This window comes from Kitasatospora sp. NPDC051164 (assembly GCF_044455625.1).
Lineage (GTDB): Bacteria > Actinomycetota > Actinomycetes > Streptomycetales > Streptomycetaceae > Kitasatospora.
On sequence record NZ_JBITFB010000001.1, the window covers coordinates 171,159 to 226,653 of the forward strand.

Below are 55,495 nucleotides of genomic sequence, written 5' to 3' on the forward strand. Positions count from 1 at the left end.
TGGTTCGGTACGGACGGAGGTACGGACGGGGCGGGCCGACCCTCGTGAGGGAGGCCCACCCCGAACATACCGCCCGCCACTGACAATCCGGACGGCTCAGCACGCGGGCGCCGACCCGGTCAGCGTGCGGACCGGACCACCGCCGCCGCGCCGCCGCCGCGCCGCACCGGTTCGGCGGCGGCCACCCAGCGTCCGTCCGGCAGCCGTTCCACGCCGGTGGCGGCGCCGATCTCGGCCACGCCGGTGAAGGCGTGTCCGAGTGCCTCCAACTCGGCCCGCTCGGGCAGTGCCAGGAAGGCGGGTTCGGCCTGGGTCGCGGCGGCGTTGCGCTGACTGGCGCGCGGCGCGGCGATCGCCTGTTCCAGGCTCAGGCCGCGGTCCAGCCGTCCGAGCAGCACCTGCAGTGTGGTGGTGATGATGGTCGCGCCACCGGGGCTACCGGTGGCGAGGAAGGGCTCGCCGTCGCGCAGCACGACGGTCGGGGACATCGAGGAGCGCGGCCGCTTGCCCGGGCCCGGCAGGTTGGGGTCGGGGACGCCGGGGGCGAGCGGGGTGAAGTCGAAGTCGGTCAGCTCGTTGTTGAGCAGGAAGCCCCGGCCGGGAACGGTGATGCCGCTGCCGCCGGTCTGCTCGATGGTGAGCGTGTAGGAGACGATGTTCCCCCAGCGGTCGGCGACCGTCAGGTGGGTGGTGTTGGGGCCCTCGTACGGCTCGGCGACGGCCTGGCCGGTGTCGGCGCAGTCGGCCGGGTGGCGCGGGTCGCCGGGGGCGAGCGGGCTGGTGAGCGCGTGGTCGGGGCTGATCAGGCAGGCCCGGGAGGCGGCGTAGCGCTCGGAGAGCAGTTGCTTGGTGGGCACGTCGACGGCGGCCGGGTCGCCGACCCAGCGGTTGCGGTCGGCGAAGGAGATCCGGGAGGCCTCCAGGAAGTGGTGGTAGTACTGCGTGTTGCTGTAGGCGGAGACGTCGCCGCCGTCCTCCAGGATGTTGAGCGCCTCGCCGACGGTGGTGCCGCCGGAGCTGGAGGGGGCCATCGAGTAGACGTCGTAGGCGCCGTGGGCGACGTGGGTGGGCGCCTGGTCGCGGACCCGGTAGGCGGCGAGGTCGGCGGTGTCGACCCTGCCGGGGCGGGCGTTGCGGCCGGAGGCCGGGTCGACCGGCGGGTGCTGCAGGGTGTTGACGATGTCCTCGGCCAACGTGCCCCGGTAGAAGGCCTTCACGCCGTCCTTGGCGAGCAGCCGGTAGGTCGCGGCGAGGTCCGGGTTGCGCAGGACGCTGCCGACCTCGGGGGGCTTGCCGCCGGGCAGGTAGAGCTTGGCGGTGGCCGGGAAGTCCTTGAACCTGGCCTGGTTGTCGGCGGTCTGGCTGCGGAAGGTGTCGTCCACGACGAAGCCGCTGTCGGCGATCCGCTCGGCGGGTTCGAGGGTCTGGGCGAGCGAGCGGGTGCCCCACTGGCGGAGTGCGGCGTCCCAGGTGGCCGGGGTGCCGGGGACGCCCACGGAGAGGCCGCTGGTGACGGCGTCGGCGAAGGGCAGCGGTTTGCCGTCCTCCAGGAACAGCCCGGCGTCGGCGCCGCGGGCGGCGCTCTCGCGGCCGTCGATGGTGTGCACCCGGCCGGTGGCGTGGTCGTAGTAGACGAAGTACCCGCCGCCGCCGATGCCGGAGGAGTACGGCTCGGTGACCCCGAGGGCCGCCGCGGCGGCGACCGCCGCGTCCACGGCGTTGCCGCCCTTGCGCAGTACCTCGATCCCGGCGGCGGTGGCGTCCGCGTCGACGGTGGCCACCGCTCCGCCCCAGCCCACCGCCTCGGGCGCCTTCGGTGGCGGGGCCGCGGCCCCGGCCGGCAGCGTGGTGGACCAGATCAGTGCGGTGCTGAGCAGCAGTGGTGGTGCCAGACGGGTCAGAACCCTCATCCGAGCCCTCCTGAGTCGACGTCAACTCAGTTGTTCCACAGGCGGGGATGATCCGACAACCACACCATGCTGCTACCGGCGGGTAGTTGACGGGGCGGCGGAAGAAGGATCCGGCCTCCGACCTTTCGGCAGGTCACATTCCGGATGCGATCGTGGTCGATGAGATGAACAGTCGTTCATGCGACGGATAGGTTGCGCGGGAGCCTCACGACTTCCTCACAAAAAGGACCCGCCCCCTCCGTGTATCCGGCCCCGGCATCCCCGCACCCTGTCGCCGCCCCCGCCCGACGCCCCTGGTGGCAGCGGCGCGGCGTGCACATCGCCAGCTTCCTCGTCTTCCCGTTCGCGGCGTTCCTGATCGCGTGGAGCCGGCCGAGGGCGCTCTGGAAGAAACTCCTCAGCACCGCGGTGGCCGCGGTCTGCTGCCTGGCCTGGATCGGCGCCTTGACCGACCCCAAGCCCGCTTCACACACCCCCGCCCCGGCCGCGGCCACCGCAACAGCGACGGCGACGGCGACGGCGACGGCCGAACCGACCCCCACCACGGCCTCGCCCCCGGCCACCCCGACGCCGACGCCCACACCCACGGAGACGCCGTCCGCCGCCCCGGCACCCACGCCCGAGCCCCCGACACCCACGCCCGCCGCCACCGCCCAGCAGCCCGGGACCGCCGCCCCTGCCCCGAAGCCCCCGAAGTCCGACCCGCCTGCCACAACCCGACCGGCCGACGGCGGGTCCTCCACCACCGGCGGCACCTCGACCGGCGGGGGGTCGGCCACCGGCGGCGGCAGCAGCAGCGGTGGCGGTTCCTCGAGCAGCGGCGGATCCGGCACGGGCGGCAGCGCCGGAACCGTACACCCGGGCTCGTTCTGTTCCCCGGCCGGCGCCACCGGCGTCACCAGCAAGGGCACGCCGATGGTCTGCGGCGCCGGCAGCGACGGCCGCGACCGCTGGAAGGCCGCGGGCTGACACCGCAGAGCGAACAACTGCCAAAGCGACAGCCGACAGCCGACAGAGTTCAGAAGACAGATGACGAAATCTGTTTGCTGAACTCTGTCGGCTGAAAGCCGTGCCCCCTACAGCGCGGTGCGCTCCACCCGGCGCCGCTTGATGGTGCGGAAGCGCCGGGCGACCTGGCGGGCGAGGTCGGCTGCGCCGACCAGGCCGGCGTCGTTGCCGAGGGCGGCGTGCACGATGGCGGCCTCGGGCCGGAAGCCGCGGCCGGTGAGGGTGCGGCGGAAGGTATCGCGGGCCGGGCCGAGCAGCAGGTCGCCGGCCTCGGAGACGCCGCCGCCGATGACGAAGCGGCCCGGGTCCAGCCCTGCGGCCAGGTTGGCGATGCCGACGCCCAGCCAGGTGCCGACCTCGTACAGCAGCTCGATGGCGATCGGGTCGCCCTCCTGCGCGGCCTCGGTGACCAGCGGGCCGGTGATGCCCTCGACCGTCCCGCCCGCCCGGGCCAGCAGCGGCTGCACGACCGGGGATTCCTCGGCGACCAGCTCACGCGCGTCGCGCACCAGCGCGTTGCCGGAGGAGTACTGCTCCCAGCAGCCGCGGTTGCCGCACGGGCAGCGGTGGCCGCCGGGCAGGACCTGCATGTGCCCGAACTCGCCCGCCAGCCCGTACTTGCCGCGGTCGACGTAGCCGTCGCGCACCACGGCGCCGCCGATGCCGGTGCCCAGGGTGAGCATCACCATGTGGTCCTCGCCGCGCCCGGCGCCGAAGCGCCACTCGGCCCAGGCGGCCGCGTTGGCGTCGTTCTCCACGATCACCGGAAAGCGCAGCCGCGCACTGAGAACCTCCCGGAGCGGCTCGTTGCGCCAGTTGAGGTGCGGGGCGAACAGCACCCGGGAGCGGTCGGCGTCGACCCAGCCGGCCGCGCCGATGCCGACCGCGTGGACGTCGTGCCGGTCGGCGAGCTGCAGCACCAGCTCGACGATGACGTCCTCGACCACCTTCGGACTCTTGCTCTTGTCCGGTGTGTCGGTGCGCAGCTTCTCCAGCACCTTGCCCTCGCCGTCGACCACCCCGGCGACCACCTTGGTGCCGCCGATGTCGACCCCGATGGTGGGCAGTCGCAGTATCCCCGCGGGCAGGGCGCGGCGGCGGCGTTCGGCGCGCGGGCCGAGGCCGAGCAGGGTGGGCAGGACGGGCGGCCGGCTGCTGCCTTGAGGGCTGGTCACGACTGCGGGGGCTCCTCACGGGAGACGGGTGCGGAGGGACGGGCCAGCTCGTGTGACAGCTCGGCGAGGTCGGAGCCGCCGGCCATCTCGGTGGTGAGCTGTTCCAGGCTGATCTCGGCGCGCGGGTGGCTGCCCGCCATCCGGCCGCGCTTGAGCAGGGTGAAGTGGTCGCCGACCAGGTACGCGTGGTGCGGGTTGTGGGTGATGAGCACGACTCCGAGTCCGGCGTCGCGGGCGGCGGTGACGTACTTGAGCACCACCCCGGACTGCTTGACACCGAGCGCTGCGGTGGGCTCGTCCAGGATCAGTGCCTTGGCGCCGAAGTGCACCGCGCGGGCGATCGCCACGCACTGGCGCTGGCCGCCGGACAGGGTGCCGATGGGCCGGTCGACGTCGTGCAGGTCGATGCCCATCTTGGCGAGCGCCTCGCGGGTGGTGGCACGCATGCTCTCGGCGTCCAGCCGCAGGCCGCCCCAGCGGCGCATGCCCTGTTCGGAGCCGAGGAAGAAGTTGCGCCAGACCGGCATCAGCGGGACGACGGCGAGGTCCTGGTAGACGGTGGCGATGCCGCGGTCCAGGGCCTGGCGCGGGGAGTCGAGGCGGACCTCCTCGCCGCCGACGGTGTAGCTGCCCTCGTCGTGCCGGTGCAGCCCCGAGATGATCTTGATCAGGGTGGACTTGCCGGCGCCGTTGTCGCCGAGCACGCAGCTGATCTCGCCGGCCCGCAGGGTCAGCGAGACGTCCCGGAGGGCCCGGACGGTGCCGTAGCTCTTGCCGACGCCCTCGAGGGAGAGGAGTTCCTCGTTCATCGGAACCTCGCTCATCGGAACCTCGCTCATCGGAACCTCGGTCCTCGAATCCCCGGTGCTCATCGCGGCCCCCGCTCGGCCCGGTGCTTGACGTAGGCGTTCAGCAGCGCGGCCAGCAGCAGCATCGCGCCGAGGAAGAACTTGAACCAGTCCGGGTTCCACTGGGCGTAGATGATGCCCTTGCTGGCCATGCCGAAGATCAGCGCGCCGAGCGCGGAGCCGACCACCGAGCCGTAGCCGCCGGTGATCAGGCAGCCGCCGATGACGGCCGCGACGATGTAGATCAGCTCGTTGCCGACGCCCTCGCCGGACTGCACGGTGTCGAAGGAGAACAGCAGGTGCTGGCCGAGCACCCAGGCGCCGAAGCCGACGCCCAGGTAGAGGAGGGTCTTGGTCCGGGCGACCGGCACGCCGACGGCGCGGGCGGCTTCCGCGTCACCGCCGACGGCGAAGATCCAGTTGCCGAAGCGGGTGCGCAGCAGCACCCAGCTGCCCACCACCAGCAGGCCGAGCCACCACCAGACGGTCGCCTTGATCGTCAGCCCGCCGACCGTGACCTCGGAGGCGAACAGTCGGCGGCAGGTCTCGAAGCCCTCCATGTCGGCGATCGACTTGGTGGAGACGGTGCCGGAGATCGCCTTGGTGACGCCCAGGTTGGCGCCGGTCAGCATCAGGAACGTGCCGAGGGTGACGATGAAGCTGGGCAGCTTGGTGCGGCCGAGCATCCAGCCGTTGAACCAGCCGATGGCCAGCGTGGTCGCGAGCGAGACCAGCACACCGACCCAGGTCACCGCGGTGAACTGGTAGGAGACCATCGAGGAGGTCAGCGCGGCGGTGGTGACCATCACACCGGCCGAGAGGTCGAACTCGCCGCCGATCATCAGCAGCGAGACCGGCACCGCCATGATCCCGATGGTGGACGCCGCGTAGAGCACGGTGCCCAGCGAGGAGAGCCGCAGGAAGGGCTCGGCGACGGCGGCGAAGACCACGAAGACCGCGACGGCGGCGATCAGCGAACCCAGCTCCGGGCGGGCGAGGAGCCGCCGCAGGGCCGCCGGACGGTCCTGGACGAGGCCGTCCTGGGCGAGGAGGTCCGAGCTCACCGGGTCCCCCTCGCCACGTACTCGGCGAGCGCGTCGGCGTTGTCCTTGGTCAGGATCTGCGGGCCGGTCTCGACCGGCTTGCCGCCGCCGAGCATGTCCAGGTTGGACTTGTAGAGCCAGAGCAGGTCGACGCCCTCGTAGCCCTGGAGGTAGGGCTGCTGGTCGACGGCGAAGCCGACGCTGCCGGACTTGAGCCCGGCCACCACCTGCGGGCCGAGGTCGAAGGTGTCCAGCTCCGCCGGGCGGTGGGTGTCCTGGATGGCCTGCAGCCCGGTGGCGGCCATCGAGCCGGAGAGGGTGAGCACGGTGTCGATGGCCGGGTCGGCCTGGAGCTTGGCGGAGATCGCGGCGCGGGCGTCGGGCATGTCGACGCCGTTGACGTAGAGCACCTGGAAGGACCCGCCGGCCTTGGACTGGGCGCCGGAGCAGCGCTGCTCCTGGCCGACGTTGCCCTGCTCGTGGATGACGCAGAGCACGTTCTTGCGGCCGCGGCCGGCCAGCTCGGTGCCGGCCGCCTGGCCGGCGGTGGACTCGTCCTGGCCGATGTGGGTGAGCGCGCCGAACTTCTGCGAGTAGTCCTGGCCGGAGTTGACGGTGATCACGGGGATGCCCGCCGCCTTGGCCTTGGCGAGGACGTCGGCCATGGCGTCGCCCTTGGCGAGCGTGACCAGCAGGCCGTCGACCTTCTGGTCGATGGCGGCCTGGACGAGCTGGACCTGGTTCTGGGTCTGCGCGTCGTTCGAGTACAGGAAGGTGATGTTGTCCTTGGCCGCGGCCTGCTCGGCGCCCTTGCGCACGGTGTCCCAGAAGGCGTCGCCGGGGCCGGAGTGGGTCACCATGGCGACCTTCCAGCGCGGGGTGGTGACGGCACTGCCGGCCGCGGTCGCGGCCTTGGCGCGGGCCTCCTCGGCGCGTCTGCCTCCGGTACTGCTGCATCCGGCCGCGGTGACCGCGAGGGCCAGGACGGCGCACACGGGCCAGAGGCGTCGGGACGGGCGAAAGCGGGTGATGCTCATCCCCATAGTCTCCCTGGCGGGGTCTCGCGCATTCGCACCGCCTCGCCCGGCGGCGCGAACGCCCCGGGAGGTAAGGTGCCGCGGGGGACCTTTCCTGGAAGTTCGCTGAACATCTGGCCCGGACGACCTCCGTCCGAGTGACAGACTGGGCGCCGATCCGAAGGGGGATCATCACGAGAACGTGATGTTCCTCTCAGGTTCCGCACAGATTCGGACGGCAACCGATCACCGGTTATCGGCCGTCTGATGCCATTGACGTGCGTTCGGGCGAATGGGACCCGGGCGGCGAGCGACCCGGATACGAGAACTTGATGGAACTGACAGGTACGCCATTCTTCATCCTCACCGTCATCCTTGTGCCGGTGTCCATCACAGTGGCGTTGCTGTTCTGGGGGAAGGTCGGCGGCCCTCAGCCGGTGAAGACCCTCACCCGGATCGTCATGATCATGTTCTGCCAGATCACGGCCGTCCTGATGGTCTTCGTGATGGTCAACAACGCCAACCTGATCTACGGCAACTGGGACGACCTGCTCGGCACCGGCAACCACGTCCGCGCGGTGCCCCCGGTGCCCCCGACGGACGGGGCCGGCAACCCGGGCGGTGACGCCGCCAAGGAGGCGCCGAAGGTCAAGCAGAGCTTCGGCGGCGTGAACGACCCGGCGGTCCCCAACGACGTGCAGAAGACCGAGCTCAAGGGCCAGGTCTCCGGCGTCGACGGCGAGGTGCTGGTCTGGCTGCCGCCGCAGTACAACGAGCCGGCGTACAAGGACAAGAAGTTCCCCGTGGTCGAGCTGATCCCGGGCTTCCCGGGCTCCTCCTCCACCTGGTACGGCACGCTCAAGGTCTCCGAGCAGCTCAAGCCGCTGATGCAGCAGGGCAAGGTCGCCCCGTTCATCCTGGTCTCGCCGCGCACCCTGCTGCTCGGCAGCAACCAGGACGCCGGCTGCACCGACATCCCCGGGAAGATCAACGCCGACGCCTGGATCACCCGGGACGTCCCGCAGATGGTGCTGGACAACTTCCGCGCCGACCCGTCCGCCGACCGCTGGGCGATCGCCGGCTACTCGGCCGGCGCGCACTGCGCGGCCAAGCTGTCGCTGGCCCACCCCAACCGGTACCGGGCCGCCATCGCGATGTCCGGCTACAACGACCCCGCGAACGAGAAGGACTCGCTGGTCGGCAAGGACCCCAAGCTGCGCGAGGCCAACAACCCGGTCACCATCCTGAAGTCCGCCCCGCAGCCCCCGAAGGTCGCCATGCTCGTCAGCGGCTCGAAGGGCGACGGCTACGAGGACGGCGAGGCCATCCGCGCCGCCGCCAAGGCCCCGACCACCGTCCAGGTCGAGGAGGGCACCGGCCCGCACACCACCGAGCAGTGGAAGAAGGCGGTCCCGAGCGCCTTCCAGTGGCTGACCTCGATCATCCCGGCGCAGTAGCCGCCCCGGGTACCCGGGTACGACGAGGGCCCGCCGCGATCACGTCGCGGCGGGCCCTTCCGTTTGCCTGAGGCCGTGTGCCACCGTACGTCGAAGCCCCCGTGCCGGAGCCCGCCGGCCGAACGACCCGTCAGGCCAGTTCGAGCGCCAGGTAGAAGTCCACCCGGTCCTCCAGCCGGGAGAGGTCACGCCCGGTCAGCTCCTCGATCCGGCCGATCCGGTAGCGCAGGGTGTTCACGTGGACGTGCAGCTGCGCGGCGCAGCGGGTCCAGGAGCCGTCCGAGCGCAGGAAGGCCTCCAGAGTGCGGACCAGGTCCGCCTGGTGCTCGATGTCGTACGCGATCACCTTGTCGAGCAGCCGGCTGCGGAAGGCGCGGCGGACCTCGTCCGGGACGGCGGCCAGCAGCAGGACGTGCGAGGCGAGTTCCTCGGGGCCCGCGACGCAGACCCGGCCGACCCGGGAGGCGGCGATCCGGCGGGCGTGCCGGGCCTCCTCCAGGGCGCCGCGCAGGCCGCCGGCCTCGGAGGCGGGGGCGGAGACGCCGAGGGTGATCCGGCCCTCGGAGCCGAGCCCGGCCTCCAGCGGGGCGAGCAGGTCGCGCATGGTGTCGGCGGGCACCGGGCTGTCCAGGGCGGGCAGCACCACGACGGCGCCGGTGCCCGTCCCGGCGACCAGGGCGCGGTCGCTGGTGACGCCGAGCGCCTCCTCCAGGACGGCCCGGACGGCGCCCTCGGGCAGGCCGGTGCCCTCGGCGCTGATCACCAGCCAGGAGCCTTCCTCGGCCTGGGCCCTGGGCTCGGGGAGCTCGTAGCGGGCGGCCATCGCCGAGGAGGCGTACAGGGTGCGGCTGATCTCGGCCGGGTCGGCGTCGCGGCGCAGCAGGGCGAGCACCTCGTCGGCGAGGCGGCGGCGCAGCCGGCGGCCCTCGTCGCGGCGGTGGCGCTCGGCGGCGACCAGGCGGGCCAGGTTCTCGGCGAGCTGCTGGCGCTTGGTGGTCCACTCGGTGATGTCGCCGGCCACCGCGAGCATCCAGTCGGCGAGCGACACCTCGTGCTCGGCGGAGGCCACGGCGGGCAGCAGGGAGTAGGAGCCGGCGGCCAGGCGGGCCCGGTGCGGGGGGCGGCGGCGCTGGCGCTGGGCGGCGAGGTGGGCGCGGACCAGCTGGTCGCGGTCCTCGGCGGAGAGCCGGTCGGCGGGGCCGGCGATCACCGCGCCGGTGGGGGCGAGCACCCAGCAGTCCAGGTCGAGGTCGCCGCCGAGCAGGTCGAGCACCGCGTCCAGGCCGCCGCCGCCGGCCGCCGAGACCAGCAGCCGGTGCCGGTCGACGAGGGCGGCGAGGTCGGCGGCGCGGTCGGCGGAGACCTGGCGGCCGATGAACTCGGTGACGGTGCCGAAGGCGATGTCGTCGGGGACGGCCAGCAGCGGCATCCGGTGCCGGCGGCAGGCCTCGACCAGGTCCGCGGGCACCGGGCCGACCTCGGCCTCGCCGGCCGCGAGGGCGACCGCGCCGCCGGCCGCGAGGGTCCGCACGAAGCGCTCGGAGTCGGCCGCGACGGTGCGCCAGAGCATCCCGGTGAGCACCAGTTCGCCACCGTGGAGGTAGCGGCCGGGGTCCTGCAGGTCCGTGGTCATCACGCCGCTGACCTGCCGGTCCAGCTCTTCCTCGGCCGCGAGCAGGCGCAGTCTCGGGGCGCCGGGGGCGAGCAGGTCACGAACGCGCATCCGCGGACTCCTTGGGGGACGGGATCGGGGGCCGGATCGGGGCCGGATCAGGGGGCTGAATCGGGGGGCTGAATCGGGGCTGGGCGGGGCCGGATCGGGGAAACGGAGGGGTGGGGGTGACCGGTCCTTCGGTCCGGGGGTCACAGTGTGCCCGAACATCCGTGCTCGGCGTTACGCGCCAGCGGGCGCTCGGATCACGGGGCCGTAGCCCGTCCGTCACGGCCGGATTACGGTCGTAGGTAGCACTCGGCGGAGACCTGGGCTGCGAAATTCTGCTCCTTAGAGGAACGTACAGGATGCCGGGCGGGACCACAGCCGGGGCTTCATGCCATCGGTGACTGCCAGTGGGCCGCGTCACAGGAGTTCACTGGGCGACACGCCGCCGGACACCCGGCAGGCGACGACTTGAGGAGACACCCGCATGGAGTTCCTTCGGCCCGCCACCTGGGACGAGGCACTCGCGGCGAAGGCTGAGTACCCGACCGCGCTGCCCATCTCGGGTGGTACGGACGTCATGGTCGAGATGAACTTCGACGTGCACCGGCCATCCGCGATTCTCGACCTGAACCGCATCACCGAGCTCACCGAATGGTCCAACGACGGCAGCGTCGTCAAGCTCGGCGCCTCGGTCCCGTACACCCGGATCATCGACGAGCTGTCCGGGCCGCTGCCCGGGCTCGCCCTGGCGGCCCACACCGTCGGCTCGCCGCAGATCCGCAACCGCGGCGGGGTCGGCGGCAACCTCGGCGGGGCCTCCCCGGCCGGTGACGCGCACCCCGCGCTGCTGGCGGCCGGGCGGGACGTGTTCGTGGAGGCGGCCTCGGTGCGCGGCACCCGGATGATCCCGATCGACGAGTTCTACCTCGGCGTGAAGCGCAACAGTCTGGCGGCCGACGAGCTGATCCGGGCGGTGCACATCCCGGTGGCGGACGGCCCGCAGCAGTTCTCGAAGATCGGCACCCGCAACGCCATGGTGATCGCGGTCTGCGCGTTCGGCTTCGCCCTCCACCCGAAGAACGGGACCGTCGGCACCGGGATCGGTTCGGCTGCCCCCACGCCGCGCCGCGCCGTCGAGGCCGAGGAGTACCTGCAGGGCGTGCTCGCCGAGCGCGGGCTCTGGGAGTCCGGCGACCTGCTGGGCGCAGAGGTGATCCAGCGGTTCGGCGAGCTGGTGAAGGCCGCAGCCTCGCCGATCGACGACGTCCGGGGCACCGCCGACTACCGGCGCCACTCCCTGGCCGTGATGGCCCGCCGCACCCTCACCTGGTGTTGGACCGACTACAGCAAGCAGATCAGGAGTGCGGCATGAGGGTCACTTTCACCGCCAACGGCAAGCCGGTCGAGGCCGACGACGTGTGGGAGGGCGAGAGCCTGCTCTACGTGCTGCGCGAGCGGGTCGGCCTGCCGGGCTCGAAGAACGCCTGCGAGCAGGGCGAGTGCGGCTCCTGCACGGTCTACCTGGACGGCGTCCCGGTCTGCTCCTGCCTGGTCGCGGCCGGCCAGGTGCAGGACCGCGAGGTCCGCACGGTCGAGGGGCTGAGCGAGGAGAACGGCGAACTGGGTCTGGTCCAGCAGGCGTTCATCGACGCCGGCGCCGTCCAGTGCGGCTTCTGCACCCCCGGCCTGCTGGTGCAGACCGACGCCCTGCTGGAGCGCGACGCCCAGCCGAGCGACAACGACATCCGCGAGGCCCTGTCCGGCAACCTGTGCCGCTGCACCGGCTACGAGAAGATCATGGACGCGGTGCGGCTCGCCTCGGCCCGCAAGTGCTCCGGAAAGGCCGTGACGGAATGAGCGCTCGTACGATCCAGGGCCAGAAGAACCTGCAGAACATCAACCAGGCGTCCAAGGACGGCATCGGCGGCTCGCCGCTGCGCCCGGACGGCAACCTGAAGGTCAAGGGCGAGTTCGCCTACTCGTCGGACATGTGGCACGAGGACATGCTGTGGGGTATGGCGCTGCGCTCGCCACACCCCCGCGCCAACATCCTCTCGGTCGACATCTCCGAGGCGCTCAAGGTGCCCGGCGTGTACGCGGTGCTGACCCACGAGGACATCCCCGGCGCCAAGTACTACGGACTGGAGATCAAGGACCAGCCGGCCCTGGCCATCGACAAGATCCGGTACCACGGCGAGGCGATCGCGCTGGTCGCCGCCGACCACCCGGAGACCGCCCGCCGCGCGGTCAAGAAGATCGTGGTCGAGTACGAGGTGCTCACCCCGATCGTCACCGAGGAGCAGTGCCTCGACCCGCAGACGCACGGCTACGTCCACGAGCCGCACGAGTACAAGTCGCACGCCTACGGCAACATCTGCCACGAGCAGAAGCTGGTCTCCGGCCTCGGCGTGACGGACGAGGTACGGGCGCTGGCGGACGTCATCGTCAGCGGCGACTACGAGGTCGGCATGCAGGACCAGGCCTTCCTCGGCCCCGAGTCCGGCCTGGCGGTGCCCGCCGAGGACGGCGGCATCGACCTCTACATCGCCACCCAGTGGCTGCACGTGGACCGCGAGCAGATGGCCCCGGTGCTCGACCTGCCCGAGGAGAAGGTCCGGCTGACGCTGGCCGGCGTCGGCGGCGCCTTCGGCGGCCGCGAGGACATCTCGATGCAGATCCACGCCTGCCTGCTGGCCCAGCACACCGGCAAGCCGGTCAAGATCGTCTACGCCCGGGACGAGTCCTTCTACGGCCACGTGCACCGCCACCCGGCGAGGATGCACTACGAGCACGGTGCCACCCGCGACGGCAAGCTGGTCTTCGCCGACTGCCGGATCGTGCTGGACGGCGGCGCGTACGCCTCCGCCTCGCCGGCCGTGGTCGGCAACGCGGCCTCGCTCGGGCACGGCCCGTACGTGATCCCGAACGTCAAGATGCACGCCATCGCGCTCTACAGCAACAACCCGTCCTGCGGGGCGATGCGCGGCTTCGGCGCGGTGCAGGCCGCGTTCGGCTACGAGTCGCAGATGGACAAGCTGGCGGTCGAACTGGGCATGGACCCGGTGGAGTTGCGGCAGCTGAACGCGATGTCGGAGGGCGACTTCATGCCCACCGGCCAGCAGATCGACTCGCCCGCGCCGGTGGCCGACCTGCTGCGCCGGGCCAAGGAGATGCCGCTGCCGCCGCCGCTGGACACCGAGCACCTGGACGTGCGCCAGCTGCCGGGCGCGCTGTCCAACACCTCGCACGGCGAGGGGATCGTACGCGGCGTCGGCTACTCGGTCGGCATCAAGAACGTCGGCTTCTCCGAGGGCTTCGACGACTACTCCACCGCCCGGGTGAGGCTCGAGGTGATCGGCGGCGAGCCGGTCGCCATGGTGCACACCGCGATGGCCGAGGTCGGCCAGGGCGGCGTCACCGTGCACGCCCAGATCGCCCGCACCGAGCTCGGCGTCGAGCAGGTCACCATCCACCCGGCCAACACCGAGGTGGGATCGGCCGGTTCGACCTCGGCCTCGCGCCAGACGTACATGACCGGCGGCGCGGTGAAGCTGGCCGCCGAGGCGGTCCGGCGGGAACTGATCGAGAAGGGCCGCCGGCGCTACGGCTGGGCCCACAAGGACATCACGCTGGCCGGCGGCAAGGTCGTCTCGGAGAGCGCCGGCGTCCTGGTCTCCATGGTGGACGTGCTCGGCGACGAGGCCATCGACCTCACCCGCGAGCACCACCACCGGCCCACCCAGGCCTTCGACAAGGAGACCGGCCAGGGCTTCGGCCACGTCCAGTACACCTTCTGCGCCAACCGCGCGGTAGTGGACGTGGACGTGGAGCTGGGCCTGGTCAAGGTGGTCGAGCTCACCGCCGTCCAGGACGTCGGCAAGGCGCTCAACCCGCTCTCCGTGGTCGGCCAGATCCAGGGCGGCTGCACCCAGGCGCTCGGCCTCGCCGTGATGGAGGAGATCATCGTGCGGGACGGCAAGGTCCGCAACGCCTCCTTCACCGACTACCTGATCCCCACCATCCTGGACACCCCGCCGATCCCGGTGGAGATCCTCGAACTTCCCGACCCCAACGCGCCGTACGGGCTGCGCGGGGTCGGCGAGGCGCCGACCGTCTCGGCGACGCCGTCCATCGTGGCCGCCATCCGCAACGCCACCGGTCTCGCGCTCACCCGGATCCCGGTCCGGCCGGAGCACCTGACCACCGAACAGCCCGGCTGACCCCGGCGGTTCACGCTTCCCCGGGGCGGCGACAGTCTTCCCCGCCGCCCCGGGGGCACCACCCCCACACCCGCTGCCCCGCCCTCGCCGGGGTTGCGCAGCGGTGCGCACCACCACCCTCAAATGCACCGTGGGCACTCCCCCCTTTTCGAGTGCCCCCACAGTGAGTCGATACGTCCCCCTATGCCGCTCATGCGCCGGTAGTCAGGTCGGCTCGCCCACCCCAACCCCCTTTGACACTTGGGAGTGGACATGCCCAGGATCCCCACGGAACCCGGCACCACCGAAGACAGACCCACCGAGGACGACACCCACCCGTCGACCCCGGACCCACGCCCGAAGAGCGCGCTGGACGCCTACTTCAAGATCTCGGCCCGGGGCTCGACGCTCGCCAACGAACTGCGCGGTGGTCTCACCACCTTCATGGCGATGGCGTACATCATCCTGCTCAACCCGCTCATCCTGAGCGGCGCGGACGTCACCGGCGTCAAGCTGGACCACGCGGCACTGACCACCGCCACCGCGCTGGCGGCGGCCGTCACCACCATCCTGATGGGCGTCGTCGGCAACGTACCGCTCGCCCTCGCCGCGGGCCTCTCGGTCTCCGGCGCGGTCTCCGCGCTGGTCGTCCCCCACACCACCTGGGCGCAGGCCATGGGCCTGTGTGTGATCTACGGCCTGCTGATCGTGCTGCTGGTGGTCTCCGGGCTGCGCGAGAAGATCATGAACGGCATCCCACTGCCGCTCAAGCACGCCATCACCATCGGCATCGGCCTGTTCGTCACCGTGATCGGCCTCTACAAGGCCGGGTTCATGCACACCGGCGGCCCCACCCCGCTGTCGCTCGGCCCGACCGGAGAGCTGGCCGGCTGGCCGGTCCTGATCTTCTGTCTCACGCTACTGGCGATCTTCGTGCTGATGGCCCGCGGCATCCGCGGCGCGATCCTGATCGGCATCGCCGGCGGCACCATGCTCGCGGTGATCGTCAACAAGGTCGCGGACGTGCCCGCCACCGCCTGGAAGAACTCCGTCCCGGTGTGGCCCGGCAGTCCCGTCTCCGCGCCCGACTTCGGCCTCTTCGGCCACGTCGACCTGTTCGGCGCCTTCGGCGGCAAGGGCATGGGCGCGATCAGCGCCTCGGTCGCGGTGTTCACCCTGGTGCTGGCCGGCTTCTTCGACGCGATGGCCACCATCATCGGCGTCGGCACCGAGGCCGGACTCGCCGACAAGCAGGGCCGGATGCCCGGGCTGTCCAAGGCCCTGTTCATCGACGGCGCCGGCGGCGCGGTCGGCGGCCTGGCGGGCGCCTCCGGGCAGACCGTCTTCGTCGAATCGGCGACCGGCGTCGGCGACGGCGCCCGGACCGGGCTCGCCTCCGCCGTCACCGGCGCGATGTTCGCCCTGATGCTCTTCTTCTCGCCGATCGCCGGCATCGTCCCGGTCGAGGTGGCCTCCGCCGCCCTGGTCGTGATCGGCTCGATGATGATGAGCCAGGCCCGGCACATCGACTGGTCCGACCGCGAGGTGGCCATCCCGGCCTTCCTCACCTGCACGCTGATGCCGTTCACGTACAGCATCACCGCGGGCGTCGCGGCCGGCGTCATCTCGTACACGGTCATCAAGGCCGGGGTCGGACGCTGGCGCGAACCCGGGGTCCTGATGTGGATCCTCACCGGCGTGTTCGTCCTGTACTTCGCGCTCACGCCGATCAAGTCCTGGCTCGGCGTGCACTAGCCGGACCCGGGGGGCGCCGACCGCCCCCTCCCTGCGACACCGCCGCCGTACGGGATCGTTTCCCGTACGGCGGCGTCCCCGCTACTGTCGAAACCGTGTAAGGAGCCTCCGCCATGCAGGACATCGCCGAACAGCTGCAGGCCTGGCACGCGGCCGGGCGCGCCTTCGCCGTGGCCACCGTGGTCGGCGTCTCCGGCAGCGCTCCCCGCGACCCCGGCGCGGCGCTCGCCGTCGACGCGCACGGCGAGGCGATCGGCAGCGTCTCCGGCGGCTGCGTCGAAGGCGCGGTGTACGAGCTGTGCCAGGCCGCGATCGAGAGCGGCGAGCCGGTCCTGGAACGCTTCGGGTACAGCGACGAGGACGCCTTCGCGGTCGGGCTGACCTGCGGCGGGATCCTCGACGTGTTCGTCCAGCCGGTCGTGCCGGGGGCCGACGCCGGGCTCGACACCGGAATCGCGCACATCGCCGCCGGCACGCCCGTGGCGCTGGTGCGGGTCATCGCCGGGCCGGGCGGACTCCTCGGCGCCACCCTCGCCGTCACCGCCGACGACGCCACCGGAGCACTCTCCGTGAAGCCGTCCACCGTCGGCGGACTGGAACGGGCGATCATCGCCGAGTCGCGGGCCATGCTGGAGGCCGGACGCACCGGCCGGCTCGTCCTCGGCCTGGACGGACGCCCCTGCGACGAACACGAGCAGGGCACCGTCACCTGCTTCGTCGAGTCCTACGTGCCCGCGCCGCGGATGCTCGTGTTCGGGGCGATCGACTTCGCGGCCGCGGTCGTACGGATCGGCAAGTTCCTCGGCTACCGCGTCACCGTCTGCGACGCCCGGCCCGTCTTCGCCACCACCCGCCGCTTCCCCGAGGCCGACGAGGTCGTGGTCGACTGGCCGCACCGCTACCTGGACTCCCAACTCGGCCGGATCGACGGACGCACCGTGCTCTGCGTGCTCACCCACGACGCCAAGTTCGACATCCCCCTGCTGGAACGCGCCCTGCGGCTGCCGGTCGGCTACGTCGGCGCGATGGGCTCGCGCCGCACCCACCGGGACCGCCAGGCCAAACTGCGCGACGCCGGGCTCACCGAGACCGAACTCGCCCGGCTGCGCTCCCCCATCGGCCTCGACCTCGGCTCGCGCACCCCCGAGGAGACCGCGGTCTCCGTCGCCGCCGAGATCATCGCCCACCGCCGCGGCGGCAGCTGCCTGCCGCTGAGCACCGGAGACGGGCCGATCCACCACGACGTGTCCGCCGTTTCGAAGGAACCGGCCGGAAGCAGTTCACCGCACGCGGCGTGACCGCCTCACCGCACCACGCGGTAGGCCTCGAAGATCTGCGGCGGAGTGTCGGTCGGGATGCCGACGTCCTGGAGGATCGGTCCCAGCACCTCCGAGAAGCGGGCGAAGGCATCCCGGGACTCCCAGACGTCCGTCACATGCCAGCCGGTGTCCGTCGGACCGGCCACGTGCGACACGATCCCGCTGACGGGCAGGTCGGACTGCACGTTGAAGCCGGAGGTGCCACCGGTCAGGGCCTTGATCACCGCGTCGTACTGGGCCTGGGTCACACCGGGAAGGTCGAAGACCACGACGATCGCCATGAGGGGTTCCTCTCTACTGGTTTCCATCGGACGATGGCGTTACCAGTGGAGCCCGAAGCACGGCGGAGTGCCACTCACCGGACCCCGAGCGGGCGACCTGATCAGTCGGACAGCGCCAGCCTGACGCCGAACCCCACCACCACCACGCCGGTCACCCGGTCCATCAGCCTGCGCGCGGCCGGCCGGCGCAGCCAACCGCGCAGCACCCGGGCGAAGCCCACCAGGACCGTCGACCAGAGCAGGCCCTCCACGACGTGGACGCAGGTCAGCGCCACGCCGGCGGCGAAGTGCGGCACGCCGGCCGGGATGAACTGCGGCAGCACGGCCACGTAGAAGACCCCGACCTTGGGGTTCAGCAGATTGGTCAGCGTGCCCCGCCGCCAGCCGTGCCCGAACCCGCCCTCCTCCGGCTCCTCCTCGGCCGCCGCCTGGGCACCCCGGTCGCGCAGCATCCCGATGCCCATCCACACCAGGTACGCGGCGCCTGCCCAGCGCAGCACCTCGTATGCCAGCTGCGAGGCGGTCAGCAGCGCCGTCACCCCGGCCGAGGTCAGCGTCCCCCAGATCAGCGTCCCGGTCTGGATCCCGAGCACGACCCCCCACGCCTGCCGCCGCCGCCCCAGCGCGGACGTCCGCAGGACCAGCGCGGTGTCGAGCCCCGGCGTCAGCGTGAGCAGCCCCACGACGAGGGCGAAGGACCACAGGGCGGTTGTCATCTCCATGGGCCTGGATGCTCTCACAGGCCCATGGACGGCCGCCTGGCCCGTTCCGGCGACGTTCCCCGGTCAGGTGACGTGGAGGCGGTCAGGTGACGTTAAGCCGGGCGGCGAGGCGGAGGAGGCCGGGGCTGAGGCGGGAGAGGAAGCGGGCGGCCTTGGCCTCGGGGGTGACGGGGACGACGGGCTTGCCGGTGCGGACGGCGGCGAGGATGGCGGTGGCGACCTTCTCCGGGGGGAAACCGCGGCGGGCGTAGAGCTTGGCGGCGCGGGCCTGCTTGGCGCTCTGTTCGGCGACGGTGGTGGCGGAGAAGGTGGAGGTGCGGGTGATGTTGGTGTTGACGATACCCGGGCAGATGGTGGAGACCCCGATGCCGTGGCCCACGAACTCGGCGCGCAGGCAGTCGGAGAGCATGAACACCGCGGCCTTGCTGGTGGCGTAGGCGGTGAGCGCCTTGGAGGGCAGGTAGGCGGCGGCCGAGGAGATGTTGACGATGTGGCCGCCCTGGCCGCGATCGGCCATCAGGGTGCCGAAGGCGCGGCAACCGTGGATCACGCCCCAGAGGTTGACGTCCAGGACGCGCTGCCACTCCTTCTCGGTGGTCTGCAGGAACGTCCCGGAGTGACCGATTCCGGCGTTGTTGACCACCACGTCGGGCACCCCGTGCTCGGCGGCGACGGCCTGCGCGAAGGCGTCCACCGCCGCGCCGTCGGAGACGTCCACCCGGTAGGCGTGCGCCGCCGGGCCGATCAGCGAGGCGAGTTCGGCGGTGCGCTCGGCGGCGGCGAGGTCCAGGTCGCAGACCACCACCCGGGCGCCCTCCTCGGCGAAGGCCAGCGCGGTGGCCCGACCGATGCCGCTGCCGCCGCCGGTGACGACCACCAAGCGGCCGTCGTCCAGGGCGGGTTGGGCCTGACCGGCCTGTCCGGCCTGGTCCGCCCGCCCGGCCTCGTCCGTCCGCCCGGCCTGCGCGGCCTGCCCGGCCTCGATGCGGGCGGTGAAGTGGCGGATCATCCCGGCCACGGTGGCTCCCTTCTCCAGCAGTGCCGACCAGTGGCCGGCGTGCAGCGTCCTGCGGGTCAGCTTGGGCACCCAGCGCTCCAGGCCTTCGGAGAGGTAGGTGCCGACGTAGCGGTCCCGGGTGAGGGTGATCAGCTGGACCGGCACCTCGGTCGGCCGCTCACGCGGACGGCCCAGGGTGGGGCGGAAGTTGGCCCGGTAGAGCTCGATGCCGCGCACCGCATCGCGGCGCAGGGTGCGCTGCGGGTGGTCGGCGCGCGGGGTGACGTGCTCCAGGTCGCGCAGCACCCGCGGCCAGGCCCGGGCGAGGCCGAGGCGCCAGACGCCGGGGGCGAGGTAGGGCAGGTGGAAGGCGGTGATGTACCAGGAGTGCAGGCCCTGGTGGAGCAGCTGCTTCAGGTGGCGGGGGGTGGGGCGGCGCAGCCGGTGGCGCAGCCAGTACCCCATGTGGTCCAGGCTGGGGCCGGACATCGTGGTGTACGAGGCGATCCGGTGCTCGGCGCCGGGCGCGGTGACGGCCTCCCAGGACTGGACCGAGCCCCAGTCGTGGGCGACCAGGTGGACCGGGCGGTCCGGGCTGACCGCGTCGGCGACGGCGAACAGGTCCTCGGCCAGCCGCTCCAGCCGGTAACCGTCGCGGTCCTCCGGGACGCCGGACTCGCCGGCGCCGCGCACGTCGTAGCGGACCACGTGGTGGTCGCGGGCGAGGTCGGCGGCGATGTCGTCCCAGACGGTGTGGGTGTCGGGGTAGCCGTGGACGAGGAGGACGGTGGGGGCGTCCGGGTCGCCCTGCTCGAAGACGGCAAGCGGCAGGCCGCCGGAGTGGACGGTCCGGCGGCGGGTGGGGGTCGTCATCGGGTGGCCTCCAGGGCGGTCGGCTCGGCAGTCTTCTCGAGGGTGGTGGCCGCCGTGACCGTGGTGGCCTCGGTGGCTGTGGTGGCCTCGGTGGCTGTGGTGGCCTCGGTGTTCCAGCGGCGGACGTGGGGCAGGTCGTCGTCGAGCCAGTAGGCGTCGTCCTCGGTGACCACCAGCAGTTCCTCGAACTTGATACCCACACCGCGGAAGCCGATGTGCGGCTCGACCGCCCACAGGCCCGGGGTGGGCGCGTGCCGGGACGACCGGCCGTCCGCCCAGAGCGGTGAACGGCCGTGCAGCCGCTCGGAGATGAGCTCGCGGCCGAGGGTCTGCAGGGTGCGCACGCCGAAGCCGAAGACGTTCACCCCGGCCGGTCCTCGGGTGACGGTGCGGGTGACCTGGTGGCCGATCACCCGGCCCGGGTAGACCTGGTGGCGGTTGTCGTAGCCGTGCGCGGCGAGCTGCGCGTCCACCGCCGCGTACACCTCGTCGAGGGGCTTGCGGGCCCGCACCTCGGCGAGGATGAGCCCGCGGTAGACCTCGAGGTCGGCGGCGAGCTTGTCCCAGACCCGGTTCTCGCCCACCTTGCCGCCGTAACCGATGTCGGCGGTGTAGCCGTCCACGACGGGGGCGCAGTCCAGGACGTACGGCATGCCCTCCTCGAGGCGCCGGTTTCCGGCGAAGAACTGCAGCGGGGTGTGGAAGTGCCGGAACGCCGTACGGTCGCCGAACCAGGCGAAGGGGACGTGGAAGAAGTCCTGCACCCCGGCGGCGACCAGGCGGCGGCGCAGCTCGGCGGTGGCCTGCCGCTCGGTGACGCCGGGCTCGATCCAGGCGGCGACCTGCTCAGCGCAGTGGTAGGCGAGTTGCTGGGTCTCACGGAAGCGGGCGAGGTCGCGCTCGGTGTAGCGGAAGGCGGGGGTCGCTTTCGCCATGGCAAGGGCTCCTTCTAGAGGTCGAGCACGAGGGTCTCACCCTCGGCGGCCCGGGAGACACAGGGCAGCAGGGCGCCGTCGGCGCGCTGCTCGGGGGTGAGGCGGCGGTCCCGGTGGTCGGGCGCACCGGCCAGCACACGGACCTCGCAGGTGCCGCAGAACCCCTGGTGGCAGGAGTACGGGAGGTCCGGGCGGGCCTCGCGCAGCACGTCCAGGGCGGACCGGTCGGCGGGGACGTCGAGGGTCGGGCCGTCGGCGCCGACGCGGACGGCGAAGGGCGCGCCGTCGGTGACCGGGGCGGCACCGAAGCGCTCGAAGTGCAGGGCGGTGGCCTGGGATCCGTCCAGGGCCCGCTGCACGGCGGCGAGCATCGGGGCCGGGCCGCAGCAGTAGACGGCGGCGCCGCGCGGGGCGTGGGCGAGCAGTTCGGCGCCGGTGGGGACGCCGCCGTGCTCGTCGTCGGTGCGCAGCACCACCCGGTGCGGGTCGAGGGCGCGCAGCTCGTCCGCGTACGGGAGGGTGTCGGCGCTGCGGCCGACGTGCACCAGGCGCCAGTCCAGGCCGTGCCGCTGCGCCTCGCGGGCCATCGGGAGCAGCGGGGTGATGCCGATGCCGCCGGCCAGCAGGAGGACGGCGGGCTCGGCGCAGAAGGCGAAGCCGTTGCGCGGGCGGCGGGCGGTGAGGCGGGCGCCGGGGTGCAGGGTGTCGTGGATCTCGACGGACCCGCCGCCGCCCTCGGGCAGCCGCCGGACGGCGATGCGGTAGGCCGCGCGGTCGGCCGGGTCGCCGCTGAGGGAGTAGTGGCGCTCGCGGCCGGAGGGCAGGGCGAGGCGCAGGTGGGCGCCGGGCTGCCAGGCCGGCAGCGGGCCGCCGGAGGGGTCGGCGAGCTGCAACTCGGTTACGTCGGCGGCGAGTTCACGCCGAGCGGTGACCACCAGCTGGAGCGGCGGGAGGGGGCGGCTGTACGGGCGGCGGGGGTTGCGCCGCAGCAGGGGGCCGCCGAGGGCCGGGGAGTAGCGGTCGCCGAAGGCGGTGAGCCTGCGCATGAACGCGTCGGCGCGCGGGCGGCCGTAGAGGTCGGGAGGCGGGGTGAGCTGGTCCATCCGGCGGGGGTCCTTGGCGTCGGGAGAGGAGGGCGGGTGACAGCTGACGGATTCGGGCCTTCGGACTTCGGCGAACGGACGACGGACGACGGACGACAACCGACAGATGACAGATAACAGATAACAGATGACGTCTTCTGTTTGCTGAAATCCGTTCGCCCAACCCCGTCCGCCGAAGCCCGTCGACCGTCAGCCGCTCGCGGCGGCCGCGCGGGCGGCCGGGGAGGTGGCGAGGTAGCCCAGCGCCTGGCTGGAGGAGCCCTCCTGGGTCGGGTGGTAGCCCGGCCGCAGGTACCGAAGCCCGGAGCGGAGGGACCCAAGCGGATCCGGCAGCAGGCCGCGCTTCGCGATCCGCCCGGCCTCCCGCCAGCTGGGCTTGAGCCGCCCCGCCAGAGTCGGGTCGGCGGCCAGCAGGAAGCGTGCGCCGCGCACCCAGAGGTGGACCAGCAGCGGCCCGGACACCGCCATCCCGCGGATCCGCCGGAGGTAGCCCGGGTCCAGGTGGACCATCAGGTCGAAGGCGACGCTGCGGTGCTCGACCTCCTCGGCACCGTGCCAGCGCAGCAGGTCGAGCATCGTCGGGTCGGCCTTGGCCCGGTCCAGGCCTGGGGAGTTGAGGATCCAGTTGCCGAGGAAGGCAGTGAAGTGCTCGATGGCCGCGACGAAGGCGACCCGCTCGATGATGTTCTCCCGCCGCCGCGCCGGCGTCAGCCCCGGTTTGTCGCCCAGGACCCGCCGGAACAGCCAGGAGACCTGCCGGACGTACGGCCGCGGGTCGAGCCCCTGGCCGAGCAGGTGGTCGAGGACCTCCTGATGCGCCTCGGCGTGGATGGCCTCCTGGCCGATGAACCCGAGGACCTCCTCGCGCAGTTGCTCGTCCCGGATGAGCGGCAGTGCCTCCTTGAACACCTTGACGAACCAGCGCTCGCCCTCGGGCAGCAGCAGGTGCAGCACGTTGATGACGTGGGTGGCCATCGGCTCGTCCGGGATCCAGTGCAGCGGCAGCTGGGCCCAGTCGAAGCGGACGTCCCGGGGCTCCAGGACGAGGCTGTCGTGCACGCGCGCGGCGGGGGCGGCGAGGGCGGGGACGGGGGTGGGACGGGGCATGGCAGGCCCTCCTGACCTGGGGGCGGCGGCTCGGCTCAGGGAAACGTACTCGCGGGTAGCGATGGGGACAAGGGTTTCGGCGACCCTTATCGACATCGAGTCTAATAAGTGATGTGCACCGGCGAACACCACGGGAAACGCGGGAAGCCCCACCGGTTTCCCGGCAGGGCTTCCTCGAACTCATGCACGCGACGACTCATGCACGCAACGACTCAGGAACGCGACGACTCAGGAACGCGACGACTCAGGGGCGCGGCGAACTCACGGACTCGACCGCCGCCCCGCCGTCAGACCGCCATCGCCAGCATCAACGGCGCCGCCCGGGCCGCCAGGAGCTCGGCCGCGGCCTTCAGCTTGTGGACGTTGCCCACCGGCATCGAGGTGGCCAGGCAGCCGACCGTGCTGCCCGCCGTGATCGGCACGGCCGCGCACACCGTGCCCAGCGCGTACTCCTGGATGTCCAGCACCGGTACGGTTGCCGGCTGCCGCTCCAGCCGGTGCATCAGCTGGTCGGCGTCGGTGACCGTACGCGAGGTGAGCCGGGCGACCGGGTGCCGGGAGAGGTGGTCGCGCCGGGCGTCCGCGTCCAGTTGGCCGAGCAGGCACTTGCCGATCGCGCTGGCGTGCGCGGTGGCCCGGAAGTCCACCCACTCCTGCACCGCCGGCGCGTAGTCGGCCGCCGAGACCGCCTCCACCGACAACTCGCCGTCGTGGTACCGGGTGAAGTACACCGCGGCGCCCAACTCGTCTCGGAGTTCGGCGAGTTTGCGGTCGAGCCGGGCCTTGACCAGCTGCTCCCGGTTCTGCTGGCCGAGCAGGGCGAAGGTGCCGCCGAGCACCCAACCGCCGTCCTGACACTGGAGGTAGCCCTCGATCTCCAGGATCTCCGCGAGCCGCCGCACGGTCGGCAGCCCGAGCGAGGTCTCCCGCGCGAGGCCCACCAGGGTGGCGCCGTCGGGGTGGCGGTCGACCGCCTCCAGCAGTCTGAGGGCGTGCTGCAGGGAGGTGAACTGGCCGGTCAGGCCCTGGTCCAGCGCGGCGTGACGACCCGGGGCTGGTGTCGACATGTCGTCCCCTTCCGATGTCCCCCCACGGAGCGACCGCGGGCACGCACCAGCCTATCGACCCGGTGGCTCCGGCGACTGCCGTCCGTGAATATCCGTGAACATTCCGTGCAGCAACCTCCGGTCGACCTGGGACTTCTCGGCCGGGCGATCACGCAGTGGAAGCCATGGCCGACCCGCCCGACCCGGGAACCGCGACCCGGCGGAAACCGCGACGGGCCCCTCCCCCACTGCCCGGAGGGAGGGGCCCGTCGTACGGCGGCCGGGTGCGGGCCCGGCGGCCGTGAGGGTGGTGGTGCGGATGAAGAGGATCAGTCGGTGACTGTCGGTCAGCCCTCGTCGCCCGAGCGCAGCTTGGCGACGGCCGCCGCCAGGCGGGCGCCGTACTCCTCGTCCGCGGCGTGGAAGTGGGCGAGGTTCTTCTCGACGATGTCGTCGCGGGTCACCTGCGCCAGGAAGCCGGCGATGTTGGCGATCAGGCGGCCCTTCTCCCCGTCCGACATGAGCCGGTAGAGCTCACCGGCCTGGAAGAAGTCGTCGTCCTTGCTGTGGGCCGGCGTGGTGTAGGTGCCGGTGTGGCCCTCGACCTTGACCGGCGCGGCGAGCGCGTTGTCGGTCTGGGCCGGGCCGTCGTACGAGTTGGGCTCGTAGTTCCTGCCACGGCCGGCCGTGTTGGTGGCCATCAGGCCGTCGCGGCCGTAGTTGGCGGCCTCGGTGGCGCGCGGGGCGTTCACCGGCAGCAGGGTGTGGTTGACGCCGAGGCGGTAGCGCTGGGCGTCCGCGTAGGCGAACAGCCGGCCCTGGAGCATCTTGTCCGGGGACGGGCCGATGCCGGGCACGAAGTTGTTCGGCGAGAACGCGGACTGCTCGACGTCGGCGAAGACGTTCTCCGGGTTCCTGTTGAGCACCAGGCGACCGACCTTGACCAGCGGGTAGTCGGCGTGCGGCCACACCTTGGTGAGGTCGAAGGGGTTGAAGCGGTAGTCCGCGGCCTCGGCGACCGGCATCAGCTGGACGTAGAGGGTCCAGGACGGGAATACCCCGCGCTCGATGGCCTGGTGCAGGTCGCGCTGGTGCGAGTCGGCGTCGGCGCCGGCCACCTCGGCGGCCTGGTCGCCGTCCAGGGAGCGGACGCCCTGGTTGGTCTTGAAGTGGTACTTCACCCAGTAGGCGTCGCCGTTGGCATTGACCCACTGGTAGGTGTGCGAGCCGTAGCCGTTCATGTGGCGGTACGAGGCCGGGATGCCGCGGTCGCCGAACAGCCAGGTGATCTGGTGGGTCGAGGCGGGCGAGTGGGCCCAGAAGTCCCAGACGTTGTCCGCCTCCTGCACGCCGGTGTACGGGTCGCGCTTCTGCGAGTGGATGAAGTCGGGGAACTTGATCGGGTCCTTGATGAAGAACACCGGGGTGTTGTTGCCGACGAGGTCGTAGTTGCCCTCCTCGGTGTAGAACTTCAGCGCGAAGCCGCGCGGGTCGCGCACCGCGTCGCTGGCGCCCAGGTTGCCGGCCACGGTGGAGAAGCGCAGGAAGACCTCGGTGCGCTTGCCGACCTCGGCGAGGAAGTCCGCCCGGGTGTACTGCGACACCTCGTCGGTGACCTCGAAGTAGCCGTACGCGCCGGAGCCGCGGGCGTGCACGACGCGCTCCGGGATGCGCTCGCGGTTGAACCGGGCCAGCTTCTCCAGCAGCTGCTGGTCCTGGATCAGCAGCGGGCCGTACTCGCCGGCCGAGGCCGAGTTCTGGTTGTCGGCGATGGGGGCGCCGGACTCCGTGGTCAGGATCTTGGACATGGAGGGTCCTTCAGGTGTCGATAAGAGCGGTGCGTGGAGAGTGGACTGACGGGCCGTCACACTTCAGCGGATGGGCGCTTCAGGCGCCGAGCAGGCGCCAGACGGCCGAGCGGCGGCGGGAGGAGCGCTCGCCGTCGGGGCCGTCGCCCGGCTGGAGCGCCGCGACGGCGGCGGCGGCCGCGGCCGGGTCCGCCAGCGGGCGGGCGGCGGTCAGCGCGGCGGCCTCGTCGGCGGTCAGCCCGGCCTCGGTGAGGGCCGTGGCGGCCTCGGCAGCCGGGACGGCGTTGAACCAGCGCAGCGCGAGGGCCGCGCGGCCGGCCTCGGTGAGGCGGCCGGTGAGCCGGAGGCGGGCGAGCCCGCCGTCCGGGTAGACGTTGATGCGCACATGGGTCACCGGGCGTCCGGTGTCGAGCCGGAAGCGGTGCCGGGTGTCGGGCTGCAGGCGGGTGCGGGGCAGGAGTTCGAACCACTCGCCGGCGGCCGGGTCGGCTCCGGTCGAGGCATCGAAGCCGATCAGGTCGGCCCAGCCGGGGGCATTGGCGACGAAGTGGGTGGTGTCCACCTCGGCGGCCAGGACCTCACCACCCCCGGCCAGGGCGATCTGCACCCAGTCGTTGGCCTTGTCGCGCCGACGCCGGGTCTCCCAGCCCTCGCCCATGACGGAGGCGCGACCGGGAGCGTTCAGGTTGTGCGGGGAGGAGAAGTAGCGGTCGGACGCCGCCTCGGCCACGCCGCCGTACTCCTGGGCGGCCAGGTCGAAGGTGAGGCCGTCCAGCTCACGCGGGTCGGGCAGCACCTCGCCGTGCACGCGCAGCCGGGCGATGCCGCCGTCCGGGTACATGTTCAGCCGCACGTGGGTATAGCGGGTGCCGTCCTCGACGGCGAACTCGTGGGCGGTGTCGCCCCGCAGCGGGGTGCGCGGCACGATCGTGGTCCACTCGGCGTCCCCGAGTTCCTCGGGCGAGGGGTGGCCGGGTACGGACGCAGCCTCGACGGACCCGGATTCCGGGTAGTTGCCGGTGAAGTGGGCGGTGTCCACGATCACGCCGCGGATCACGCCGCCGGCGCCGAGCCGGACGATCGCCCAGTCGTGGTCCTGGTCGGTGGGGTGCGGCTGCTCGGCGGAGACGCCGCGGCGGCGCTTGGACTCCCAGCCGTCCATGATCTGGCCCTTGTGGCCGAAGGTGTGCGGGCGGAACTCGGCCGGCTTGGCGACCAGCAGGTTCTCGGCGTCCGCGAAGGTGTCCTCGTTGGTGGCGACGACGCCCGCGCCGAGCAGCCGGGAGGCCAGGTTGACCAGCTCGGTGAAGGGAGCACTCGGGGTGTCGGCAGTGGTCACTGACTCTCCTCTGTAGGCGCGTTCGGTTTCAGGCGCGATCGGACGGGGTGGTGGAACGGGTGGTGGTCCGCGCGGTGGTACGGGCGGTGCTGCGGGGGGTGGCAGGGGCAGCGGGCCGGGCGAGCTGCCGGCCGAAGGGCCGGGCTCCGGTGTCCACCTCGCGGCCGCGCAGCCAGGTGCCGCGCACCGCGCCGGTGAGGGTCCGGCCCGCGTACGGGGTCACCGGGTTGCGGTGGTGCAGGCCGCTCGCGTGGACGGCGAACTCGCCGTCGGGGTCGAAGGCGACCAGGTCGGCGTCGTGGCCGGGCGCGATGGCGCCCTTGGTGCCGGTGAGGCCGACCAGTTCGGCCGGCCCGGCGGACATCCAGCGCACGACGTCGGACAGGGTGTGGCCGCGGCGGCGGGCCTCGGTCCAGACGGCCGGCAGGCCGAGCTGCAGCGAGGCGATGCCGCCCCAGGCGGCCGCGAAGTCCCCGTTGCCGCCGTACTCGGGCAGCAGCTTGAGGTCGGGGGTGGACGGCGAGTGGTCGGAGACGACGGCGATGAACTCGCCGTTCGCCAGGGCCTCCCAGAGCGCGTCCCGGTTGGACTCGTCGCGGATCGGCGGGCAGCACTTGAAGGCGGTGTCGCCGTCGGGCACCTGCTCGGCCGCGAGGGTCAGGTAGTGCGGGCAGGTCTCGGCGGTCACCCGGACGCCGTCCTCGCGCGCCTGGCGCAGCAGCGGCAGGACGGCGGAGGAGGAGACGTGCAGGATGTGCACCCGGGCGCCGGTGCGCCGGGCGGTGTCCAGCAGGTGGGCGACGGCCGCGGTCTCCGCGTCGGCGGGGCGGGAGGCCAGGAAGTCCCGGTAGTGGACGCCGGGTTGCTGCGGGGCGGCGGCGAGGACGGTCGGGTCCTCGGCGTGGATGATCGCCAGCGCCCCGATCCGGGCCTGCTCGGCCAGGGCGGCCTCCAGGTCGGCGGCCTCGACGTGCGGGAACTCGTCCACGCCGGAGGGGGCGAGGAAGCTCTTGAAGCCGAACACGCCCTCGCGGTGCAGGGGTTCGAGGTCCGCGACGTTGCCGGGGACGGCACCGCCCCAGAAGCCGAGGTCGACCCAGGCCTGGCCCTCGGCGGTCTTCCGCTTGGCCAGCAGCCCCTCCACCGTGGTGGTGGGCGGGATCGAGTTGAGCGGCATGTCGATGATCGTGGTGACGCCGCCGGCCGCGGCGGCCCGGGTGGCGGTGGCGAAGCCCTCCCACTCGGTGCGGCCGGGCTCGTTGACGTGCACGTGGGTGTCGACCAGGCCGGGCAGCAGGGCGGTGTCGCCGAGGTCGGCGAGCTCGCGGTCGCCGACCGTGAGCGAGCCGTGCGCGACGATCTGCTCGATCTTCCCGTCCCGGATCAGCACGTCCGCGGGGCGCTCGCCGTCGGGCAGGACGACCCGTCGGGAGCGGATCACCGTCGGCTGGCTGAAAGGCATGGGAGACCTCCGAAACCTGGGAGTTGGGGGGTGGTTTGGGGGCGGCTGGAGAGGTGTCCGAGGGTGCTTCTCGGGTGGTTCGAGGGTGGTCGAACGCGGGAGGAGGCGAGGGATTGCCGGGAGCCTAGGCCCGCCTTCAACAAAACGTCAATGGATGAACGTACGAGGGTTCAGCGCGCCAGTAGCTCGCCGGCCAGCTTCTCCCCCGCGACTTCGGCCAGCTCGGCGGCCCTGGTCATGCTGTCCCCCGGCTGCTCGGCCAGGTCGGTCAGCGCGATCGCGGCGGTGAAGCCCGCCGCCCGCCACTGGGGCTCGGCGAGTTCCAGTCGACCTGCCACGGCGGCCACCCGAACCCCCGCCCGGGCGGCCGCCGCGGCAACTCCGGCGGGGGCCTTGCCGTGGAGCGTCTGAGCGTCCAGGCAGCCCTCGCCGGTCACGACGAGGCGTGCCCCACGCACGGCCTCGTCGAAGCCCAGCAGGTCGAGCAGCAGCTCGATGCCGGGTCGCATGGTGGCGCCGAGCAGAGCGAGGGCGGCGAAGCCCACCCCGCCCGCGGCGCCGGCGCCGGGGGCCTCCCGGACGTCCCGTCCGGTGGCTTCGGCGACCAGGTCGGCGAACCGGGTCAGTCCTTCCTCCAGGACCACCAGGTCGTCGCCGTCGGCGCCCTTCTGCGGGCCGTACACGGCGGTGGCGCCGCGCGGCCCGAGCAGCGGGTTGTCCACGTCGCAGGCCACCACGATCTCGACGCCGCGCAGGCCGTCGGCCAGCGGGCCCGGGTCGATCTCCGCGAGCCTGCGCAACGCGGCTCCGCCGGGCGGGAGTTCGGCGCCTTCGGCGTCGCGCAGACGCCCTCCGAGCGCCTGCACCATACCCGCGCCGCCATCCGTGCAGGCGCTGCCACCGAGGCCCAGCACGATCCGCTTGACGCCGAGCGAGACTGCCCGGGCGATCAGCTGGCCGACCCCGTAGGACCCGGCCGCGAGCGGGGCGGTCCGGCCGCCGGGCAGCCGGGCGAGCCCGGAGGACTGCGCCAGTTCGACCACGGCGGTGTCGCCCCGGACGGCGAGCGCGGCGTCCACCGGCAGGCCGGTCGGGCCGGCCACCTTGGCCGGGACGCGGTCGAAGCCCGCCGCGAGCGCGGCGGCCAGGGTGCCCTCGCCGCCGTCGGCGACGGGCAGCTCGCGCACCTCGGTGCCGGGCGCGGCGCGCCGGATCCCGGCGGCGATCCGGGCGGCGACCTCGGCACCCTCCAGGGTGCCCTTGAACTTGTCGGGGGCGACGACCACATGGCCCTGGCGGGGGGTGGGCGGCATGATGCGGTCCTCGCTTCCGTACGGGTGTGGCGGTGGTACTGCGACGTGCGTCAAGCATGTGCCCGGGGGTCCGGGGGTGCGACCCCCTCGGCCGTTCCGGCCCGGGAAGGTCCGGAGGCCCCGGGAGGGTGCGGTCGGCCTGGGAGGGCCCGGTCGGCCTGGGAGGGGCCGGAGGCCCCGGGAGGGTGCGACCCCCTCCCCGCCGTTCCCCTCGTCCCGCTTCCGACGTACGAGAGGCTCCCCTCGGCGGGGAAGGGGCCAGGCGACGCGCAGGCACGACCGAAGTGCCCCCTGGAAGGGAGTACGCATCACCGGCTGGATCGACCGGCGGGCGGGCGGATGAGCCCCAGCCCGCACGCCGGTCGGGTCAAACCTCCTGGCGACGCGGGCACGACCGGATGGGTACACGCCGCCAGGAGGAGCTTCGGGCCGAGGGCTCCGCACGGGAGCCCCCGGGGGGTGTTACTTGACCTCGCGGCCGGAGAGCCGCTCGACGCCGCGCAGCAGCGCCGAGTGGTCGAGCGAGCCGTCGCCGTTGGCGCGGGCGGAGGCGACCAGCTGGGCCACCACGGCGCCGACCGGCAGCGCGGCGCCCACGGCGCGGGCGGCGTCGGTGACGATGCCCATGTCCTTGTGGTGCAGGTCGATCCGGAAGCCCGGGGCGAACTCGCGGTTCAGCATGTTCGCCTTCTTGCGGTTGAGCACGGTCGAGCCGGCCAGGCCGCCGCCGAGGACGTCCAGGGCCGCCTGCAGGTCGACGCCGGCGTTCTCGAGGAACACCACGGCCTCGGCGAGCACCTGGATGTTGACGGCGACGATCAGCTGGTTGGCGGCCTTGACGGTCTGGCCGGCGCCGGCCGGGCCGACGTGGATGACCGTGGTGCCCAGCACGTCGAACAGCGGCTTGGCCTCGGCGAAGTCCTCGGCGGCGCCGCCGACCATGATCGACAGAACGGCCTCGACGGCGCCGGCCTCGCCGCCGGAGACCGGGGCGTCCAGCGTCCGGACGCCCTTGGCCTTGGCGGCCGCCTCGACCTTGATCGAGGTCTGCGGGGTGATCGACGACATGTCGATCACCAGGGTGCCGGGCTGGACGTTCTCCAGTACGCCGCCCTCGCCCAGGATGGCCTGCTCGACGTGCGGGTCGGCCGGGACCATGGTGATGACGACCTCGGCGTCCTTCACCGCGTCCGCGATGGAGGTGGCGCCGTGGCCGCCGGCCGCGACCAGGGCGTCGATCTGCGGCTGGGTGAGGTTGAAGCCGGTGACGTGGTGGCCGGCCTTGACCAGGTTGGCGGCCATCGGGCTGCCCATGATGCCGAGGCCGATGAAGGCGATCTTGCGGCTCATCGCGTCGAGTTCCTTACGTGTGCGGGTGGGAGGTCGGGTGGGTCGGCCGAGAGCCGAGTGGCGCTATTCGGCGGTGCGCAGCTCGCGCGGCAGCCACCCGAAGCTGTCGGCGCTGACGCCTGTGGAGGGGCGGTACTCCAGGCCGATCGGGCCCGTGTAGCCGGCGGCGGTGAGCCGGGCGAACAGGTCCTCGAAGTCCAGTCCGCCGGTGCCGGGCTCGTTGCGGCCCGGGTTGTCGGCGATCTGAACGTGGCCGATGCGGTCGGCGTAGGTCTCGATGACCTGCGCCAGGTCCTCGCCGTTCTTGGCCAGGTGGTACAGGTCGCACAGGAACCGGGCGTTGCCCAGGCCGGTGGCGGCGTTGACCTTGTCGACCACCTCGACGGCGGCGGCCGCCGAGACCAACGGGTAGTCCGGGGACTCGGCCTGGTTCAGGGCCTCGATCAGCAGGATCGCGCCGACCTCGTGCGCGGCCTTCGCGGCGAGCACCAGGTTGTCCAGTGCGAGCGCGTCCTGCTCGGCCGCCTCGACGCCCTCGACCCGGTTGCCGTACAGCGCGTTGAGCGCCTTGGTGCCGAGCGAGCCGGCAAGCTCCGCGGCGACCGGGACGTTGGCCCGGAAGCGGTCCCGCTCGGAGGGAACCGAGACGGTACCGCGGGCGCCCTTGCTCAGGTCGTCCAGGAAGTTGAGGCCGGTGAGCCGTACCCCGGCGTCGGTGAACGCCTTGCGGAGTGCGTCGAGCTCGGCCTCGGAGGGGTTGTGCTCCTCCCCGAAGGGCCACCAGAGCTCGGCGGCGGTGAAGCCGGCCGCGGCTGCCGCGGCGGGGCGCTCCAGGAGCGGCAGCTCGCCGAACAGGATCGACAGGTTGACCGTGTAGTGGTGCTTGGCAGCGGCCGTCACGTCAATCACCTCTCATCTCTCTTCCGTCATCCGCAACTTCCACGATCCGGAAGAGGGATTCTGTGTGGTGGAAGCATCTCCGGCCGATGAAGCGAGTGTCAAGGGCGCCGCAACATTTTGTTGAAGACGCTCGGAGGGTGCTCCGCCGCTGGTACCGCGACTGTTCGATCGCCCAGCCCCTGCCCGCCCGCACCCTCGCTGGATACAGTGATCCCGTGCGATTGATGGTGGAGTTCACGACAGAACCGTTCGAACTGGACACGTTCCCGGAGCACGCCGCGGCGGCCCGCAAGGCCGTCGACGAGGCGGGCCTGGCCGTGTCGGTCGGCCCCTTCGGGACCGGCGCCGAGGGCGAGGCCGAACAGGTCCTCGCCGCGGTGACCAAACTGCTCCGGGAGACCTTGGACGCCGGGGCGACCCGGATCTCCGTCCAGGTCAGCGTCCTGGACGAGGAGGGCGGTACGCCGTGACCGAGCATGTGGAACACCCGCTCGCCGCGGCGATGAAGCCGCTGCTGGACGCGGTCGGCGCGACGCCCGTCCCGCTGGACGAGGCGAAGATCGAGGACGTCATCCTGGAGTGGGAGGGCACGCCGGCGCTGGCCGTCCGACTGCCGCACCTGAGCAGCGCGCTGGACCGACTGCTGGCCGAGATGACCCGCCAGTTCGACGGCCGCCCCCTGGCCGAGCTGGACCGACTGGAGAAGCAGCGGGTCGTCGCCCTCCTGGAGGAGCGCGGCGCCTTCACCGTCCGCCACGGCGTCGAGACGGTCGCCTCGGCCCTGGGCGTCAGCCGCTTCACGGTGTACAACTACCTGAACCGCCAGGACGGCTCGAAGCCCTCCTGACCGACGGGACTTTCCGAACGGGTGACCCCGCCGGTACGGCCAGTCTGGATCGGCCCGCGGCGGGGCACACTTGGCGAATCGCACACGAAAGGGCCCGGCATCCCGGGCCGGTTCAAAACGTAACCACCAACCGTTCAACAAAGTGTTGACGCCCGGGTGGGGTCGATCTAGCTTTTGCGGGTGGCACCACTCTTCAGGAGGTCCACTCGTGACCAACCACCCCCACGCCCTTGACGCCCTGGCCGCGGCCGATGCCGCGGAGCTGGAGGCGATCCTGCTGGAGGTATGCTCCAGCCCCCGTTGGGCCGCCGCGGTCGCGGAGGCCAAGCCCTGGTCCGACCGCGAGGCCCTGCTCGCCGCCAACGCGGCGGCCATGGCGTCGCTGACGGCCGAGGACCTGCGCGACGCGATGGCCGGCCACGCCCGGATCGGCAAGCCCAAGACGGGCGACGCCACCTCCGAGCGCGAGCAGGCCGGAATCCAGGGCGTGGACCAAGCGGTCCTCGACGAACTGCGCGAGGCCAACACCGCCTACGAGGCGAAGTTCGGCCACGTGTTCCTGATCTGCGCGACCGGCCGCACCGCGGTCGGCATGCTCGCCGCCCTGCGCGAGCGCCACCCCAACGACGCCGCCACCGAGGCGGAGATCGTCCGCGGGGAGCTGCGCAAGATCAACGACATCCGCCTCAACCGCCTGATCGACGGCTCCTGACCGCACTTCTGACGTACCGTCATGACCAAGTCGCCGCTCACGCGCCCGGCAGGTCGCTCGGGAACTGGCACACCATCACATCTGCCATCAGTAAGGTCACTTCACCCATGACTGGCATCTCCACCCACGTGCTCGACACCAGCCTCGGCCGCCCGGCCGAGGGTGTCCCGGTCGAGCTCGCACTGCACACCGAGGGTGGCTGGCAGGTGCTCGGCACCTCCGCCACGGACTCCGACGGCCGGGTCAAGGACCTGCCGGCCGTGGAGGCGGGCTCGGTCGTCCGGCTGCTCTTCGACACCGGCGCCCACTACGCGCTCAAGTCGTCGGAGCCGCCGTTCTTCCCCGAGGTCTCGATCGTCTTCACGGTCGCGCCCGAACAGCACCACTACCACGTGCCGCTGCTGCTCAACCCGTTCGGATACTCGGTCTACCGCGGAAGCTAGTAGACCGACCTGGAAGCTTTAGGAGCCACGTCATGGCCCACGTGCTCGGTCAGAACCAGTACGGCAAGGCGGAGAACCGCATCGTCCGGGTCTCCCGCGACTCCACCCGGCACGAGATCAAGGACCTGAACGTCTCGGTCTCCCTCCAGGGTGAGTTCGAGGACGTCCACCTCACCGGGTCCAACGCCAACTGCCTCCCCACCGACACCACCAAGAACACCGTCTACGCCTTCGCCAAGGAGTACGGCATCGAGTCGGCCGAGGCCTTCGGCATCATCCTGGCGCGCCACTTCGTCGACAACACCGAGCGCGGCGTCGTGCACGGCGCCCGGATCCGGATCGAGGAGTACACCTGGGACCGGATCAAGACGCCGGACAGCTCGGCCCGCTTCATCGGCTCGGAGGAGGTCGGCCACTCCTTCGTCCGCAGCGGCCAGGAGGTCCGCACCACCGAGATCTTCTACGACGGTGAGTCCGTCCAGGTCATCTCCGGCCTGAAGGACCTCGTGGTGATGAACTCCACCAACTCGGAGTTCTGGGGCTACATCAAGGACAAGTACACCACCCTGCAGGAGGCGTACGACCGCATCCTCGCCACCCAGGTGACCGCCCGCTGGAAGTACGGCTACAGCGGCAAGGACGGCGAGGCCCAGCCCAACTGGAACCGCTCCTACGCCCACGTGAAGCGCCACATGCTGGAGGCGTTCGCCGAGACCTACTCCTACTCGCTGCAGCAGACCCTGCACGCGATGGGCACCCGGGTCCTCAACAACCGCGCCGAGGTGGACGAGGTACGCCTCGAGCTGCCCAACAAGCACCACTTCCTCGTCGACCTGGAGCCCTTCGGCCTCAAGAACGACAACGAGGTCTACTACGCCGCGGACCGCATGTACGGCCTGATCGAGGGCACCGTGCACCGCGAGGGCGTCGTCCCGGTCATCCCGGTCGCCTGACCTCCCCCACCACCGTGGACACCGCCCGGAATCGCCGCACCCGCCGGCCCCCTCAGGCCGGTCGAGTCCGGGCGGGCCGGTCCATCGGCACCACCGGCACCACCTGCGCCATCCGTATCACCCGCACCACCAGTTTCTCCACCCCCACCCACCGGAGTTCGTGTCTGCCTCGCGGCGGCCGGCCCGGGGCACTGGAGAGGCCGGCCGAGGAATCCTTGCACCGCCGTCCCGTCCTCGGCCACATCACCACCAGCCGCACTCCAGCGCCACGGGCGCGCCGGGAGCCACGGGCACAAGAGGGGCTCGACATGGCACCCAGCAACACCAGTACAGACGGCGGTTCCACCCCGGCAGGACCCCCTGGCCCGGACACCTCCACCAGCCTCCCCGGCGAGGAGTCCGGGCCCGGGACCCACCCCGTGGACGAGTTGCTGCCCCCGGTGAAACTGTTCTCCACCGGACTCCAGCACGTCGCCGCGATGTACGCGGGGGTCGTCGCACCCCCGCTCATCGTCGGCGCCGGCGTCGGGCTCTCGCCCGCCGAACTCGCCCTGCTCATATCGGCCAGCCTGTTCACCGCCGGACTGGCCACCCTCCTCCAGACCCTCGGGGTCTGGAAGATCGGCGCGCGACTGCCGTTCGTGAACGGCGTCTCCTTCGCGGGGGTCGCGCCCATGATCGCCATCGCCAACGAACACGGACCGAAGAACGCCCTCCCGGTGATCTTCGGAGCGGTGATCGTCGCGGGGGCCCTGTGCTTCCTCGCGGCGCCGTACTTCTGCAAGCTCATCCGGTTCTTCCCCCCGGTCGTCCAGGGCACCGTGATCACCCTCATCGGGGTGTCCCTGCTTCCGGTGGCGGTCAACTGGGCTCGCGGCGGCTCGCCGAGCGCCCCCGGGTACGGCTCCATGCGGGCCATCGGCCTCGCCGCGATCACCCTCGCCGCGGTGGTGCTCTGCAACCGGCTGCTGCGCGGCTTCTGGCAGCAGCTGTCCCTGCTCGTCGGCCTGGCGTTCGGCACCCTGATCGCCTTCCCGCTGGGACTGGCCGACTTCGGCGCGGTCCGGGACGCGAAGGTCTTCGCGCTCCCCTCCCCGTTCCACTTCGGCGCGCCCATGTTCGACGCGGCCGCGATCGTCTCGCTCTGCATCGTCATGGTGGTCTCGATGACCGAGTCCACCGCCGACATGCTCGCGCTCGGCAAGATCGTCGACCGCGAGGCCGACGAAACCACCCTCGCCGCCGGCCTGCGGGCCGACGGCCTGGCCACCGCGCTCAGCCCCGTCTTCAACGGCTTCGCCGCCAGCGCCTTCGCCCAGAACATCGGGCTGGTCGCGCTGACGAAGATCCGCAGCCGCTTCGTGGTCGCGGCCGGCGGCGGCATCCTGGTCCTGCTGGGGCTCTTCCCCGTGCTGGGCTCGGTCGTCTCCCTGGTACCGCAGCCCGTCCTCGGCGGCGCCGGGATCGTGCTCTTCGGCACGGTCGCGGCCAGCGGCATCCGCACCCTCGCGGAGGCCGGCATGGAGTCCAGCTCCCACACCATCCTGGTGTCGGTCTCGCTCGGTGTCGGCATCGTCCCGATCGCCGCGCCGACGTTCTACGACTCCTTCCCGGAGGCCGTACGGACCCTGATGCACTCGGGGATCTCGGCCGGCTGCGTGATGGCCGTCCTGCTCAACCTGCTCTTCCACCACGTCGGAGCCGCCCGCCGGTCCAGATCCGGCGAGGGCTCCGGCGCGACGGTGCCGACGGCGACACCGTCCTGACCGGTCCGGGAGGAGCGCGCCTCGCCCCGACGCGCCCTCCTCCCGGCCCTCCCCCACTAGGAGACACCATGGCAGTCCAGCCCCCGCCCGCCGACCAGCGGATCGTGATCGAGAACGTCGCGATCGCCACCGTCGACGCCAACGACACCGAGTACGCCCGCGGCCACGTGGTCATCCTCGGCAACACGATCGAGTCGGTCGGCGACGGCGCCGCCCCGGCGTGGCTGGACAACGTGGTGCGCCGCATCAACGGCGAAGGCCACCTGATCACCCCCGGCCTGGTCAACACCCACCACCACTTCTACCAGTGGATCACCCGCGGCCTCGCCCAGGACAACATCCTGTTCGACTGGCTGGTCGCCCTCTACCCGACCTGGGCCCGGATCGACGAGAAGCTCGTCCACGCCGCCAGCCAGGGCTCCGCCGCCGCGCTGCTCAAGTCCGGCTGCACCACCGCCTCCGACCACCACTACGTCTTCCCCCAGGACGGCGGCGACGTCCTCGGCGCCTCCATCGAGGCCGTCCAGGAGCTCGGCCTGCGGTTCACCGCGCTGCGCGGCTCGATGGACCGCAGCAAGAAGGACGGCGGCCTGCCGCCGGACCACGCCGTCGAGGAGCTGGACGACATCCTGGCCGCCTCCGAGGCCGCCGTCGACCGGTACCACGACTCCTCCTTCGGCTCGATGCTGCACGTCGCCATCGCGCCCTGCTCGCCCTTCTCGGTCTCCACCGACCTGCTCCGCCAGTCCGCCGAACTCGCCCGCCGCAAGGGCGTCCGGCTGCACACCCACGGCTCGGAGACCGCCGAGGAGGAGCAGTTCTGCAAGGAGCTGTTCGGCATGGGCCCGACCGACTACTTCGAGTCGGTCGGCTGGCTCGGCGAGGACGTCTGGATGGCCCACTGCGTCCACATGAACGACTCCGACATCGCCAAGTTCGCCGAGACCGGCACCGGCGTCGCCCACTGTCCCTCTTCCAACGCCCGCCTCGCCGCCGGCATCGCCCGGGTACCCGACATGCTCCGGGCCGGAGTCCCGGTCGGCCTCGGCGTGGACGGCACCGCCTCCAACGAGTCCGGCGAACTCGGCACCGAGCTGCGCAACGCCCTGCTGATCAACCGGCTGCACGGCTCCCCCACCGCCCTCACCGGACGCCAGGCGCTGCGTCTCGGCACCATGGGCGGCGCCCGGGTGCTCGGCCGGCAGAACGAGATCGGCTCGATCGAGGTCGGCAAGCTCGCCGACCTGGCGCTGTGGAAGATCGACGGGGTCATGCACTCCTCCATCGCCGACCCGATCGCCGCGCTCACCTTCGGCGCCCTGCCGCCGCTGTCAGCGCTGTTCGTCAACGGCAACGCGGTGGTCGAGAAGGGGCAGCTGACCACCGTCAACGAGGACCGGATCGCGCGCGACTGCGCCCGCGCCGCCCGGGAGCTGGCGGCCCGACCGGTCTGACACCCCTCGGACTCCGGGGGCACCCAGGGACGGTGTGCCCCCGGACTCCGCGCACCTCACAGCGGGTGCGCGGACCGCGGCCCCGGACCCACGGCGAGGGTCCGGGGCCGCGGCGTGCCCGGCGCGGGCCCGCCCCCACCCCGGCGAGCTCGGGGGCGACCTCCGGGCGGGGAGCCCCAGCGAACAGATGACAGCGAACAGATGACGAAAGTTGTCATCTGTCATCTGGTCGCCGTCATCTGTTCGCTGTCATCCGTCCGCCGTCAGGCCGCGCGCCCGATCGTCGACAGGTAGGTGCGCCAGCCACCGTGGTGGGTGATCTCGCGGTGGACGCCGCGCTCGACTTCGCCCCGGGCGAGCAGCATGGAGAAGCACGCGGAGCCGTCCTCCAGCGTGATCACGCCCAGCTCCAGCTCGCGCGGTTCGCCGGGCAGCACGACGTCCCGCAGCCGCTCCAGGCTGATGTCGTACAGCTCGCCCTCGATGGCGGTGTCGACGTCCGGGTCGGGCAGCAGCCCCGGGCAGACGTCCGTGCCGCCACTGTGGTCGATGGAGAAGAAGCGGTAGCCGGGAGCGGTCCGGGCGGGCCCGATCAGCGCGTCGGCGACCTTGGCGTGGAAGGGGCCGCCGACCATCGCCTGGCCGTTGAAGAAGATGCGCGGCATGGGTGAACTCCTTGCGAGGAAAAGGCCCTTCCGTACGGCGATGAGAGGACAGGTGGATTCGTCGCCGTACGGAACGGAGTAACGGGCCGCCGGAGTGCTACAGCCTGGCAGGCGTCAGCGGCGGAGCCGGCGGATTAGATTGGGCTCAGCCCAGCAGGGGAAGCGCGGGGAGGGTCAGGAAGTCCGCGAACTCCTCAGCCAGGGCGACCTGTTCGAAGAGCTGGGCGGCCTCGCGCCAGCGGCCGGCACGGTAGGCATCCTCGCCCAGCTCGGCGAGGAGTTCGGCCAGTTCCGTGGCGACCAGGCTGCGGACCAGTTCGGCGGTGGCCTTCTCGCCGGTGTCGGAGAGCACGACCCCGTTGTGGATCCACTGCCAGATCTGCGAGCGGGAGATCTCGGCGGTGGCGGCGTCCTCCATCATGTTGAAGATGCCGACCGCGCCCATCCCGCGCAGCCAGGCCTCGATGTAGCGGACGCCGACCTGGACTGCGTTGCGCAGTCCCGCGTGGGTGCAGGTGCCGCCGGCGCCGGCGATGTCGAGCAGCTGGGCGGCGGTGACGGGCTCGGACGGGCCGGGGTTGTCCTTCTGGTGGGGCCGCTCGCCGAGCACCGCGTCGAAGGAGGCCCGGGCGACCGGCACCAGGTCCGGGTGGGCGACCCAGGAGCCGTCGAAGCCGTTGCCGGCCTCGCGGTCCTTGTCGGCCTTGACCTTCTCGAGCGCGGCCGCGTTGACCTCGGGGTCCTTGCGGCTGGGGATGAACGCGGCCATGCCGCCGATCGCGTGGGCGCCGCGCTTGTGGCAGGTCTGCACCAGCAGGCGGGTGTAGGCGGCCATGAACGGCGAGGCCATGGTGACGCTGTTGCGGTCGGGCAGGATGTAGTGCTCGCCGGCGTCGCGGAAGTTCTTGACGATCGAGAACAGGTAGTCCCAGCGCCCGGCGTTGAGGCCGGCCGCGTGGTCGCGCAGCTCGTAGAGGATCTCGTCCATCTCGAAGGCGGCGGTGATGGTCTCGATCAGGACGGTGGCGCGGATGGTGCCGTGCGGGATGCCGAGTGCAGCCTGGGCGTGGGTGAACACGTCGTTCCAGAGCCGGGCCTCGAGGTGGCTCTCGGTCTTCGGCAGGTAGAAGTACGGCCCGGAGTTGGGGTCCTCGGCGCCCTTGGCGAGCAGCCGAGCGGCGTTGTGGAAGAAGTACAGGCCGAAGTCGAGGAAGGCGCCGGCGACCGGGGTGCCGTCGACCAGCAGGTGGCTCTCGTCCAGGTGCCAGCCGCGCGGGCGGACCACGACGGTGGCGAGTTCGGCGGCGGGCTTGAGGGCGTAGGCCTTGCCGGCCGGGGTGGTGAAGTCGATCCGGCCCTCGTAGGCGTCGATCAGGTTGACCTGGCCGCTGACCACGTTCTCCCAGGTCGGGGAGGTGGCGTCCTCGAAGTCGGCGAGCCAGATCCTGGCGCCGGAGTTGAGGGCGTTGATGACCATCTTGCGGTCGGTCGGCCCGGTGATCTCGACCCGGCGGTCCTGGAGGGCGCGGGGCGCCTCGGCGACCTTCCAGTCCCCGGCGCGGATGTCGGCGGTGTCGGGGAGGAAGTCCAGCGTGCCGGCTGCCGCGATCTCGGCGCGGCGGGTCTTCCGCCTGGCCAGGAGCTCTTGCCGGCGGTCCTCGAAGGCGCGATGGAGGCCGACGACGAAGGCGACGGCCTCCGGAGTGAGCACCTCCTCCGCCCGGTGGACGCGCGGACCGGCGACAGTGACGACCGGAGCGGCGGGGGAGGTGCCGACGGGCCCCTGATCTGCAGCCATGAGCAGGACACTCCTAAGACGGTTGAGCCTGGCGAAGGGAGCTCCGGTGGGAACTTCCTCGGGAACTTCCTCGATCGTTACCCGCCTGTCGGCGAGTTCGATTCTGTAAGGTGGAGACTAGTTTCCGCGATACAGAATTTCAACGGTTTGTTGAAGAGGTCGCCGGGACTCTACTCCTCCCCGACAGCGAAGGGAACGCCGGTGGTTGCGACCCCCGACACAGCATCGACGACAGGCTCCGACCGCGCGAGCGGCGGCGTGCAGTCCGTCGAGCGCGCCTTCCAACTCCTGGAGGCGCTGGCCGACGCCGGCGGCGTGGCCACGCTCAGCGAGCTCTCCACCAGTTCCGGCCTCCCGATGCCGACCATCCACCGACTGGTTCGTACCCTCGTCCAGCAGGGCTATGTCCGCCAGGACACCGCGCGCCGCTACACCCTCGGCCCCCGGCTGATCCGCCTCGGCGAGACGGCCGGGCGGCTGCTCGGCAGCTGGGCCCGCCCCTACCTGGCCGAGCTCATGGAGGCCACCGGCGAGACCGCGAACCTGGCGGTACTGGAGGGCGGCGAGGTGGTGTACGTCGGGCAGGTGCAGTCGCGGCGCTCGATGCGGATGTTCACCGAGGTCGGGCGGCGGGTGCAGCCGCACTGCACCGGCGTCGGCAAGGCACTGCTCGCCCAGCTGCCCGAGGACGAGGCGCGCGCCGCCCTCGGCCCCAACCCGCTGCCGGCCCACACCGAGTACACGGTCACCGACCCGCAGGAGCTGCTGCACCAGCTCGCCGAGGCGCGCGAGCGCGGCTACGTGGTCGACGACCAGGAGCAGGAGATCGGCGTCCGCTGCATCGCGCTCGCCGTCCCCGGCGCGCCGACGCCCACCGCGCTCTCGGTCTCCGGGCCGGAGGCCCGCATCCGGGCCCTGGAGGAGCAGGCCGGGGCCGCCTCGCTGGTACCGGTGATGCGCCAGATCGCCGGCCGACTGGGGCAGGTCCTCGCCCCCTGAGGGCCACCAGCCTGACGCCTCGTCAACCCCCCTTTCCGACACGGGCCGCCGGGCCGACACCGCACGTCCTCCGTTCGAGCGGACGGCGGCGGGGCGGGTCGGGATGCGCCCCGGTCGCGGCGACAGCTCGGCCACCCTGGTGCGGACGCGGCCCGCGACGGTGCGGGCGGCCGAAGCACGAGGGCACGGTGAGCGGCATGGAGCAGCAGGACGTACGGGGCGTCGTAGGAGGTGGCTCGGGATCGCACGGCAGCGCTGGGTCTTGCGGTGACACGGGATCGCACGGCAGCACGAGGGGCAGGAGGTACGGCGGGGCCGTGCTGGTCGCGGCCGTCGTGGCGGGCTGCACGGTGGCGGTGCCGGCCACCAGCCCGTCCTGGGCGCTGCGTCGGCCGGAGCCCCGTCCGGCGGTGGAGGTCGTCGCGCCGGGCGCGCCGACCGCGTCCGCCGTCCCCGAGGTGTCCACCCTGCCCGCCGTGGTCGCCGCGCCGTCCGACTCCGACCTGGAGGTGGTCCGGATCGACCCGGCCCCGGCGGCGCCGCCCGGCGGCAGCACGACCGTCCACGGCTTCGTCGCCAACAGGGGCCCGGACACCACCGCCTCCCCGTTCACGGTCGTGGTCACCCTGCCGAAGGGCGTCACCCCCGAGGGGCCCTACTACCCCGACAACTGCGGGGTGCTGCAGAACGGCCACCGGGTGCGCTGCGTCTTCGGGCCCGGGCTGCCGCCGCTGCGCACCGCGACCGCCCTCGTCCCGGTCCGTCTGGACCCCGACCTGCCCCTGGGAAAACTGAGCGGCGGCTGGGTCGCGGTGCGCAGCGCGGACGACCGGGACGAGAGCAACAACCGGCAGCCGTTCGACATCACGGTGGTCGAGACGACTGCCGGTTCCTGAACCACGTCCTCCCACCGGGCGCCGGGCGCCGGCGAGCGGCTGCCGGCTTGCGGCGACCGGTGAGACGTCCTACCGGTTAGCGGTAGACGCGGACGTAGTCGGCGGCCATGGTGATCGGAGAGGCCCCCTGCGGCGCGGGGTGGTACTGCCCCGCGCACACCGAGAGGTTGAGGATCAGGTACGCCGACCAGTTGGCGCCGACGCCCTTGCCGTCCGAGAAGACCTTGACGACCCACTGGTCCTTCGCGATGGCGCTCGCGTCGGTGTAGTACTTCGGGTTGCCGGGGTTGACGTGGTTGGTCAGCTCCAGCAGGTTCGGGTTGTCGGGGTGGTACTCGAAGGAGTCGATCTCCCCGTTGCCGTTCTTCCAGGTCCACAGGGCCGGCCAGGCGCCGGTGCCCGCGGGCAGCTTGACCCGGGTCTCGGCGTAGTCGCCGGTCTTGACCTGGAATCCCTCGCCGGAGCCCTCGGTGGTCAGGAAGCCGGTGTTCCAGGACTGCTTGCCGTTCTCCAGGGCCGGGCCCCCGGGGGCGGCGGTGAAGGTGGCGACCCCGTTGGCGACGCTGACGTTGTTCTTGTTCAGCCAGTCCAGCTTGTTGTCGTCCGGGTTGTGGTTCCCGTACTTGTACGAGGTGCTCTTGTCGCCGACCCAGCGCTGGCCCCAGGAGATCGAGCCGTTGAACTCGTCCGACCAGGTCAGCGACTTGCCGGTGACCGGGGAGGACGGCGCGGGGGTGGTCGGGCTGGCCGTGGCGCTCGGGGTCGGCGTGGGGGTCGGGGTCGGCGTGGAGGTCGGCGCTGGGGTGGCGGTGGCCGTCGGGGCCGGGGCCGGGGTGGCGGTGGCCGAGACCACCAGCTGCTGCGAGAGCAGGTTGTGCCAGACGCCGCCGAGGTCCTGCCAGAAGCCGAACTGGGTGTACGTCCCGGCGGGCAGGGTGCGCGCGCCGCTGGTGAAGTTCACGCCGCTCGGGCAGATCTGCACGTTGGAGGCGTTGCCGGGGAAGTCGAGGTTGGTGCCGCGCGCGTCCCGCACGCCCACGCCGACGGTCTTCGCGGTGAAGCAGGCCGAGGAGTGCAGGCCGAGCGAGGCGGTGCTGGCCTTGCCCGCGACCATGGTGGCGGGGGCGAGCCGGTCCTGGGTGACGGTCGGCGCGGTGGCGGCCTGGGCACTGCTCACGGACGGCAGTCCGAACAGGCCGGCGCCGCTGATGGCGAGCGCCCCGGTGGCGGCGAAGGCGGTGTTGCGGCTGCGGCGGGAGGGGCGGGCGTGGCGCGGCGTGGCGCGCCGGACAGCAGGCTGGGGCATGAGCGGGCCTCTGCGACGCCTGCGAGGTTAGCTGTCGGGTTCGGGCTGCAGTTGGCCCTGCCGCCTGTGGAACAGCTTCACCCCTAGCCACGACCCGTACGCGTGAGCGCGCGGGCCGGGCGCCGACCTTGGTTCCCCCGCTCCCGTCCGCGTGGTGCTCGGTGACCCGCCGACGGGTGGACGGGACTCGGCGTCCCGGCGGCGGGGTCCGCGAGGGCGGACGACCGTTGCAGGCTAGGCAGGCTGTGCGTGAACGGACAACTCCGTCGGTCCGGTTGTCGTGCCGCTCACAGTGGTGTCGATCAACGACGCTGTGTGGCGGCAGAGTTGATCAATCCCCCGGCCCGGCCGGATGCCTGTCCGGGTTCCTGGCCCGGTGCCCGTCCGGGTGCTCGGCCGAAGGCCTGGCGGGATGGTCAGCCGAGACAGGCGTCGACCTGGCTCTCGGCCTCCGGCGCCCAGGCCGGCTCCAGGCGGTCGAGGCCGCTCAGCAGCCGGGTGCCGCCGACCGTCACGATGCCGGTGGTGTGGACGGGCATGGTGGGGGTGCGTCTCGCTGGGGTGAGTCTCGCAGGGGTGCGTCTTATGGGTGGACGGTAGGACCGGAGCGCGGCGGGTGTCCATGTGCCGGTCGCACACCCCGGCGGGCGGCGCGGTGGCGATCCGTACCGTGGCAAAGATCTGACCGACTGCACCCGGTCGGATAAATTGGAGGCCTGACATTTCCGCAGTGCACAAGAGCACCAAAGCCCGAAACGAGGAGCCGCCCCACCATGATCGCGTCCCTGCCCGCCTTCGCCGGCCGCACCTACGTCTTCCGGGCCGACAACGGCGCGGCCTTCCGCAACACCTACTCGGCCGACGGCACGCGGCTGCGCTGGGAGGGCCTCGGCGAGTCCGCGGGCCAGTGGGAGGACGTGCGGCTGCACGTCGCCGAGGTCGCACCGGAGATCTACTTCGTCAGCTGGACGGAGCAGAGCGGGATCACCGTCAGCCATGTGATGGACCTGAACAAGCTGACGGTGCGGGCCTTCTGGACCTTCGAGGGCGAGGGCGGCCGGGTCGGCCAGCTGCACACCGGTTCGCTGGAGCGGGTGGCCTGAGACCCGTGACGGCCGGACCTCGGGCCCGCGGCTGGGCCCCGGGGTCCGGCCGATAAGCGGCCGGTCGTCAGGCGGTCGGTCGTCAGGCGGTCGGTCGTCAGGCGGTCGGGTTCGGCACCGCAAGGTGCTGGGACAGCCACTCCAGCGAGGACGGCAGCAGCGCGCTCCAGGTCTCGAAGTTGTGGCCGCCGTTCTCGAGCATGCTGTACGAGACCTTCATCGGGCTCCGCGCCGCCTCGACGAAGGCCTCGGTCTCCCGCCGGTAGTCGCCGTCGCCCTTCTTGGTGCCCGCCAGCAGCACGGACACGTTGGGCTGCGGCAGGTTCTTCAGCCGCCACATCAGGTTGGCCTCGTCGCGGCGCTGCTTGCTGCCGCCGAACAGGTCACCGGTGGTCGGGTCGTCGGCGGCGTCGTAGTAGGCCGAGAGCGCGACGGCGGTCGGGAACACGTCGGGGTGGCGCATGGCCAGCTTGAGGGCGCAGTAGCCTCCGGTCGAGTTGCCCATGAAGGCCCAGGCCTGCGGGTCGGACGAGACCCGGAAGCTGGCCTGGATCGCCGAGGGCACGTCCTTGGTGAAGTACGTGTCGGACTGCGGGCCGTTCGGGATGTCCTCGCACTCGGTGTCCTGCGGCAGCGCGGGCGAGGGGCGCATCAGGATCAGGACGGTCGGCTGCATCCGGCCTTCCTGCAGCAGCTTGAGCGCCGCGCCCGGGTAGTTGAAGCGGGTGATCAGGTTCTCGGCGATTCCTGGGAACCCGGTGCTGACGATCACGGCCGGGAACTTCCTCTGCGCGTACTCCGGCTGGAAGTACTGCGGGGGCAGGTAGACGTAGCTCTCGGTGGACAGCCGGCTGACCGCGCCGTCGATCCGGACCTTGCGGATCTCGCCCGACTGGCTGGGCTCGCGGCCCACCGCACCGCCGCCCTTGACCGAGGCGTGGCCGATCGTCTCCACCAGGAGGCGACCGGAGGCGTCCGCCTTGTTGTGGATCACCACCGGGCCGGTGTCACCGGTACCCAGCAGGTCGTCCCAACTGCTGTAGAAGGCGAAGTAGTTGTTCGCCACCAGGCCGAGCGCCGCGAGCACCGCGAACTGGGTGGCGAGCAGCGTGCCGATCCGGCCGAGCACCGCCTGCCAGGTCGTCCTGGCCATCCTGGGCCACAGCCAGACCGTACCCCCCATCACCACGACGGCGATCAATACGGTCAGCGCCAGCACCTTGTGGCTCGTCAGACCCATGTCCTACTTGCTCCCACGCCTCGAACTCCGGACCCCTCCGCTGGGGACATCCGAGGAGGTCACCCCGGTTCCCCTGTCAGGGCGCAGTGATCAACCCTAGCGCCAGCTGGGAGATCGCTGATGGCGGGCTGGGAGGTCGCGGGGAACGGCCGACGGCTTTCAACCGACAGAGTTCAGATGACAGATTTCGAAATCTGTCATCTGACATCTGAACCCTGAACCCTGTCAGCTGCTCGCCGTCATCCGCCAACCGCCGGGCTCGGCAGCCACCACGCCCCACGCCCGACGCACCCCCGGCTCAGGACACCCGCTCCCAGAGCCGCAGCCCCGCCGTGAGCTCGCGCATGCAGCGGGCCCCCAGGTCGCGCGGGGAGCCCGGGCCGGCCGCGGGGGCCCCGGAAGAGGCCCACTGCTCCAGGGCCACCCGGATCGCCGCTGTCGCGGCGGCGGCGGCCAGCCGGATCTCCAGCGGATCGGCGCCCTCCGGACAGCGGTCGGCGAGGACCGCGCGCAGCCGCACCTCCGAGTCGGCATGGACGCGCTGCCAGGCACCTTCCAGGCTCGGGTCGCGCAGCAGGCTGCGGGTCCACTGCATCATCTCGGCGCCCGCCTCGTCGGCCGGCGTCAGCGACGCGACCGCCGCGCTCTCCAGCGCCTCGCGCAGCGGCAGGTCGGCCGAGCTCTCGGCGAACCGGTCGACCCACTGCCGTCCGCCCGCCGCGAGCAGCGGGGCGACGGCGTCCTCCTTGACGGAGAAGTACCGGTAGAAGGTGCGCAGCGAGATGCCTGCGGCGAGGGCGATCTCCTCGGCGGTGGTGGCCTCCGCCCCCTTTTCGGCGAAGAGCGCGGCGGCAGCGCGGGCGATCTCCAGCCGGGTGGCGTCACGGCGGCGCTGGTTCAGGGTCGGGCGTCCGGTCACGGGGTCAGCCTACGCGGATGGGTGCCATTCTGGCGCGTCATGCCGAGATGACTCATCAAGCCTCATTGGCACAACGTGCCACTTGGGCGTACCGTGCCTCTTGAGGTCGAGAGACCACGAACGAACGGAGTACCACAATGGAGCGCTTCAGCGGACGGAACGTCCTGATCACCGGCGGCGGCTCGGGCATCGGCCAGGCCACCGTGCACCGGATCCTCGCCGAGGGTGGCAAGGTCGTCGCCGTCGACGTCAACGAGGACGGCCTGAAGAGGACCCTGGACCGCGCGACCGCCGACGGCACCGCGGACCGCCTGACCATCCGGGTCCTGGACATCTCCGACGAGGCCGCCGTCGTCGCGGGCGTCGCCGAGGCGATCGCCGCCCTGGGCGGCCTGGACGTCCTGGTCAACGCGGCCGGCATCCTCCGTGCCTCGCACACCCACGAGACCACCCTGGAGTTCTGGAACACGCTCCTCGCGGTGAACCTGACCGGCACCTTCCTGATGACCCGCGAGGCGCTCCCCGCACTGCTCGCGGGCGGCAAGGGCGTGGTGGTCAACTTCAGCTCCACCTCCGCGAGCTTCGCCCACCCCTACATGGCCGCGTACGCCGCGACCAAGGGCGGCATCCAGTCCTTCACCCACGCCATCGCCTCGGAGTACTCGAAGCAGGGCCTGCGCGCGGTCTGCGTCGCCCCGGGCAGCATCGACAGCGGCATGACCAACAACCCCGGCCTGCCCGCCGACGCCGACTTCAGCCTGCTCGCCAAGCTCTCCCCCGCCCTCGGCCAGGGCTTCGCGGGCCCGGAGACGGTGGCCGGCGTGATCGCCATGCTCGCCTCCGACGACGGCGCCTTCGTCACCGGCACCGAGCTCCGCATCGACGGCGGCACCCACATGTGACCGCCCGCCCCGCGGTCCCGAACGGCGGGGCCTGTGCCGTCCCCTGTACGGCACAGGCCCCGCTTCGGCGTTTCGCCCGCTGCCGGAAGGCCTCGATGCTGCGTCGGCGGCCGTGAGGGTCCGGAGCGTCACCACGGCCGTCACCACGGGAGCGTGCTCGGCCCTCGTCAGCCCGTTCCGGCACCGGCGTGACGGCCCCTCGGGACCGCGCCGTCGCGGGCGTCGCGGTGCGCGGCGAGCACGTTGCCCACGGCGGCGACCGCGGCGCCGACGAGGACGAAGGCCACCGCCGTCAGGAAGCAGGCCCCGGCCACCCGGCGGTAGCCCCCGTGCAGGGTGGGGTCGAGGAACGGGTACGGGTACCAGTCGACGGCGTGGCCGCGCAGCAGCGCGTACACCACGTACAGCAGCGGGAACGCCATCCAGCCGAGCACCACGACCGGGCGGATGCGCCGGGCGGGCGGGTCGATCAGCCAGTCGGCGAGCACGACGAGCGGGATCGCGCGGTGCAACACGTCGTCCACCCACGGGATCACCAGCTGCTCCGGGTACTTCGCCAGCAGCGTGCCGTAGACCAGTCCGGCGATCACCAGGTAGAGCACGACCGCCCCGCGCACCTCGTCCGGCACCGGGCGGCGGCCGGTCAGGCCCGCCCAGCCGCCGTAGCCCAGGACGGCGACCACGGCGAGGTTGCCCAGGTTGGTGAAGTAGCTGAAGAAGTTCACCACCCCGGTGGGGTCGCTCGCCGCGCGGTAGCCGGAGAAGCAGAGGGCGACGGCGACGAGGGCCGCGACGGCGAGCCGGGCGGGTGCGAGCCACGGGTAGGTCGATGGTGCGGCCGTCGATGGTGCGGGCATCGTCGAGTCCGCCTCTCTGGGGGCGCCCCTCCGGCAGGAGGGCTACTCGGATTCAAACCCGGGCGGGAGCAGTCGGCCACAGGAGCGGGAACGGGCTCGGAAGCCTGCCGGGCTCGGGAGTCCGCCCAGCTCAGGGTCTGCCGGGCTCAGGGCCTGCCGGACTCACGGGTTGCGCCAGTCGGCGGCGAAGGCGGCGGCCGGGTTGGTGGTGAGGAGCAGCTCGGGCAGTTCCGGGCCGTAGGCGCGGGCGAGCCGTGGGACGAGATCGGTGAGCAGGCGGGTCGGACCGCCGGCCTGCCGGGCGGTACGGGTCGTGGTGTCGGCGCCCAAGAGCAGCTGGTCGGCGTGGCCCGCGTCGACCAGGTCGGCGATGACGTCGAAGGCCTGGAGGTCGGTCGGGTGGCCGATCCGGGAGGGGCTGTCCAAGGCGAGGTGGACGCCCTCGGCGGCGAGGCTGCGGTACGTGGCGCGGTCTGGGAACCGGGTGAGGTGGCCGAAGATGATCCGGTCGGGCCGGACCCCGTCGCGGCTGCTGAGCCGGGACAGGACCTCGTGCGGATCGCCGTCGGGTTCGAGGTGGATGGCGATCGGGGAGCCCGTGGCGTGGTGCGCTTCGGCGGCCGCGGCCATCGTCCGACGGGTGTGCGCGGTGGTGCGGCCCGCGTCGTCGGCGACCTTGATCAGACCGGCGCGGGCGCTCTCGGATGCACCCGGCAGTCCGGTGGTGAGCTCGGCGACGAAGCGTTCGGCGAGGTCCGCGTACGGGACGGGGCCGGCCGCGTAGTGGGCCGCCTGGTGTGCGCCGGTGGCGGCGACGATGTGGACGCCGGTCGTGCGGGAGAGGGTGGCGAGCGAGTCCGCGCCCCGGCCCATGCCGAACGGGGTCCACTGGACGAGGGTGCGGCCGCCGGCGGCGGCGTAGGCGCGCAGGACCTCCTCGGCGGCGGCCGGATCGTCCAGCTCCTGCCCGGGGAGCAGCGGGCTGCGGATGAAGAGGTGGTCGTGGGAGTCCGTGACGCCGAGTTCGGCGGGGTCGAGGTCGCCCAGGACGGTGCGGACGGTGCGGCTCATGCCTGCTCCTCGGTGAGGTCGCTGACTGCGGTGGTGTCGGTGGTGTCGGCGGCTGCGTTGACGGCGGCCTCGGCGGCCTCGGCGGCTGCGGCGGCTTCGGCGAAGGTCGCGGTCGCGACGCGCAGGCCGGCGAGGGCCTTGGGGACACCGACGTAGGGGGCGAGGTGGACGATGACCTCGGTGATCTCCTCCTTCGTCAGGCCGATCCGCCGGCTGTAGCGCACGTGGTCGGCGAGCTGGGGTTCCACCCCGCCGAGGGCGGTGAGGGCGGCCAGGTTGGCGATCTGGCGGTCGCGCAGGGCGAGGCCGGGGCGCTGGTAGGTGCCGCCGAAGAGGCTGGTGACGATCCAGTCGGGGAAGCCGGGGGCGAGGGCGTCCAGCCCGCCGAGGGTGCTGGCGGCGGCCGGCCCGGCGAGGTCGGCGAGCAGGGCGTAGCCGGCTTCGCGGTCGAGCGGGGCGGGGGCGAGGTCGTTCGGCGGCAGCGGCACGGAAGTCATCGGGGCGTGGGGCCTTTCAGAAGTGGCGTCCGGCCGGCAGCCGGTCGAGTTCGGGTCGGGAGAGGTGCAGCACCTGGTAGCGGGCGCCGGGCGCGTCCTCCGGGGCCGGGCCGTGCCAGAGGGCGAATCGGAGCAGTTCCCAGCGGCTCGGGTCCACGGCGACGGCGGCGGTGTGCAGGGCCGGGTGCGTGGGGAGTTCGGCGAGCGCCCGCTCGACGGCTTCGGCCGGGTCGGCGGTTTCCGGCAGCGGTACGGTGTCGCGGGTGGCGGTGGTCGGGGCGGTCTCCCGCGCGTCGGTCGCACCGCCGTGAGCCAGTCCCGCCCCGAGCCAGTGGTGGACGGCCGGGCGACCGAAGTCGGCGCTCAGACCGCGGAAGGCCGGGCCCCAGAGGAAGCTGTTCATGCCCTCGGCGGTGCGCCAGAGGTAGAACGGCGCGTACTGGTTGACCGGCGACCCCTGGAGACCGCGCTCCCGGACCAGGTACGCCTTGAGGCCGAGGCCCGGGTAGGCGTCGAGCAGGTGGCCCTTGTCGGCGACGCGTTTGCGGATGATGCCCATGTCGTAGTCGGCGGGAAGGGTGATCTCGTACTGCATGGCGTGCACGGCGGGGCTCCTCGGGGTCGGTGCGCGGCGTCGGGCTGTCGGTCCTGTTCGTTCCGTTCGGGCTGTCGGTCCTGGTCGTGTGGTCGGCCTGTTGGCCGAGCCGGCCCGGTTGGCTCTTCGGGCCCGGTTCGCTCTTCGGGCCCTGTTCGCTCTGTTCGTCAGGCCGTTCGGTGTGCCGCGAGCAGGCCGAGGGCGCCGCGGACGGCCTGGTCGAAGGGCTCCGCGCTGTCCGCGGCGCGGGCCAGGACGTAGCCGCCCTGGACGACGGCGACCACGGCGGCGGCGGTGTCGGCCGGGTCGAGGGCGGGGGCGAACTCGCCGCCGGCCTGGCCCTCGGCGACCAGGTCGGCGATCCGGCCGCGCAGCCAGTCGAAGGTCTCCTCGACGGGGGCGCGCAGCTGCGGGTCGGCGACCACGTCCGGATCCTGGGCCATCCGGCCCATCCGGCAGCCGCGCAGGACGTCACGGTCCCGGCGCAGGTACGCGGCGATGCGGTCGTACGCGCTGCCGGGGGCGGCGAGGTCGGCCTCGGCGATGCCCCGCATCTGCTCGGCGCTGCGGCGCAGGGCGGCGGCGGCGAGGTCGGGCTTGCCGGTGAAGTGGTGGTACATGCTGCCCTGGCCGACGCCGGAGCGCTGCTGGATGGCCTTGGGGCTGGTGCCGACGTAGCCGCGCTCCCAGAGGAGTGCCTGGGTGCTCTCGATGAGGCGTTCCTGGGTGCTCATGTGGATCACTGTACATACCAGTAGGTACAGAGTGCCAGTGGTATGCCGGATCGGGTTTCAGGATCGGGCTTCCGGATCGACTTCCAGGAGCCTTCGCCGGCCGCCCGATGGTTGAGGGCCGTGCGCCGCCCCCCGGCGGCCACGACCCCTCGACGGTTCGTCATCCCCCTTGCCGCCGGGCGGCATTCCGCCGCGATCGGTGGCGCGCGTCACGTCACGCACGGTTGCCGGCGTCACGCCGGACAGGGCGCGCACGGCGCGCTGCGCGGGCGGGCGGGCGGCGGATCAGTGGTTACGGGAACGGCAAGGGCTTGATCGGCCGGGGCCGGCTGGCAGGATGTCCGGCATGAGCTACCTCGCCGCGGATGACCGCTACGCCTCGATGACCTACCGGAAGGCCGGCCGCAGTGGCATCCAGCTGCCCGCCGTCTCGCTCGGGCTCTGGCACAACTTCGGTGACACCCAGCCGCTGGAGGTGCAGCGGGCGGTGCTGCGCCGGGCCTTCGACCGGGGCGTCACGCACTTCGACCTGGCGAACAACTACGGCCCGCCGTACGGCAGTGCCGAGCGCAACTTCGGCTACCTGTTCGCCCAGGACTTCCGGCCGTACCGCGACGAGCTGTTCATCGCGACCAAGGCCGGCTGGGACATGTGGCCCGGCCCGTACGGCAACGGCGGCAGCCGCAAGTACCTGCTGGCCAGCCTCGACCAGTCGCTGGACCGGATGGGGCTGGACTACGTCGACGTCTTCTACTCGCACCGCTACGACCCGGACACCCCGATCGAGGAGACGATGGGAGCACTGGACAGCGCGGTGCGCTCGGGCAAGGCGCTGTACGCCGCGATCTCCAACTACCCGGCGGAGCAGCACCGGGAGGCGGTGGCGATCCTGCGGGAACTGGGGACGCCGGTGCTGCTGAACCAGTCGGCGTACTCGATCCTCAACCGGCACGTGGAGGAGGCCGGGGTGCTGGACGCGGTGGGCGACACCCAGACCAGCCTGATCGCCTACTCACCGCTGGCCCAGGGACTGCTGACGGACCGCTACCTCTCCGGGGACGTACCGGCCGGCTCGCGGATGTCGGTCGGGAAGTTCCTGACCCAGGAGGCGCTGACCGGGCCGAAGCTGGAGCAGCTGCGGGCACTCGACAAGATTGCCGAGGGGCGCGGGCAGACGCTGGCGCAGCTGGCGCTGTGCTGGGTGCTGCGGGACCCCCGGGTGGTGTCGGTGATCATCGGCGCGAGCAGCGTGGCCCAGCTGGACCAGAACCTCGACGCGCTGGCCGGCGGGCCGCTGACGGCGGAGGAGCTGGCGGAGATCGACCGGCTGAGCCGCTGAGCTGCTGAGCTGCTCGGCCCCTGCGGCGGAAGGTGACGATTGACAGCTGACAGATTTCGAAATCTGTCAGCTGTCAGTTGTCAGCGACGGTCGACGCACCCGGATGCCGGGCTGGGCCTGCGCCGTCCGCTGTACTCCACAGCGCCCGGAAAGGCCATCAATAGCCCTGCGGCGGCGGGCTGCCCGTCCGTTCGGAAGGTGCGGGCGGCCCGCCGCCACAGTCGGCAGTCGGTGATCAGACGGCGGCCGGGTTGTACTTGTAGCCGACCCGACGGACCGTCACGATCGTTTCGCGGTAGGCGGGTCCGAGCTTGCGGCGCAGACGGGCGACGTGCACGTCGACCGTCCGGCCGTCCCCGACGTGGCCGTAGCCCCAGACCGCGGAGACCAGGTGGTCCCGACTGTGCACCCGCTGCGGGTGCTCGGTGAGGTGGGCCAGCAGCTCGAACTCCAGGTAGGTGAGGTCGAGCAGCCGCCCGTCGACGTACGCGTTGCGCCGCTCCGCGTCGACGGTGATGCCGCGCCCGGCCGCACGCACCGGGCGGACACCCGCCGGAGCCGACGCCCCGGGCAGTCCGGCGACTCCGGACCACCCGACAGCTCCGGGCAGTCCGGCAGTCGCGGGCACGACGGGCGCACCGGGCAGGCCCGGGCCACCCGCCGCCGGACTCTCGGTCGGCACCAGCACCAGGTACCCGACCATCGGGCTCCCGTTCGCGCCACCGAACTGCGCGCCGTACTGGGCGAGCAGACCCTGCGGCAGCACGCCCTGCGGCAGGGCGGCGACGACGGTCGCCCCCTCCGGCAGCGCGGCGAGCAGCGCGTGCGGGGCCGGCGGGACAACCGTGCCCGGCTGCGGCACGACGGTCGTCGGACCACCGGCCGGGCGGGCCGGGCCGGTGTGCGGCGGGCGGAGTGCCGCCCCGGGCCATCGGTCGGCCACCGAAGCCGGGGCGACGGACGGACCGACGGACGGCCCCGCGACCCAGGCCGAGCCGGCGGCACCGGGAACGGCGGACGGAACAGGTGACGGAACGGCGGACGGAACAGACGGAACGGACGGAACAGAGGGGACCGTCGGAACCGAGCGGACCGCGCGCAGGTGCGGGGTCGCGGTGGGCAGGGGCAGGGTGGCCGTGGAGGAAGAAGACATGGTGTGCCGCTCATTTCGCGCGTGACGGACGGGGTGGAGTCGTCTGCGCGTCGACCGGGCGTACTGCCAGGGCTGGACCGGACGGAACCGGGTCAGCGGGCGGAGAGCCGGGACGCGCTGGGCGAGCCCGGACACGTCTGATCGAACAGGTGCGGCTGCCGGGACGGCCAGAACGGCTCGAGGTCGTGGTGACCCCGTCGGCTGTCCGCGGCGCGGCTCACGCGCCCGTTCCACCGTCCGGTCCGTCCACCGCCCGCGCACGTCGCGGGGGCCGTCCCGGCCGTTCGGGTACGGCCGACGGCGGCGGGGTCAGGTCTGGGGCAGACGATGTTCACTGGTGGTCTCTCCGCTGGGCGGTCCGGTTGGTCGGCCGCGGGCGCGCCGGACGGCGGTCCGCTACGGCCTGGTCGACGGGATCAGCGGTGCGTCGGGCGGTGGCTGGTGGGCCGGGAGCCGGGGACGTACCGGGATGGGACAGGCCGGTCAGCGACAACACGCGCTGCAGATCAGCGCGTGGTCGATGTAGCGGCGGACGGTGAGCACCAGAGCGGCGGCGCCCGAGCGGGCGGAGCCGGGCATGAGGGGCCCGGACAGGGCGGTGGCGATGCGTCGTCGGCCGA

Annotated in this window: 50 protein-coding genes, 1 pseudogene and 1 riboswitch (1 of these 52 running past the window's edge); of the genes and pseudogenes, 19 read left to right on the forward strand and 32 right to left on the reverse strand. The window is 72.3% G+C overall.

What is annotated here, in order from left to right; genetic code table 11:
- Positions 1-119: 119 nt before the first annotated feature.
- Entirely contained in the window at positions 120-1,910 is a 1,791-nt protein-coding gene (gene ggt / locus ACIBEC_RS00730; RefSeq protein ID WP_360489959.1) for a gamma-glutamyltransferase, read from the reverse strand.
- A 240-nt stretch (positions 1,911-2,150) separates the two neighbouring features.
- Here ggt and ACIBEC_RS00735 point away from each other — a divergent pair, with 240 nt between their 5' ends.
- On the forward strand, positions 2,151-2,879 hold the full coding sequence (locus ACIBEC_RS00735; protein ID WP_396287651.1) for a hypothetical protein: 729 nt from the start codon (positions 2,151-2,153) through the stop codon (positions 2,877-2,879).
- Between the two features lie 107 nt (positions 2,880-2,986).
- On the opposite strand, the gene ACIBEC_RS00740 is transcribed toward ACIBEC_RS00735, so the two are convergent.
- From ACIBEC_RS00740 to ACIBEC_RS00755, 4 genes are read right to left on the reverse strand one after another with little or no spacing between them, the layout of a single operon-like run.
- Complete coding sequence (locus ACIBEC_RS00740) at positions 2,987-4,093, reverse strand: ROK family glucokinase (RefSeq protein WP_360489963.1); 1,107 nt, start codon at positions 4,091-4,093, stop codon at positions 2,987-2,989.
- Complete coding sequence (locus ACIBEC_RS00745) at positions 4,090-4,932, reverse strand: ATP-binding cassette domain-containing protein (RefSeq protein ID WP_360489965.1); 843 nt, start codon at positions 4,930-4,932, stop codon at positions 4,090-4,092. The genes ACIBEC_RS00740 and ACIBEC_RS00745 overlap by 4 nt, the downstream gene beginning before the upstream one ends.
- 29 nt (positions 4,933-4,961) lie before the next feature.
- Positions 4,962-6,005, reverse strand: coding sequence for an ABC transporter permease (locus tag ACIBEC_RS00750; RefSeq protein ID WP_360489967.1), 1,044 nt, complete (start codon positions 6,003-6,005; stop codon positions 4,962-4,964).
- On the reverse strand, positions 6,002-7,021 hold the full coding sequence (locus tag ACIBEC_RS00755; RefSeq protein WP_360489969.1) for a sugar ABC transporter substrate-binding protein: 1,020 nt from the start codon (positions 7,019-7,021) through the stop codon (positions 6,002-6,004). Before ACIBEC_RS00755 ends, ACIBEC_RS00750 begins: the two co-directional genes overlap by 4 nt.
- A 362-nt stretch (positions 7,022-7,383) precedes the next feature.
- Between ACIBEC_RS00755 and ACIBEC_RS00760 the strand changes: the two genes are divergently transcribed.
- Entirely contained in the window at positions 7,384-8,457 is a 1,074-nt protein-coding gene (locus ACIBEC_RS00760) for an alpha/beta hydrolase-fold protein (RefSeq protein ID WP_360489971.1), read from the forward strand.
- A gap of 130 nt (positions 8,458-8,587) precedes the next feature.
- Here the strand turns inward: ACIBEC_RS00760 and ACIBEC_RS00765 are convergent, their stop codons facing one another.
- On the reverse strand, positions 8,588-10,180 hold the full coding sequence (locus tag ACIBEC_RS00765) for a helix-turn-helix domain-containing protein (protein WP_360489973.1): 1,593 nt from the start codon (positions 10,178-10,180) through the stop codon (positions 8,588-8,590).
- 421 nt (positions 10,181-10,601) lie between these two features.
- On the opposite strand from ACIBEC_RS00765, the gene ACIBEC_RS00770 reads away from it, so the two are divergent.
- The 5 genes from ACIBEC_RS00770 (at position 10,602) to ACIBEC_RS00790 (ending at position 17,369) form a co-directional block, all read left to right on the forward strand.
- Complete coding sequence (locus tag ACIBEC_RS00770) at positions 10,602-11,489, forward strand: FAD binding domain-containing protein (RefSeq protein ID WP_360489975.1); 888 nt, start codon at positions 10,602-10,604, stop codon at positions 11,487-11,489.
- Positions 11,486-11,974, forward strand: a complete 489-nt coding sequence (locus tag ACIBEC_RS00775; RefSeq protein WP_360489977.1) for a (2Fe-2S)-binding protein — start codon at positions 11,486-11,488, stop codon at positions 11,972-11,974. Before ACIBEC_RS00770 ends, ACIBEC_RS00775 begins: the two co-directional genes overlap by 4 nt.
- Positions 11,971-14,337, forward strand: coding sequence for a xanthine dehydrogenase subunit D (pucD, locus tag ACIBEC_RS00780; protein WP_360489979.1), 2,367 nt, complete (start codon positions 11,971-11,973; stop codon positions 14,335-14,337). The genes ACIBEC_RS00775 and pucD overlap by 4 nt, the downstream gene beginning before the upstream one ends.
- A 252-nt stretch (positions 14,338-14,589) precedes the next feature.
- The gene (locus ACIBEC_RS00785; protein ID WP_396287652.1) at positions 14,590-16,071 is read left to right on the forward strand and encodes an NCS2 family permease; all 1,482 of its coding nucleotides are present in this window, start codon (positions 14,590-14,592) and stop codon (positions 16,069-16,071) included.
- A gap of 113 nt (positions 16,072-16,184) precedes the next feature.
- On the forward strand, positions 16,185-17,369 hold the full coding sequence (locus ACIBEC_RS00790) for an XdhC/CoxI family protein (RefSeq protein WP_360489983.1): 1,185 nt from the start codon (positions 16,185-16,187) through the stop codon (positions 17,367-17,369).
- Between the two features lie 5 nt (positions 17,370-17,374).
- Here ACIBEC_RS00790 and ACIBEC_RS00795 read toward each other — a convergent pair whose 3' ends face one another.
- From ACIBEC_RS00795 to ACIBEC_RS00855, 13 genes and pseudogenes are all read right to left on the reverse strand, one after another.
- Positions 17,375-17,671, reverse strand: coding sequence for a hypothetical protein (locus ACIBEC_RS00795; RefSeq protein ID WP_360489985.1), 297 nt, complete (start codon positions 17,669-17,671; stop codon positions 17,375-17,377).
- A 101-nt stretch (positions 17,672-17,772) separates the two neighbouring features.
- Positions 17,773-18,393, reverse strand: a complete 621-nt coding sequence (locus ACIBEC_RS00800; protein WP_360489987.1) for a LysE family translocator — start codon at positions 18,391-18,393, stop codon at positions 17,773-17,775.
- Between the two features lie 82 nt (positions 18,394-18,475).
- On the reverse strand, positions 18,476-20,263 hold the full coding sequence (locus tag ACIBEC_RS00805; RefSeq protein ID WP_360489989.1) for an SDR family oxidoreductase: 1,788 nt from the start codon (positions 20,261-20,263) through the stop codon (positions 18,476-18,478).
- Positions 20,260-21,198 (reverse strand): M24 family metallopeptidase, encoded by a 939-nt coding sequence (locus ACIBEC_RS00810; protein ID WP_360489991.1) that lies wholly within the window; start codon positions 21,196-21,198, stop codon positions 20,260-20,262. The genes ACIBEC_RS00805 and ACIBEC_RS00810 overlap by 4 nt, the downstream gene beginning before the upstream one ends.
- A gap of 14 nt (positions 21,199-21,212) precedes the next feature.
- Positions 21,213-22,301: a PDR/VanB family oxidoreductase gene (locus ACIBEC_RS00815; RefSeq protein WP_360489993.1), complete on the reverse strand. Its 1,089-nt coding sequence runs from the start codon at positions 22,299-22,301 to the stop codon at positions 21,213-21,215.
- 189 nt (positions 22,302-22,490) lie between these two features.
- A complete protein-coding gene (locus tag ACIBEC_RS00820; RefSeq protein WP_360489995.1) occupies positions 22,491-23,408 on the reverse strand; it encodes a metal-dependent hydrolase in 918 nt (305 codons plus the stop codon).
- A 287-nt stretch (positions 23,409-23,695) separates the two neighbouring features.
- Positions 23,696-24,475: an IclR family transcriptional regulator C-terminal domain-containing protein gene (locus ACIBEC_RS00825; protein WP_360489997.1), complete on the reverse strand. Its 780-nt coding sequence runs from the start codon at positions 24,473-24,475 to the stop codon at positions 23,696-23,698.
- A gap of 326 nt (positions 24,476-24,801) precedes the next feature.
- A complete protein-coding gene (locus tag ACIBEC_RS00830) occupies positions 24,802-26,262 on the reverse strand; it encodes a catalase (protein WP_360489999.1) in 1,461 nt (486 codons plus the stop codon).
- 292 nt (positions 26,263-26,554) lie between these two features.
- A pseudogene (alc, locus tag ACIBEC_RS00835) lies at positions 26,555-27,640 on the reverse strand (allantoicase); the annotation flags it as partial.
- A complete protein-coding gene (allB, locus tag ACIBEC_RS00840; RefSeq protein ID WP_360490003.1) occupies positions 27,630-29,063 on the reverse strand; it encodes an allantoinase AllB in 1,434 nt (477 codons plus the stop codon). The gene allB and the pseudogene alc, both read right to left, overlap by 11 nt.
- Positions 29,064-29,233: 170 nt before the next feature.
- Entirely contained in the window at positions 29,234-30,376 is a 1,143-nt protein-coding gene (locus ACIBEC_RS00845; RefSeq protein WP_360490005.1) for a glycerate kinase, read from the reverse strand.
- Positions 30,377-30,838: 462 nt separating this feature from the next.
- Complete coding sequence (locus ACIBEC_RS00850; RefSeq protein ID WP_360490007.1) at positions 30,839-31,726, reverse strand: 2-hydroxy-3-oxopropionate reductase; 888 nt, start codon at positions 31,724-31,726, stop codon at positions 30,839-30,841.
- A 63-nt stretch (positions 31,727-31,789) separates the two neighbouring features.
- Entirely contained in the window at positions 31,790-32,635 is an 846-nt protein-coding gene (locus tag ACIBEC_RS00855) for a TIM barrel protein (RefSeq protein ID WP_360490009.1), read from the reverse strand.
- A 215-nt stretch (positions 32,636-32,850) separates the two neighbouring features.
- Here ACIBEC_RS00855 and ACIBEC_RS00860 point away from each other — a divergent pair, with 215 nt between their 5' ends.
- The 7 genes from ACIBEC_RS00860 (at position 32,851) to ACIBEC_RS00890 (ending at position 38,801) form a co-directional block, all read left to right on the forward strand.
- Positions 32,851-33,096, forward strand: coding sequence for a thiamine-binding protein (locus tag ACIBEC_RS00860; RefSeq protein ID WP_396287674.1), 246 nt, complete (start codon positions 32,851-32,853; stop codon positions 33,094-33,096).
- Positions 33,093-33,473, forward strand: a complete 381-nt coding sequence (locus tag ACIBEC_RS00865) for a helix-turn-helix domain-containing protein (protein WP_360490013.1) — start codon at positions 33,093-33,095, stop codon at positions 33,471-33,473. Before ACIBEC_RS00860 ends, ACIBEC_RS00865 begins: the two co-directional genes overlap by 4 nt.
- A gap of 208 nt (positions 33,474-33,681) precedes the next feature.
- Positions 33,682-34,185 (forward strand): 2-oxo-4-hydroxy-4-carboxy-5-ureidoimidazoline decarboxylase, encoded by a 504-nt coding sequence (gene uraD, locus ACIBEC_RS00870; RefSeq protein WP_360490015.1) that lies wholly within the window; start codon positions 33,682-33,684, stop codon positions 34,183-34,185.
- Positions 34,186-34,292: 107 nt separating this feature from the next.
- The gene (gene uraH, locus ACIBEC_RS00875) at positions 34,293-34,628 is read left to right on the forward strand and encodes a hydroxyisourate hydrolase (RefSeq protein ID WP_360490017.1); all 336 of its coding nucleotides are present in this window, start codon (positions 34,293-34,295) and stop codon (positions 34,626-34,628) included.
- Positions 34,629-34,660: 32 nt separating this feature from the next.
- Entirely contained in the window at positions 34,661-35,581 is a 921-nt protein-coding gene (pucL, locus tag ACIBEC_RS00880; RefSeq protein ID WP_360490019.1) for a factor-independent urate hydroxylase, read from the forward strand.
- 308 nt (positions 35,582-35,889) lie between these two features.
- Complete coding sequence (locus tag ACIBEC_RS00885) at positions 35,890-37,347, forward strand: nucleobase:cation symporter-2 family protein (protein ID WP_360490021.1); 1,458 nt, start codon at positions 35,890-35,892, stop codon at positions 37,345-37,347.
- Between the two features lie 68 nt (positions 37,348-37,415).
- Positions 37,416-38,801 (forward strand): 8-oxoguanine deaminase, encoded by a 1,386-nt coding sequence (locus ACIBEC_RS00890; RefSeq protein WP_360490023.1) that lies wholly within the window; start codon positions 37,416-37,418, stop codon positions 38,799-38,801.
- A gap of 263 nt (positions 38,802-39,064) precedes the next feature.
- On the opposite strand, the gene ACIBEC_RS00895 is transcribed toward ACIBEC_RS00890, so the two are convergent.
- Positions 39,065-39,466: a gamma-glutamylcyclotransferase gene (locus ACIBEC_RS00895; protein WP_360490025.1), complete on the reverse strand. Its 402-nt coding sequence runs from the start codon at positions 39,464-39,466 to the stop codon at positions 39,065-39,067.
- A 145-nt stretch (positions 39,467-39,611) separates the two neighbouring features.
- On the reverse strand, positions 39,612-41,264 hold the full coding sequence (gene aceB / locus ACIBEC_RS00900) for a malate synthase A (RefSeq protein ID WP_360490027.1): 1,653 nt from the start codon (positions 41,262-41,264) through the stop codon (positions 39,612-39,614).
- A gap of 201 nt (positions 41,265-41,465) precedes the next feature.
- Here aceB and ACIBEC_RS00905 point away from each other — a divergent pair, with 201 nt between their 5' ends.
- The gene (locus ACIBEC_RS00905) at positions 41,466-42,263 is read left to right on the forward strand and encodes an IclR family transcriptional regulator (RefSeq protein WP_360490029.1); all 798 of its coding nucleotides are present in this window, start codon (positions 41,466-41,468) and stop codon (positions 42,261-42,263) included.
- A 317-nt stretch (positions 42,264-42,580) separates the two neighbouring features.
- A complete protein-coding gene (locus tag ACIBEC_RS00910; RefSeq protein WP_360490031.1) occupies positions 42,581-43,159 on the forward strand; it encodes a hypothetical protein in 579 nt (192 codons plus the stop codon).
- A gap of 76 nt (positions 43,160-43,235) precedes the next feature.
- Here the strand turns inward: ACIBEC_RS00910 and ACIBEC_RS00915 are convergent, their stop codons facing one another.
- Complete coding sequence (locus ACIBEC_RS00915; protein ID WP_360490033.1) at positions 43,236-44,465, reverse strand: hypothetical protein; 1,230 nt, start codon at positions 44,463-44,465, stop codon at positions 43,236-43,238.
- An 8-nt stretch (positions 44,466-44,473) separates the two neighbouring features.
- Positions 44,474-44,658: riboswitch (cyclic di-AMP (ydaO/yuaA leader) on the reverse strand.
- Between the two features lie 223 nt (positions 44,659-44,881).
- Positions 44,882-45,004 (reverse strand): hypothetical protein, encoded by a 123-nt coding sequence (locus ACIBEC_RS00920; protein WP_360490035.1) that lies wholly within the window; start codon positions 45,002-45,004, stop codon positions 44,882-44,884.
- Positions 45,005-45,238: 234 nt separating this feature from the next.
- Here ACIBEC_RS00920 and ACIBEC_RS00925 point away from each other — a divergent pair, with 234 nt between their 5' ends.
- The gene (locus ACIBEC_RS00925) at positions 45,239-45,568 is read left to right on the forward strand and encodes a phenolic acid decarboxylase (RefSeq protein ID WP_360490037.1); all 330 of its coding nucleotides are present in this window, start codon (positions 45,239-45,241) and stop codon (positions 45,566-45,568) included.
- A gap of 97 nt (positions 45,569-45,665) precedes the next feature.
- On the opposite strand, the gene ACIBEC_RS00930 is transcribed toward ACIBEC_RS00925, so the two are convergent.
- Together ACIBEC_RS00930 and ACIBEC_RS00935 are read right to left on the reverse strand one after the other, a co-directional pair.
- Complete coding sequence (locus ACIBEC_RS00930) at positions 45,666-46,808, reverse strand: alpha/beta hydrolase-fold protein (RefSeq protein ID WP_360490039.1); 1,143 nt, start codon at positions 46,806-46,808, stop codon at positions 45,666-45,668.
- Positions 46,809-47,106: 298 nt separating this feature from the next.
- Positions 47,107-47,727 carry a TetR family transcriptional regulator gene (locus ACIBEC_RS00935; RefSeq protein ID WP_360490041.1) on the reverse strand — a complete coding sequence of 207 codons (621 nt, stop codon included), beginning with the start codon at positions 47,725-47,727 and terminating at the stop codon, positions 47,107-47,109.
- Between the two features lie 137 nt (positions 47,728-47,864).
- On the opposite strand from ACIBEC_RS00935, the gene ACIBEC_RS00940 reads away from it, so the two are divergent.
- The gene (locus ACIBEC_RS00940; RefSeq protein WP_360490043.1) at positions 47,865-48,629 is read left to right on the forward strand and encodes an SDR family oxidoreductase; all 765 of its coding nucleotides are present in this window, start codon (positions 47,865-47,867) and stop codon (positions 48,627-48,629) included.
- Between the two features lie 167 nt (positions 48,630-48,796).
- On the opposite strand, the gene ACIBEC_RS00945 is transcribed toward ACIBEC_RS00940, so the two are convergent.
- The 5 genes from ACIBEC_RS00945 to ACIBEC_RS00965 form a co-directional block, all read right to left on the reverse strand.
- A complete protein-coding gene (locus tag ACIBEC_RS00945) occupies positions 48,797-49,486 on the reverse strand; it encodes a Pr6Pr family membrane protein (RefSeq protein ID WP_360490045.1) in 690 nt (229 codons plus the stop codon).
- Positions 49,487-49,648: 162 nt separating this feature from the next.
- Complete coding sequence (locus tag ACIBEC_RS00950) at positions 49,649-50,557, reverse strand: phosphotriesterase (protein ID WP_360490047.1); 909 nt, start codon at positions 50,555-50,557, stop codon at positions 49,649-49,651.
- Positions 50,554-51,054 carry a carboxymuconolactone decarboxylase family protein gene (locus ACIBEC_RS00955; protein ID WP_360490049.1) on the reverse strand — a complete coding sequence of 167 codons (501 nt, stop codon included), beginning with the start codon at positions 51,052-51,054 and terminating at the stop codon, positions 50,554-50,556. Before ACIBEC_RS00955 ends, ACIBEC_RS00950 begins: the two co-directional genes overlap by 4 nt.
- Before the next feature lie 16 nt (positions 51,055-51,070).
- Positions 51,071-51,658: a DUF4865 family protein gene (locus tag ACIBEC_RS00960; protein WP_360490051.1), complete on the reverse strand. Its 588-nt coding sequence runs from the start codon at positions 51,656-51,658 to the stop codon at positions 51,071-51,073.
- Between the two features lie 158 nt (positions 51,659-51,816).
- Positions 51,817-52,383 carry a TetR/AcrR family transcriptional regulator gene (locus ACIBEC_RS00965; RefSeq protein WP_360490053.1) on the reverse strand — a complete coding sequence of 189 codons (567 nt, stop codon included), beginning with the start codon at positions 52,381-52,383 and terminating at the stop codon, positions 51,817-51,819.
- A gap of 346 nt (positions 52,384-52,729) precedes the next feature.
- Here ACIBEC_RS00965 and ACIBEC_RS00970 point away from each other — a divergent pair, with 346 nt between their 5' ends.
- Positions 52,730-53,722 carry an aldo/keto reductase gene (locus tag ACIBEC_RS00970; RefSeq protein ID WP_360490055.1) on the forward strand — a complete coding sequence of 331 codons (993 nt, stop codon included), beginning with the start codon at positions 52,730-52,732 and terminating at the stop codon, positions 53,720-53,722.
- Between the two features lie 235 nt (positions 53,723-53,957).
- On the opposite strand, the gene ACIBEC_RS00975 is transcribed toward ACIBEC_RS00970, so the two are convergent.
- Entirely contained in the window at positions 53,958-54,875 is a 918-nt protein-coding gene (locus ACIBEC_RS00975) for a winged helix-turn-helix domain-containing protein (protein ID WP_396287653.1), read from the reverse strand.
- Positions 54,876-55,358: 483 nt separating this feature from the next.
- Positions 55,359-55,495 carry the 3' portion of a hypothetical protein gene (locus ACIBEC_RS00980; protein WP_360490057.1) on the reverse strand. 10 nt of this gene lie beyond the right edge of the window, so the window shows 137 of its 147 coding nt (coding positions 11-147); its start codon lies off the right edge, out of view — the gene reads right to left on this strand; the stop codon is at positions 55,359-55,361.

Excerpts from the sequence above, each read along its gene's own strand:
- ACIBEC_RS00970 (WP_360490055.1), top strand. The coding sequence starts at position 52,730 with ATGAGCTACCTCGCCGCGGATGACCGCTACGCCTCGATGACCTACCGG.
- ACIBEC_RS00765 (WP_360489973.1), bottom strand. The coding sequence starts at position 10,180 with ATGCGCGTTCGTGACCTGCTCGCCCCCGGCGCCCCGAGACTGCGCCTG.
- ACIBEC_RS00950 (WP_360490047.1), bottom strand. The coding sequence starts at position 50,557 with ATGAGCCGCACCGTCCGCACCGTCCTGGGCGACCTCGACCCCGCCGAA.
- ACIBEC_RS00795 (WP_360489985.1), bottom strand. The coding sequence starts at position 17,671 with ATGGCGATCGTCGTGGTCTTCGACCTTCCCGGTGTGACCCAGGCCCAG.
- ACIBEC_RS00830 (WP_360489999.1), bottom strand. The coding sequence starts at position 26,262 with ATGTCCAAGATCCTGACCACGGAGTCCGGCGCCCCCATCGCCGACAAC.
- ACIBEC_RS00925 (WP_360490037.1), top strand. The coding sequence starts at position 45,239 with ATGATCGCGTCCCTGCCCGCCTTCGCCGGCCGCACCTACGTCTTCCGG.
- ACIBEC_RS00755 (WP_360489969.1), bottom strand. The coding sequence starts at position 7,021 with ATGAGCATCACCCGCTTTCGCCCGTCCCGACGCCTCTGGCCCGTGTGC.
- ACIBEC_RS00930 (WP_360490039.1), bottom strand. The coding sequence starts at position 46,808 with ATGGGTCTGACGAGCCACAAGGTGCTGGCGCTGACCGTATTGATCGCC.
- ACIBEC_RS00815 (WP_360489993.1), bottom strand. The coding sequence starts at position 22,301 with ATGGACCAGCTCACCCCGCCTCCCGACCTCTACGGCCGCCCGCGCGCC.
- pucL (WP_360490019.1), top strand. The coding sequence starts at position 34,661 with ATGGCCCACGTGCTCGGTCAGAACCAGTACGGCAAGGCGGAGAACCGC.
- ACIBEC_RS00850 (WP_360490007.1), bottom strand. The coding sequence starts at position 31,726 with ATGAGCCGCAAGATCGCCTTCATCGGCCTCGGCATCATGGGCAGCCCG.
- ACIBEC_RS00895 (WP_360490025.1), bottom strand. The coding sequence starts at position 39,466 with ATGCCGCGCATCTTCTTCAACGGCCAGGCGATGGTCGGCGGCCCCTTC.
- ACIBEC_RS00790 (WP_360489983.1), top strand. The coding sequence starts at position 16,185 with ATGCAGGACATCGCCGAACAGCTGCAGGCCTGGCACGCGGCCGGGCGC.
- ACIBEC_RS00770 (WP_360489975.1), top strand. The coding sequence starts at position 10,602 with ATGGAGTTCCTTCGGCCCGCCACCTGGGACGAGGCACTCGCGGCGAAG.
- ACIBEC_RS00945 (WP_360490045.1), bottom strand. The coding sequence starts at position 49,486 with ATGCCCGCACCATCGACGGCCGCACCATCGACCTACCCGTGGCTCGCA.
- ACIBEC_RS00775 (WP_360489977.1), top strand. The coding sequence starts at position 11,486 with ATGAGGGTCACTTTCACCGCCAACGGCAAGCCGGTCGAGGCCGACGAC.
- ACIBEC_RS00825 (WP_360489997.1), bottom strand. The coding sequence starts at position 24,475 with ATGTCGACACCAGCCCCGGGTCGTCACGCCGCGCTGGACCAGGGCCTG.
- ACIBEC_RS00975 (WP_396287653.1), bottom strand. The coding sequence starts at position 54,875 with ATGTCTTCTTCCTCCACGGCCACCCTGCCCCTGCCCACCGCGACCCCG.
- allB (WP_360490003.1), bottom strand. The coding sequence starts at position 29,063 with ATGCCTTTCAGCCAGCCGACGGTGATCCGCTCCCGACGGGTCGTCCTG.
- ACIBEC_RS00860 (WP_396287674.1), top strand. The coding sequence starts at position 32,851 with ATGGTGGAGTTCACGACAGAACCGTTCGAACTGGACACGTTCCCGGAG.
- ACIBEC_RS00890 (WP_360490023.1), top strand. The coding sequence starts at position 37,416 with ATGGCAGTCCAGCCCCCGCCCGCCGACCAGCGGATCGTGATCGAGAAC.
- ACIBEC_RS00940 (WP_360490043.1), top strand. The coding sequence starts at position 47,865 with ATGGAGCGCTTCAGCGGACGGAACGTCCTGATCACCGGCGGCGGCTCG.
- ACIBEC_RS00965 (WP_360490053.1), bottom strand. The coding sequence starts at position 52,383 with ATGAGCACCCAGGAACGCCTCATCGAGAGCACCCAGGCACTCCTCTGG.
- ACIBEC_RS00955 (WP_360490049.1), bottom strand. The coding sequence starts at position 51,054 with ATGACTTCCGTGCCGCTGCCGCCGAACGACCTCGCCCCCGCCCCGCTC.
- ggt (WP_360489959.1), bottom strand. The coding sequence starts at position 1,910 with ATGAGGGTTCTGACCCGTCTGGCACCACCACTGCTGCTCAGCACCGCA.
- pucD (WP_360489979.1), top strand. The coding sequence starts at position 11,971 with ATGAGCGCTCGTACGATCCAGGGCCAGAAGAACCTGCAGAACATCAAC.
- ACIBEC_RS00915 (WP_360490033.1), bottom strand. The coding sequence starts at position 44,465 with ATGCCCCAGCCTGCTGTCCGGCGCGCCACGCCGCGCCACGCCCGCCCC.
- ACIBEC_RS00805 (WP_360489989.1), bottom strand. The coding sequence starts at position 20,263 with ATGACGACCCCCACCCGCCGCCGGACCGTCCACTCCGGCGGCCTGCCG.
- ACIBEC_RS00885 (WP_360490021.1), top strand. The coding sequence starts at position 35,890 with ATGGCACCCAGCAACACCAGTACAGACGGCGGTTCCACCCCGGCAGGA.
- aceB (WP_360490027.1), bottom strand. The coding sequence starts at position 41,264 with ATGGCTGCAGATCAGGGGCCCGTCGGCACCTCCCCCGCCGCTCCGGTC.
- ACIBEC_RS00810 (WP_360489991.1), bottom strand. The coding sequence starts at position 21,198 with ATGGCGAAAGCGACCCCCGCCTTCCGCTACACCGAGCGCGACCTCGCC.
- ACIBEC_RS00820 (WP_360489995.1), bottom strand. The coding sequence starts at position 23,408 with ATGCCCCGTCCCACCCCCGTCCCCGCCCTCGCCGCCCCCGCCGCGCGC.
- ACIBEC_RS00920 (WP_360490035.1), bottom strand. The coding sequence starts at position 45,004 with ATGCCCGTCCACACCACCGGCATCGTGACGGTCGGCGGCACCCGGCTG.
- ACIBEC_RS00800 (WP_360489987.1), bottom strand. The coding sequence starts at position 18,393 with ATGGAGATGACAACCGCCCTGTGGTCCTTCGCCCTCGTCGTGGGGCTG.
- uraH (WP_360490017.1), top strand. The coding sequence starts at position 34,293 with ATGACTGGCATCTCCACCCACGTGCTCGACACCAGCCTCGGCCGCCCG.
- ACIBEC_RS00845 (WP_360490005.1), bottom strand. The coding sequence starts at position 30,376 with ATGCCGCCCACCCCCCGCCAGGGCCATGTGGTCGTCGCCCCCGACAAG.
- ACIBEC_RS00785 (WP_396287652.1), top strand. The coding sequence starts at position 14,590 with ATGCCCAGGATCCCCACGGAACCCGGCACCACCGAAGACAGACCCACC.
- ACIBEC_RS00745 (WP_360489965.1), bottom strand. The coding sequence starts at position 4,932 with ATGAGCGAGGTTCCGATGAGCGAGGTTCCGATGAACGAGGAACTCCTC.